Below are 56,664 nucleotides of genomic sequence, written 5' to 3'. Positions count from 1 at the left end.
GGTTGCAGGGCGAGCAGGCGCTGGCCTTCGTGCGGACGCGGCACGCCTTCGGCAACGAGAGCGACCTGGACCGCATCCAGACGCAGCAGCAGTTCCTCGGCTCGATGATGCGCGAGATGAAGTCCAAGGAGACGCTGACCAGCCCGAAGAAGTTCTTCTCCCTCGCGGAGGCGGCCACCAAGTCGCTGAGCGTGGACCAGGGCATCGGCGGCATCAAGCAACTCACCTCGCTTGCGGGCGAGTTGAAGAACATCGACCTGCAGAACATCACCTTCACCACCTTGCCGGTGCTCGACAACCCGGCAGAGCCGGCGAACCGCAAGGCGACGGTCGTCCTCAACAACGCGCTGGCCAAGCCGCTGTTGGAGATGATCCGGGGCGACGTCTCCCTCACGGAGGTCAAGGCGGCGAAGGCCGCGGCCGACAAGGAGGCCAAGACCAAGGAGGACGCCCAGCTCCAGGGCGCCCGCTCGCCCGCCGGGGACGTCCGGGTGGACGTCTTCAACGGTGGTGGCCCCTCCGGTTCGGCGCAGACCACGCTGAACTGGCTGCAGAACAGCAAGGGCGTGAACAAGGCCGCCAACCGGGGCAACGCCCCGTCGAAGGTGGCCACCACCCAGCTGGAGTACGCCCCCGACCAGGCCGACCAGGCAAGGGCGTTGGCGGACATGATGGGCCTGTCGGCCTCGGCGCTGAAGGTGGGCACGGCGGACTCCGGGGGCAGGACGCCGATGAAGCTCACGCTCGGTTCGGACTTCAAGGAAGCGGGGAGCCCGTTGACCGCGGCCGCGCCCCAGAAGGCGCCCGAGGGTCTCCAGCGGGTGGAGGCGGACAAGGCCGTCTGCGCCAAGTAGGGCACGCGCACGCTCCGGCGAACGGCCGCCACACCGGCGGCCGTTCGTCGACACACCGGCCACCACCGCCGTACCACGGGCGGTGGTGGCCGGTGGGACCGGCAGCACACCGACCAGCAGTGATCTATAGGGGGGTACACGTGGGGCACAGCAGCGTGCGTGGGGAGGGGGCGCCCGACCAGGCCGTCGGCGGCATACCCGGTGATGCGGGAGCCTCGGGCGGCAGCGTGCCTCCGCCCCGGTCCGGATCGGATGGTTCCCGGGGCTCGGTCCACCGGGCGACCCCCGTTCGACGGCGCAGACGGCGCGTGCTGTTCTGGGTGGCCGCGGTCCTGGCGTTCCTGATCCTCGCGGTCTCCGCGGCCGGCTACCTGTACTACCGCCACCTCGACGGCAACATCCGCAGTGGCCAGCGGCTGAGCGGCGAGAGCGGCGTCGAGAGATCCGAGGCCAACGCCGACGGACAACGCCCGCTGAACATCCTGCTCCTCGGCTCCGACAGCCGGAACAAGCCCGAGAACCTCGAACTCGGCGGCCACCGCAAAAGCGTCGGCGCTCCCCCGCTGGCCGACGTGCAGATGCTCCTGCACGTGTCCGCCGACCGGAAGAACGCCTCGGTGGTCAGCGTCCCGCGCGACACCCGGGTGGACATACCGGAGTGCACGGATCCGAAGACCGGCGAGAAGTTCAAGAAGACCAACACGATGATCAACGAGACCCTCGGGCGCGGGGGTCCCGGCTGCACCCTCGCCACCTGGGAGAAGCTGACCAACATCTACATCGACCACTGGATGACGATCGACTTCTCCGGTGTGGTGCAGATGGCCGACGCGATCGGCGGCGTCGAGGTCTGTGTGAAGGACAACGTCTGGGACCGGCCCCTGCCCACCGCCGAGGGCGGCTCGGGCCTCAAGCTCAAGGCCGGCAAGACGAAGGTCAAGGGCGAGCAGGCGCTCCAGTGGCTGCGCACCCGGCACGCCTTCAGCAGCGACCTCGGCCGGGCGCAGGCCCAGCACATGTACATGAACTCGATGATGCGCGAGTTGAAGGGGCAGAACGCGTTCACCGACGTCGGTCGGATCACGGCGTTGGCCGAGGCGGCGACCAAGGCCCTGGAGGTGTCGGAGGAGATCGGCTCGGTCAAGAAGCTGGGCTCCCTGGCGATGCAGCTCAAGAACGTCCCGACCAACCGCATCACGATGACCACGATGCCCACGCTCCAGGACCCGATGGACGTCGACCGGCTGGTCGTGAACCCGACGGACGCCGACAAGCTGTGGACGATGGTCCGCAAGGACGTGCCCTTCGACAAGAACGGCGCCCCGCAGGCCCCCGAGGGCGCGAAGCCGTCCGGCCCCGCTTCGGGGCAACCGGCGTCGCCTCCGGCCTCGCCGGGCCAGGAGCCCTCGAAGGCCCCGGTGACCGCGCCCGACAAGGTCAACGTGTCCGTGGTCAACGGCACGGGCGCCGGTATGCCGCTGGTCAACGGGCGGGCCGGCGCCGTCGCGCAGGCGCTGGCGGGCAAGGGCTTCACCGCCGCGAAGGCGGCCTCCGGGCTCACCCCTGAGAAGACCACCGTGATCCGCTACCCGAGTGCGGACCTGGCGGACGAGGCGCAGGCCGTCGCGGCCGCGCTGGGCGTCCCGGACACGCAGGTACAGCTGTCGGCCGAGGTGTCGCGGATCACCGTGATCGTGGGGGCCGACTGGCGCGAGGGCACCGCGTACCCGCGGCAGGCTCCGCCGGAGGCCGGGGCGGTCCCGGAATCGGCCGAGGCGATCAACGGCTCGGACAGCGACGCCTGCATGGACGTGTACAAGCCGTACCGCTGGTGAACCGTGCCGCCGCCCGGCGCGAGCGGGGCGGCGGCAGGGAAAAGGGGTGGCGCGGTCCGCGAGGGACCGGGCCACCCCTTTCGGGTTCCGGTGGGCCGGTTCGGCTCAGACTTCCGCGGTGTCCCGGCGCACCGACGGGCGGCGGCTCGCGATGACCTTGTTCGCGAGCGCCCGCGGGCTGGTCAGGAAGCCGAAGCCCCAGCACATGTGCATGGTGGCGAGGGCGACGGGGATCTGCGCCCGGGCCTTGAGCGAGAGTCCCTTGCCGGCCGGCACGGAGCCCGCGACGATCGCGGCGAGGTAGCCCGCCGGGACCACGAGGGCCCAGGGGGTGACGGCCACGCCGGCGACCACGCCGGCCGCGATCGCGCAGACGGCGGTCGGCGGGGCGAGGTAGCGCAGGTTGATGGAGCCCGAGTGGTAGCGGGCCACGACGTGGCGCCAGCGCCCGTAGTTCTTGTACTGCTTGGCGAGGGCCCGTACGGAGGGCCGCGGGCGGTACCGGACCTTCAGCTCGGGCGAGAACCAGATGAGTCCGCCGGCCTCGCGGATGCGGAAGTTCAGCTCCCAGTCCTGGGCGCGGATGAACTCCTCGTTGTACCCGCCCTGCTGTTCCAGGGCCTCCCGGCGGAAGACGCCCAGGTAGACGGTCTCGGCCGGGCCGGCCTCGCCGCCGGTGTGGAAGGCCGCGTTCCCGACACCGATCTTCGAGGTCATCGCCGCGGCGACGGCGTCCTCCCAGGCGTTCTCGCCCTCGGCGTGCATGATGCCGCCGACGTTCTGCGCGCCGGTCTCCTCCAGGAGACGGACCGCGGTGGCGATGTAGTTCGGGGAGAGCATGCCGTGGCCGTCGACGCGCACCACGATGGGGTGGCGCGAGGCCTTGATGGCGGCGTTGAGGGCGGCGGGGGTGCGTCCGGTGGGGTTCGGGACGGTGTGTACGCGCGCTCGGGGATGGGAGGCGGTCTCGCGCACGAGCTCGGCGGCGATCTCGTCGGTGCGGTCCGTGGACGGCCCCAGCGCGATCACCACCTCCACCTCGCCCGCGTACTCCTGTTCGAGGATGTGGCGGACGGAGTCGCACAGATGGCGCTCTTCGTCGAGCACCGGCATGATCACCGAGACTGCGGGCTGCTGGGCGGGCATGTGGTCCTTCACGGTCGGGTATCGGTGTCACGTTACCGCGTACGGGGGAACCGGGTGCGCGGCGGACGAGCGGTACGGACAGATGCTGATCGTATGGGCCTACTGTTCTGACGATCTGCCAAATCGGTCGTCATCCCCACCTACCTGACTTTTCGCAACAGAAGCCCCGGAAGCCCCAGCCGTTCCGGTCGTCCCCGCGGAGGTGTCCCCCGTGCCCCAGCCGCACCGTCCCACCCGTCCCGCCAGGCCACGGCAGTCGCAGCGCACGTCGCGTCGCGGTGGCGGTGGTCCGGCGCGCCGGCGGGGGGACAAGCCCCGGTGGGGCGTGCGGCTCGCGGCCGGGGTGTCGATCGTGGTGCTCGGCTCCGGGGCGGTCGGGCACGCCGTGATGACGGGCCTGGACACCGGGATCGAACGGGTCGACCCGTTCAAGGACATGAAGAACCGCCCACAGGCCGGGCACGGGGTGAACTTCCTGCTGGTCGGCACGGACGGCCGGGAGAAGATCACCCCGGAGGAGAAGCGGGAGTACCGCCTCGGCGGCGCCCCCTGCCACTGCACCGACACGATCATGCTGGTGCACCTGTCCGCCGACCGGGAACGGGCCAGCGTGATCAGCCTCCCCCGGGACAGCTACGCCGAGGTCCCCGCCCACCGGGACCTGACCACCGGCAAGGACCACAAGGCACACGGGGTGAAGCTCAACGCGGCCTACGCCGAGGGAGGCCCCAACCTGACCGTCCGCACCGTCGAGAACATGACCCGGGTGAAGATCGACCACTACCTGGAGGTCGACTTCACCAGCTTCATGAGGACCGTCGACGCGATGGGCGGCGTGGACATCTGCACGGCCAAGCCCATGCGCGACGCCAACACCGGCCTGGACCTGCTGCCCGGCACACACCGGCTGACCGGCGGGCAGGCCCTGCAGTACGTGCGCTCGCGCCATGTGGACGGGGCCTCCGACCTGGGCCGGATGCAGCGCCAGCAGCGGTTCGTGGCCGCGCTGATCAAGCAGGCCACCGGCGGCGGGGTGCTGCTGAACCCGGTGAAGTTCAAGGAGGTCAGCTCGACCCTGCTGGGCTCGGTCCGGGCCGACGAGGGCTTCGGCTCGGAACAGATGCTGGCCCTGGGACAGGCGATGCGCGACTTCACGCCCTCGTCATCGGAGTTCGCCTCGGTGCCGGTCGGCGACCCCTCGTACAGCGTCAAGGGCATCGGCTCGACCGTGAAATGGGACCGGGCGAAGGCGGCGAAGCTCTTCGACTCGGTACGCCGGGACCAGCCTCTCCAGCCCGCCCGGCCCGGTCGCCCCGCGCCGCGGCCCGCGGTGGCGGTGGACGTGCCTCCGGGGCAGATCCGGGTCCAGGTGGAGAACGGCACCCGGATCGACGGGCTCGGCGGGCGGGTGGACGAGGGCCTGCGGGCCACCGGCTTCGACACCACCCGGGCCCCGGGCAACGGCGCCAGCCGGGAGATCAAGCGCACGGTCGTGTCGTACGACCCCCGCTGGGACCGCTCGGCCCGCACCGTGTCGACCGCACTGCCCGGAAGCGAGCTGCGGGCGGTCGCCGGCCAGGGACGGACGGTGCTGGTGATCGCGGGCGCGGACTACAAGAAGGTGGTGCCGGTCCGGGCGGAGGACCCGTACCAGGGCGGAGCGGCGGCGGTGGTCACCGGCGACCAGGTGGTGTGCGCGAAGCCGGGGCAGTAGCACCGGGGCCGGGCCGCCGCGGCCGCCGCGCCCCGGGCTCCACCCGGGACCGCGCCCGGGTGGTGGCGGACGTCACTCGTCGAGGCCCTCGGCGGAGCGGCGCGCGCGCAGCTCCGTGATGGCCTGCCGCCGGGCCAGCCGGTGGGTCCGACGGATCTGCGCCTCCTGGTAGCGGCGCTCGTCCTGTTCCGTCTCCGGGATCACCGGCGGGACGGTGCGGGGCTTGCCCTCGGCGTCGACGGCCGCGAAGACCAGGTAGGCACTGCCGACCTGGGTGGCGGGCGTGGACTCGTTCCACCGCTCCGCGAGGACCCGTACGCCGATCTCCATGGAGGAGCGGCCGGTCCAGTTGCACTGGGCCCGGACGTGGACCAGGTCCCCGACCCGGACCGGCGCGAGGAAGGCCATCTCGTCCATGGAGGCGGTCACGGCGGGACCGCCCGAGTGCCGGCCTGCCACGGCGCCGGCGGCGTCGTCGACCAGTTTCATGATCACGCCACCGTGCACCGTGCCGAGCAGGTTGGTGTCGTTCGCGGTCATGATGTGGCTGAGGGTCGTCCGGGAGGCGGAGGTGGGCTTTCCCACAGGATCGCCCGCAGGGTCACCCACCCTGTCACCCGCCGTATCGCCCGCTGTGTCTGTCATATGGACACCTTAAAGCGGTATCGGAAGCATCAGCTCTGCAACAGCACCGGAACGAAGTTCGCCCCGGGCTGTCGGGCGACACGCCGGGGCGTGCATTCTTGTCCGCATGAATGACTGGCCAGAAGGGTGGACCGGAGACCGCGACGACCGCGGTCGCCGGGACGACGGGTACGGACGCGGCAGCGCTCAGGCGCAACCGGAAGGTCCGCAGCGGATGCGGCACATCCAGCGGCAGCAGCCCGCTCGGCCCCAGGTTCCGCCGCCCACGCGGCGCCCCGGGACGCCCCCTCCGCCGGCGCAGTCCCCGGCGTACGGGGTGCCCCCGCAGGCACAGAACCCGGACGGGTACGGCTACGACAGCGGCTACAACACCGGCCAGGTCTACGGGGCTCCCGCGGGCGCCCCCGGTGGCCCCGGCGGCGGCGACGGCCGACCCCCGGCCGGCCCCGGCCGCCCGGGCCGCTCCCCCGGCCCGGCGCCGAACCGCGCCCGACAGATCAAGATCGGCGCGATCGTCCTGGTCTCCGCGCTTCTGGTCACGGGCATCGGCACCTACTTCTGGGCCGACTCCAAGGTGCGCCGCGAGGTCGACCTGTCCAAGGTCATCGAGCGGCCGAAGGAGGGCGACTGCACGACGTACCTCATCGTCGGGTCCGACAGCCGTGAGGGCATGTCCGCCGAGGAGAAGAAGAAGCTCCACACCGGCTCCGCCGAGGGCAAGCGCACGGACTCCATGATGATCCTCGCGAAGTGCTCCAGCGGGAACACCATGGTCTCCCTGCCGCGCGACTCGGACGTGGAGATCCCCTCCTTCGTCGGCTCGCAGTCCGGCAAGACGTTCAAGGGGCAGGGTCGGCGGGTCAAGCTCAACGCCGCCTACGCCGAGGACGGACCGGAACTGCTCGTGCGGACGGTGGAGCACAACACCGGCCTGCACATCGACCACTACGCCGAGATCGGCTTCGCCGGCTTCGCGAACATCGTCGACGCGCTGGGCGGCGTGGAACTCGACATCGAGAAGGGCTTCAAGGACGAGAAGTCCGGGGCCGACTTCAAGGCGGGCAAGCAGACCCTCAACGGAGAGCAGTCGCTGGCCTTCGTCCGCACCCGGTACGCGTTCGCCGAGTCGGACCTCCAGCGGACGAAGAACCAGCAGAAGTTCCTTTCCTCGCTGGCGAGTCAGGCCGCCACTCCGAGCACGGTCCTCAACCCCTTCCAGCTGTACCCGGTGATGGGCGCCGGTCTGGAGACGCTGATCGTGGACAAGGACATGTCCCTGTGGGACATGGGCCAGATGTTCTTCGCGATGAAGGGCGTCAGCGGCGGCGAGGGCGTGTCGATGAACATGCCGATCTCCGGACAGCGCGGCGGCAACCTGGTCTGGGACAAGGCCAAGGTGAAGCAGCTCGTCCAGCAGATCCAGAAGGACGAGAAGGTCACCGTCCAATCGCGCTAGTGCCGTGGCCGGAAGGGTTTGACGATCCCGGGGCGCGAGCCCCGGGATCGCCCCCGGCTACTCGCCGGAGCGCGCGCGGAGCATCCACGGCATGGCGATGGATTCCAGTTGGACGGCGAGGTTCATCTTGGACTCGCCGATGGTGCGGTCCTCGAAGTGGATCGGCACCTCCACCACCTGGAACCCGCGTCGCAGGGCGAGGTACTTCATCTCGACCTGGAAGCTGTAGCCGGCGCTGCCGATCGACGCGAGGTCGATCGCCTTCAGCGCGTCGGCGCTCCACAGGTTGAAGCCGCCCGTGATGTCGCGGACGCGGGTGCCGAGGATGGTGCTCGCGTAGGCGTTGGCCCAGCGGGACAGCAGCTTGCGGTGCGCGCCCCAGGCATCGGAGAGGCTGCCACCGGGGACGTACCGACTGCCGACGACCAGGCCGGCTCCGGTGGAGCGGGCCACACCGAGCAACTCGGCGATCTTGGCGGCCGGGTGGGAGCCGTCGGCGTCCATCTGGAGCACGTACGCGGCTCCCTCCTCGACGGCCCGGGTCATGCCGGCGGCGTAGGCGCGGCCGAGGCCGTCCTTCGCGGTGCGGTGCAGGACCGACATGCGCGGCTTGCCGTCCTCGGTGAGGAAGCCCTCCGTCAGCTCGTCGGCGATCCTGCCCGTGCCGTCGGGCGACGAGTCGTCGACGACCAGCAGGCGCAGGCCCGGCTGGTCGAGGCCCATCAGCAGCTCGACCATGCCCGGCAGGTTGCCCGCCTCGTTGTAGGTGGGCATCACCACGGTGAGCGGGGTCCGCGCCCATGCGTCGGGGAGCCGCGTGGACGCGGCGTCGGCCGCGCGGGAAGTCTGCTGCTCGGCCGTCACCGGGGTCGCCTCACTGGGATCGCCTTACTGGGGTTGGCTTACGGGGGTTGGCTGCTTACTGAGATCGGCTCACTGGGGTTGTCGACTCGCCGGCGTCGGTCAGCGGTCGGAGGTCAACGGTCGGAGGCCAGCGGTCAGCGGTCAGCGGTCGGAGGAGAAGCGCACGGAGGCGGAGGGCAGTTCGGCCTCGCACCACACCCGCGCTCCCGCGCGGAGTTCGTTGTCGGCCCCGACGATCGCGCCGTCTCCGACGACCGCGCCGTCCAGCACCGTGCGCGTACCGACCGAGGCTCCGGCGCCGACCAGGCTGGCGCTCACGTGGGTGTCCGAACCGATGACCGCGCCGTCCATCAGGATGGAGCCGTGGACGATCGCGCCCGACGCGACCCGGGCGCCGGCCCCGACGACCGTACCGCCCGACAGCTTGGCCCCGTCGGCCACCTGGGCGCCCGGCAGGACGAGGGACTCGCCGCGGGGACCGGGAACGGCCGGGGAGGAGACGATGCCGCGGACGAGGTCGGCGGAGGCCTGGACGAAGGATTCGGGCTTGCCGAGGTCCAGCCAGTAGGTGTCCTCGGTGACGCCGTGGAGCTTCGCCCCGGAGGTGAGCAGGCCGGGGAAGGTCTCGCGCTCGACGGACACGGCGCGGTCGGCCGGAATGGAGTCGATGACGCTGCGGCGGAAGACGTAGCAACCGGCGTTGATCTGGTCGGTGACGATCTCTTCGGGGGTTTCCGGCTTCTCGGTGAAGGCCAGCACCCGCCCGTCGGGGTCGGTGGGCACCAGGCCGAAGGCGCGGGGGTCCTCGACCCGCACGAGGTGCAGGGTGACGTCGGCGTCGGCCTCGCGGTGCGAGTCGACGAGGCCGGCGATGTCCAGGCCCGTGAGGATGTCGCCGTTGAAGACGAGGACGGACGTGTCCGGGCCGCCGGTGAGGCGTCGGGCGGCGTTGCGAATGGCGCCGCCGGTGCCCAGGGGCTCGTCCTCGACGACGTACTCGAGGCTGACGCCGAAGTCCGATCCGTCGCCGAAGTAGGGCTCGAAGACCTCGGCGAGGTAGCAGGTGGCCATCACGATGTGGGTCACACCGGCGGCCGCGGCCCTGGCTATCTGGTGGGCGAGGAACGGGACACCCGCGGCCGGCACCATCGGTTTGGGGGTATTCACCGTCACAGGGCGCAGACGCGTCCCCTGCCCGCCAACAAGCAGGATCGCTTCCGTCATTGTGTCTCCCCAACCGATTCGGGCGTACGAGGGCACAAATTTAGCCCATTGGTGGGCTGGCGAAGGCCGGAGACGGCAGGTGGGGCCGCCTCCGGCTCAATGTCGTGCTCGGGGCGGGTTGCGGAGGCCACCCACCGGTCAGGTCGTCACGCGTGGGCCTCCCGGCTTCCCGGGCGCGCACCCGCCCTCTGGGGGGCGCCGGACACGCTGTGATGTACGCCCATGGCCCGGTGCCCCAACTGGACACCGGCCAGTTGGATTGCGCTCACGGACCGGAATGCACGCACGCCGATGCGCAGTTGTCGAAGTTCGACACCCACTTGAGCTGGATGGACGAGCATGCCCTCGACGAATCGGCTTCGCGCGACTTCGTCCACGGCATCGCCCGCCAACTCCGAGGAGCCCGCCGTGCCGGACATCGCGTGGGAAGACGCCTTCCGCGCCGAAGGCAACAACTGCTACCGCATGGGCACCGACGCGGACGGGAACAGCTACATCGCCGTCGCCGGGCAGGAGGACGCGTACCTCACCGACAGCGGCGACGCTCTCCGGCAGCTGATCCGGGACATCAACGTCGGCAAGGCCGACCACCTGCTGTGAGCGCGGGCGCCACGACGGCCCCGGCGCGAGCCGCGCCGGGGCCGTCGTGGGACGTCGTCGTGGGACGTCGTCGCGGGACGTCGAGTGGGTCGTTACGGCAGGTTGCGGGCCATGACGATGCGCTGGACCTGGTTCGTGCCTTCGTAGATCTGGGTGATCTTCGCGTCGCGCATCATGCGCTCCACCGGGTAGTCACGGGTGTAGCCGTAACCGCCGAGGAGCTGGACGGCGTCGGTCGTGACCTCCATGGCCACGTCGGAGGCGAAGCACTTGGCCGCGGCGCCGAAGAACGTCAGGTCCTCGTGGGGGCCTCCGCCGGAGACGCGCTCCGAGCGGGCGGCCGCCGAGTACGTCAGTTGGCGGGCGGCCTCGATCTTCATGGCCATGTCCGCGAGCATGAACTGCACGCCCTGGAAGTCGCCGATCGGCTTGCCGAACTGCTTGCGCTCCTGGACGTAGCCCTTGGCGTAGTCCAGGGCGCCCTGCGCGATGCCGAGCGCCTGGGCGGCGATCGTGATGCGGGTGTGGTCGAGGGTCTTCATCGCGGTGGCGAATCCGGTGCCCTCGGCGCCGATCATGCGGTCGGCGGGGATGCGGACGTTGTCGAGGTAGACCTCGCGCGTCGGGGAGCCCTTGATGCCGAGCTTCTTCTCCGGGGCGCCGAAGGAGACTCCCTCGTCGCCCTTCTCGACGACGAAGGCGCTGATGCCCTTGGAGCGCTTCTCCGGGTCGGTGACGGCCATGACCGTGTAGTACTCGGAGACGCCCGCGTTGGTGATCCAGCGCTTCACGCCGTTGAGCACCCAGAAGTCCCCGTCGCGCACGGCGCGGGTCTTCATGCCGGCGGCGTCGGAGCCCGCGTCGGGCTCGGAGAGGGCGTACGAGAACATCGCGTCGCCCTTGGCCAGCGGGCCGAGGTACTTGGCCTTGAGCTCCTCGGAGCCGGAGAGGATCACCGGGAGCGAGCCGAGCTTGTTCACGGCCGGGATGAGGGAGGAGGACGCGCAGACGCGGGCCACTTCCTCGATCACGATCACGGTGGCGAGCGCGTCCGCGCCGGCGCCGCCGTAGGTCTCGGGTACGTGGACGGCGTGCAGGTCGCTGGCGACCAGGGCGTCGAGTGCCTCCTGCGGGAAGCGGGACTCCTCGTCGACCGCCGCCGCGAACGGCAGGATCTTCGCCTCGGCGAGCGAGCGGACCGACTCGCGGAGCATGTCGTGCTCCTCGGCCGGGCGGTACAGGTCGAAGTCGGCAGAACCCGCCAAGATCTCTCACTCCCCAAGGTGATGCGTGACGCATCAGTGATGCTAACTACCGTTAAGTAACCCAAATCTTAGTGTCCGGGGTCCCGGCAGCGATATGTAACGCGTACGTGAGCTGCGTGACAGCGTGACAGCGCGCCGGCGGCGGCCGCCGCCGGTGTGCCGCCCGGGCCGCGACTCCCCGGGAACCTCCCCGTCCGCGAGCCGGCCTATGCTCGGTGGCCGCAAACGCCCGCCACACCTGGAGCAACGCATGCCCCTCAAGATCACTGTGATCGGCACCGGCTACCTCGGTGCCACGCATGCCGCCGCCATGGCCGAGCTGGGCTTCGAGGTACTGGGGCTGGACGTGGTCCCGGAGAAGATCGAGATGCTCGCCTCGGGCCGCGTCCCCATGTACGAACCGGGGCTGGAGGAGCTGCTGGCCTCGCACGTGGAGGGGATGCCGGGCTCGACGGGACGGCTGCGTTTCACCACCTCCTGGGAGGAGGTCGGCGCGTTCGGCGACGTCCACTTCGTGTGCGTGAACACCCCGCAGAAGCACGGCGAGTACGCCTGCGACATGAGCTACGTGGACTCCGCGATGGATTCCCTGGCCCCGCACCTGACCCGGCCGGCGCTGGTGGTCGGCAAGTCCACTGTCCCGGTCGGCTCGGCCGAGCGGCTCGCGGCCCGGCTCACCGCCCTCGCCCCGGCGGGCGAGGGGGTCGAGCTGGCCTGGAACCCCGAGTTCCTGCGCGAGGGCTTCGCCGTCGGCGACACCCTGCACCCGGACCGCATCGTCATCGGCGTACAGGGTGAACGCGCCGAGAAGCTGCTGCGCGAGGTGTACGCGACGCCCATGGCGGAGGGCACCCCGCTGGTGGTGACCGACTTCCCGACGGCCGAGCTGGTCAAGACGGCCGCGAACTCCTTCCTCGCGACGAAGATCTCCTTCATCAACGCGATGGCCGAGGTGTGCGAGGCGGCCGGTGGTGACGTGGTCAAGCTGGCCGAGGCCATCGGTTACGACGAGCGGATCGGCTCGAAGTTCCTGCGCGCGGGCATCGGCTTCGGCGGCGGCTGCCTGCCCAAGGACATCCGGGCCTTCATGGCGCGGGCGGGCGAGCTGGGCGCGGACCAGGCGCTGACCTTCCTGCGGGAGGTCGACTCGATCAACATGCGCCGGCGCGGCCACATGGTCGAGCTGGCCCGGGACGCGGTGGGCGGTTCGTTCCTCGGCAAGCGGGTCGCGGTGCTGGGCGCCACCTTCAAGCCGGACTCGGACGACGTGCGCGACTCGCCCGCGCTCAACGTGGCCGGACAGATCCACCTCCAGGGCGGCCAGGTCACCGTCTACGACCCCAAGGGGATGGACAACGCCCGTCGCGTCTTCCCCACGCTGGGCTACGCGGACTCCGCGCTCGCGGCGGCCCGGGGCGCCGAGGTCGTGCTGCACCTCACCGAGTGGCGCGAGTTCCGCGACCTCGACCCGGCGGAGCTCGGCGAGGTCGTCTCCGACCGGCTGGTCCTGGACGGCCGCAACTCCCTGGACCCCGAGCGCTGGCGCGCCGCCGGCTGGACCTACCGCGCCATGGGCCGCCCCCGGGCCTGACCGGCAAGGTCCGACGCGGACGCTCCGGGACACCGGAGAAAGGGGGACGGCGTGCGCGCCGTCCCCCTTTCCCGCGTCCTGCGTCCCCGCGCTCCTACGGCTGGAGCACCGCGTTGGACGGCCCCCGCGCCGCGGTGAGCTCGCGGGCCACCGCTTCGGCGTCGCGCAGCGCCCGTACGGCGTTGGACCAGGTCAGCTTCGCCAGGTCGGCGCGCGACCAGCCGCGTGCCAGCAGTTCGGCGATCAGGTTCGGGTAGCCCGCCACGTCGTCCAGCCCCGCCGGGGTGAAGGCCGTGCCGTCGTAGTCGCCGCCGATGCCGATGTGGTCGACGCCCGCCACCTCGCGCATGTGGTCCAGGTGGTCGGCGACGGTGGCGGCGGTGGCCACCGGGCGCGGGCGCTCCGTCTCGAAGGCGCGGTGCAGGGCCATCGCCTCGGGGGTGGTGTCGAGGTGGTGGAACCCGTGGGCCCGCAGGTTCTCGTCGGCGGCCAGGGTCCAGGCGACGGCCTCGGGGAGGATGAACTTGGGTACGAAGGTGGCCATGGCCACGCCGCCGTTGGCGGGCAGCAGTGCCAGCACGTCGTCCGGGATGTTGCGCGGGTGGTCGCAGATCGCCCGCGCCGAGGAGTGCGAGAAGATCACCGGCGCGGCGGAGACCGCGAGGGCGTCGCGCATCGTGGTCGCGGCCACGTGCGAGAGGTCCACGAGCATGCCGACGCGGTTCATCTCGCGGACGACCTCGCGGCCGAAGCCGCTCAGCCCGCCGTGCCGGGGTTCGTCGGTCGCCGAGTCCGCCCAGTCGATGGTGTCGTTGTGCGTGAGCGTCATGTACCGCACGCCCAGCCGGTGCAGGGCGCGCAGGGTGGCGAGCGAGTTGTTGACGCAGTGCCCGCCCTCGGCGCCCATCAGGGAGGCGATCCGCCCCTCGGCGCGGGCCGCCTCCATGTCGTCGGCCGTCAGGGCCCGCACCAGGTCGGCGGGGTATCGGGCGATCATCTGGTCGACGAGGTCGATCTGCTCCAGGGTGGCGCTGACCGCCTCGTCGCCCGCGTAGTCGGAGCGCACGTACACGGACCAGAACTGTGCGCCGACCCCGCCCGCGCGCAGCCGGGGCAGGTCGGTGTGCAGGTGGTCCGACTGGTCGGCGGCGATGTCGCGCCGGTCGAGGTCGTAGCGGACCTGCTCGCGCAGCGCCCACGGCAGGTCGTTGTGGCCGTCGACGACCGGGTGCTCGGCCAGCAGCTCACGCGCCTCGCCCAGGCGCTGCGCGGCGCTCACTTGGCGAACCCGAAGGACTCCGCGCCCGCGACCTTGGCCCGCAGCCGCTTGCCCTTCTCGGTCGCCTGCTCGTTCAGCTCCTGCTGGAACTCCCGCATGCGGGCCAGCAGCTCCGGGTCGTGGGCGGCGAGCATCCGGACGGCCAGCAGGGCCGCGTTGCGCGCCCCGGCGACGGAGACGGTCGCGACGGGAACCCCTGCGGGCATCTGGACGATCGACAGCAGCGAGTCCATGCCGTCGAGGTACTTCAGCGGCACCGGCACGCCGATGACCGGCAGCGGGGTGACGGACGCGAGCATGCCGGGCAGGTGAGCGGCGCCGCCCGCGCCCGCGATGATCGCCTTCAGGCCGCGTCCGTCGGCCTGCTCGCCGTACGCGATCATCTCGCGCGGCATCCGGTGGGCGGAGACCACGTCGACCTCGTACGGGATCTCGAACTCGTCCAGCGCCTGGGCCGCGGCCTCCATGACCGACCAGTCGGAGTCCGAACCCATGACGATGCCGATGACGGGGCCTGCGGAGGAGGTGCTCATGCGGTGATCGTCCCTCTGAGGTAGCCGGCAGCGTGACGTGCTCGCTCCAGCACGTCGTCCAGGTCGTCGCCGTAGGTGTTGACGTGGCCGACCTTGCGGCCGTGCTTCACGTCCTTGCCGTACATGTGGATCTTCAACTGGGGGTCGTGGGCCATGCAGTGCAGGTACGCCGCGTACATGTCCGGGTAGTCCCCGCCGAGCACGTTCGCCATGACCGTCCAGCGGGCCCGCGGGCGCGGGTCGCCGAGCGGGAGGTCCAGGACCGCCCGTACGTGGTTGGCGAACTGGGAGGTGATCGCGCCGTCCTGGGTCCAGTGGCCGCTGTTGTGCGGGCGCATGGCCAGTTCGTTGACCAGGATCCGGCCGTCGGTGGTCTCGAACAGCTCCACGGCCAGGTGGCCGGTCACGCCGAGTTCCTTGGCGATGCGCAGGGCCAGGGACTGGGCCTCGCCCGCCAGCTCCTCGGAGAGGTTCGGCGCGGGGGCGATCACGGTGTCGCAGACCCCGTCGACCTGGATGGACTCGACCACCGGGTAGGCCACGGCCTGGCCGTGCGGGGAGCGGACGATGTTCGCCGCGAGCTCGCGGACGAAGTCCACCTTCTCCTCGGCGAGCACCGGGACGCCCGCGTGGAAGGGCGCCGCCGCGTCCTCGGGGGTGCGCACGAACCACACGCCCTTGCCGTCGTACCCGCCGCGCACCGTCTTGAGGATGACGGGGAAGCCGCCGACCTCGTCCGCGAAGGCCACCACGTCCGCCGGATCGGCCACGATCCGGTGGCGGGGGCTGGGCGCGCCGATCTCGTCGAGCCGGGCGCGCATCACCCCCTTGTCCGCGGCGTGCACCAACGCGTCGGGCCCCGGGCGGACGGGGATGCCGTCCGCTTCCAGGGCCCGCAGGTGTTCGATGGGTACGTGCTCGTGGTCGAACGTGATCACGTCACAGCCGCGCGCGAACGCGCGCAACGTCTCCAGGTCGCGATGGTCGCCGATGACGACATCACTCACGACCTGGGCCGCCGAGTCCTGTGGGGTGTCACTGAGGATCTTGAATCTGATGCCGAGGGGGATGCCCGCCTCGTGGGTCATGCGGGCGAGCTGTCCGCCGCCGACCATGCCGACTACCGGGAACGTCACCTCTCCAGGGTATCCGTCGGTATTGCGCCATCCGGACGCAGCCCTGGCGCGGACCCGTCGGCCCGGCCGTGTGCCGGACCTCGCAGGGGCCGCGGGGGCCTCAGGGGCGCGGGGCACGCGAAGGCACGGACGGGTCGCGGGGGCGACACTTAACATGGACGGGTTGACGAGAACGGGTGACGCCCCGCACCGGGGCGACGGACAGACATGGCGACGGGTACGGCGACGGACAGCACGGACACGACGGATACCGCGGACACGACGAACAGGGACTGACCGATCACATGAGCACGCCGAAGAACGGATCCGCCCTCGAACGTCTGCGCGGCCTGGCCCGGGAGGCGCTCAGATTCGGGGCCGTCGGCGGAGTCGGTGTCCTGGTCAACCTGGGTGTCTTCAACCTGTTGCGTGCGACCACCGACCTGCAGGTCGTCCGGGCGAGCGTGATAGCCATCGTGGTGGCCATCGGCACGAACTACATCGGCTTCCGCTTCTTCACCTACCGGGACCGGTCGGGCGGCGACGGCAGCCGGCCCCCGACCCGCGAGCTGCCCCTGTTCGCCCTCTTCAGCGCGATCGGCCTGGTCATCGAGAGCGGCGTGCTCTACGCGGGGACCTACGGTCTGGGCATGGACGGCCGGCTGGCCACGAACGTCTTCAAGTTCGCCGGCATCGGCGTCGCCACCGTCTTCCGCTTCTGGTCCTACCGCACGTGGGTCTTCAAGGCCCTGCCCGCGAGCCGCCCCCCGGCGGCCGGGGCCGTCGTCGAGCAGCGGGAACGCCACGCGACCGAGCCGGCCGCCGCGGTGGCCCCGGTCACGCCGGTCGGTCCCCTGCCGCAGGAGTCCGCCGCCCAGTAGACCGGTCGCCCGGTCCGGCCCGGCGTCGTCCCGCGGCCCGGCTCGAAGCACCCTCGGCTCAGCGCACCGTCGGCTCGAAGCACCCTCGGCTCAGCGCACCGTCGGCTCGGGGTCTTCCGCGCGCTCCGGCGCGGTACGGCTGAGGAACAGCGCGAACACCGGCGGCTGGGTCTGGAGCAGCTCCAGGCGTCCGCCGTCGGCCTCCGCGAGATCGCGTGCGACCGCCAGGCCGATACCGGTGGAGTTCCGGCCACTGATGGCCCGCTCGAAGATCCGGTTGCCGAGGTCCGGCGGGACACCGGGGCCCTCGTCCGTGACCTCCAGCACCGCCTGGTTGCCGGTCACCCGGGTACGCAGCGCGACCGTGCCGCCGCCGTGCATGAGCGCGTTCTCCACGAGGGTGGCCAGCACCTGCGAGACCGCGCCGGGGGTGCCCACGGCCCGCATGCCCGTCTTCCCCGAGCGCACGATGGCCCGCCCCGCGCTGCGGTAGGCCGGCCGCCACTCCTCGACCTGCTGTTTGACGACCTCGTCCAGGTCGAACGGAACGGCCGAGCCGGTCCGCGGGTCCCGCGAGTTCGTCAGCAGCCGCTCGACCACGTCCGTGAGCCGCTCCACCTGGGTGAGGGCGATGGTCGCCTCGTCCCGCACGGTCTCCAGGTCGTCGGTGACCGTGATCTCCTCCAGCCGCATCGACAGGGCCGTCAGCGGCGTCCGCAGTTGGTGCGAGGCGTCCGCGGCGAGCCGCCGCTCCGCCGTCAGCATCCGCGCGATCCGCTCCGCGCTGGAGTCCAGCACGTCGGCGACCCGGTCCAGCTCGGGAACCCCGTACCGCTTGTGGCGGGGCCGCGGATCCCCGGACCCCAGCCGTTCCGCCGTCTCCGCGAGGTCGGTGAGCGGGGAGGCCAGCCGGTTGGCCTGGCGTACGGCGAGCAGTACGGCCGCCACGACCGCCAGCAGCGCCACCGCGCCGACCACGGCCAGGGTGCGCCCGACCTCCCGGGTGACCGTCGAGCGGGACGCCTCGACGACCACTTCCTCGCCCTGCTCGCCGTGGGCGGTGCCCCGGATGACGCTCTCGTCGATGGGGTCGCCGACCTCGACGGGCGCCTGCCCCGGGACGGTGATGCGGGCGTACTTGCCGACGTCCAGTTGCTCGGCGAGCGCCGCGGGGTTGATCGGCTTGTTCTCCAGGACGTTCGATTCGACGATGCCCACCAGTCGCAGCGCCTCGGACCCGATGCGGTCCTGGGCGCTGCTGGTGATGGTCCGGGTCTCGACGATGACCAGGGAGACCCCGAACACGGCGATCACGACGAGCACCACGGCGAGCGTGGAGTTGATCAGGCGGCGGCGCATGACTCAGTAAGTACTAGCTCTTCTCGAAGCGGAAGCCGACGCCCCGGACGGTGGCGATGTAACGGGGGTTGGCCGCGTCGTCGCCGAGCTTCTTGCGCAGCCAGGAGATGTGCATGTCGAGGGTCTTGGTGGAGGACCACCAGGTGGTGTCCCACACCTCGCGCATCAACTGGTCGCGGGTGACGACCCGACCGGCGTCCCGGACGAGGACCCGCAGGAGGTCGAACTCCTTGGCGGTGAGCTGGAGCTCCTCCTCGCCCATCCAGGCGCGGTGCGACTCGACGTCGATCCGCACGCCGTGGGTGGCGGGCGGCTGGGAGGCCTCGGTGGCGCCGCGGCGCAGCAGGGCCCTTACCCGGGCCAGCAGTTCGGCGAGCCGGAACGGCTTGGTCACGTAGTCGTCGGCGCCGGCGTCCAGGCCGACGACCGTGTCGACCTCGTCGGCGCGGGCGGTGAGCACGAGGATCGGGAACCCGTGTCCCTCGGCCCGCAGCCGTCGGGCCACTTCCAGGCCGTCCATTCCGGGGAGCCCGAGATCCAGGACGACGAGGTCGACGCCGCCCTGCAGTCCCGCGTCCAGGGCGGTGGGGCCGTCCTCCCGGACCTCGACCTCGTAGCCCTCCCGGCGCAGGGCGCGGGCCAGGGGTTCCGAGATGGATGCGTCGTCCTCGGCGAGCAGTACACGCGTCATGTGGGTGATGGTAGTCCGCACGGGGTCAAAGGAGTGGCACGCCGATAGAGCCCTCTCTATCTGGGTACACGAGGGACTTACGGCCTTCGAATATGGCCGAACGGTTCCCGGCAAACCTGTGATCCATCTCTCAAGTCCTTCCATATCCCTCAGTGTCGTGTCGTATGGTGGCGAGACGCCTGATGCACTACCCAGGGGACCTTTGTGCCGAATTGCGAGCCAAGGGCCCTCGATTCTGTTCCGGGCGGATCGGCGGTCTCGCACACGTTCGTGTGACGGACCGTCCTGTCCGATCCGGATGACCGTGAATGACCTGTGGGCCGGGCCCTGCGCGCGAACGTGCGCGAAGGGCGTGGATCCCGGTGACCGATGTTCCTTCGCCTCCCACCCCGTGGGGCGAGACCCCCGGGCGTGGGGTGGGACTTCCGTCGCCGGTGCCGGCCACCCCCCACCGGGCGCCGATGAGCTCACAAAGCCACGCGTCCCGAGCAAGCAAGGATCGACCCATGGCTTCCAGCCTGACGAAGGACTCGGCGGATACGTCCTCCGAGAAGACCTTCTTCGGCCACCCCCGTGGCTTGGCCACTCTCTTCATGACCGAGATGTGGGAGCGGTTCAGCTTCTACGGCATGAAGGCCCTGCTCCTCGTCTACCTGCTCTCGGGTGGCCCGGATGCCAAGGAAGGCGGCCTGGGCGGCGGCATAGGGATGGACGAGAAGACGGCGATCGCCATCTTCTCCATCTACGTCTCCATGGTCTATCTGCTGGCCATGCCCGGCGGCTGGCTGGGTGACCGCGTCTGGGGTCCCCGCAAGACGGTGACCATCGCGGCCGTGACCATCATGGCCGGCCACGTGATCCTGGCCCTCCCCGGCGAGACGACCTTCTACGCCGGTCTGGCGCTGGTGGCCATCGGCTCGGGTCTGCTGAAGGCCAACATCTCGACGATGGTCGGGCAGCTGTACACGGACGCGAACGACCCGCGCCGTGACGGTGGCTTCACCATCTTCTACATGGGCATCAACGCGGGCGCGTTCTTCGCCCCGCTGGCCATCGGCACCGTCGGCCAGAAGGTCAACTGGCACCTCGGCTTCGCGATGGCCGCGGTCGGCATGGGCATCGGCCTGGTCGTCTTCCTGCTGGGCAGCAAGAACCTGAACCCCGTGAGCTCCGTCGTCCCGAAGCCGCTGTCGGCCGAGGAGCGGACCTCGTGGCTGCGCAAGGTCGCCCTCTGTGTCGCGATCGTGGGCGTCTTCTACACCGCCGTCGGTCTCGCAGGCATGTTCACCAAGGCCTGGGCGACCATCCCGCTCACCCTGATCGGTCTGATCGTCCCGACCTTCGTCCTGCTGCGCATCAAGCGGGACAAGGACCTCAGCGCGGGCGAGCAGTCGAAGATGACCGGCTACATCTGGTTCTTCGTGGCCGCCGCCGCCTTCTGGATGATCTACGACCAGGGTGCCTCGACGGTCCAGTCGTTCGGTGAGACCAAGGCCTCCGGCTCGATGCTGGGCTTCGAGTTCCCGTCGTCCTGGTACCAGTCGCTGAACCCGCTGTTCATCATGTGCCTCGCCCCGGTCATGGCCTGGGTCTGGATGTGGCTGAACCGCAAGGGCAAGGAGCCGTCCACGGTCGGCAAGTTCGCGATGGCCCTGTTCATCATCGCCGTCTCGTTCTTCTTCTTCCTGATCCCGCTCGGCATGGCCGCGAGCGGCCAGTCGGTGAGCCCGATGTGGCTGGTGGGCATCTACCTGATCCACACGGTGGGCGAGCTGTGCCTCTCCCCGGTCGGCCTCTCGGTCACCACGAAGATGGCCCCGGCCAAGTACGCCTCGCAGATGATGGGCGTGTGGTTCCTGGCCGTCACCGCCGGTGACTCCATCACCAGTCTGCTGTCCGACCCGGCCCTGTTCGGCGTGAACCTCAACGGCACCGGTGCCGTGGCCATCGAGGCCACCCTCGCCGCCTTGGCGGGCGTCGCGGTCTTCATGTACCGCAAGAAGGTCAAGGTGCTCATGGGCGACGTGCGCTGACACGTCCCCACCCCGCACGACGAACGGCCCGGCACACCGCGAGGTGTGCCGGGCCGTTCGCTTTCCCGCCGCTACCGGGTGCCGCGCAGGCGGCGCCACGGGGTGAAGGTGAAGACCGCCCCGCCGAGCAGGATCACCGTGCCGGCGACCAGGGCCAGGGCCTTGATGCCGCCGTCGTCCTGCGCGCCGGTCTCGGCGAGGCCGCCCGAACCCGAGGGCGTGCCCGCGCTCGTGCTGCCGGTGGAGGACGGGGAGCCGGAGCCGCCGGCCTGGGCGGTGGTGTCCAGTTCCAGCGAGACGGCGCTGCTGGTGGCCTTGCAGGGCACGTTGATGGGCGTGGAGCCCGGTGCCATGGTGACGTCGATGGTCAGTTGGTCGGGGGTCAACGTCACCTTCCCGGTCTTGCCGGGCTTGTAGGTGCCGGTCATGTCGCTGAGGCTGACGGGGGCCTTGTCGGGGATCGGCTCGGCGTTGGCCGGGCCGGAGACCTTGACCGTGCCGGTGTCGGCGCCGCCGAGCTTGACGTTCATCGAGGGCTTGAGGGCGCCGGCGGGCAGGGCCATGGGCGCGGCCATCGCGCCCTTGGCGGTCTTGACCGTCAGGTCGTAGGCGCCGCCGTTCTTCTTGGCGTTGACGGTGACCGGGGTCTTGATGCCGCCGGGGACGACCGGGCCGCAGTCGAAGGCGACCTCGACGGCCTTGCCCGGGAAGTCGGTCTGACCGCCGCCGCCGCCCGTGGTGGAGCCGGTGGTGGCCCCACCGGTCGTCGCGCCGCCGGTCGTCGCCCCGCCGGTCGTGGCTCCCCCGGTCGTGGCCCCGCCCGTCGTCGCCCCGCCCGTCGTCGCGCCGCCGGTCGTCGCCCCGCCCGTGGTGGCGCCTCCCGTGGTGGCGCCTCCCGTCGTCGTACCTCCCGTCGTCGTCCCGCCCGTCGAGCCGGCGGAGACGTCGATGGTGGTGCCGCCCGTCACGGTGCCCACGGGGGCGCACTTGGTGACGAAGGTCCCGAAGGGGAAGGAGACGGCGACCTCGTACCGGCCGGGCGTCAGGGTGATCTTCCCCGCCTTGGTGAGCTTGAGCTTGCCCTTCATCGTCGACATGACCATCGGCGCCTTCTTCGGGATCTCCGGGTTCTTCTTCTCCCCGACGACCTTCAGCTCGGCCCCACCGCCGCTCACCGTGAACCAGCCGGTGGGCACCACGGAGTCCTTGGGGATCACCATCAGGTCCGTGTTGTTGGAGGCGGGCTTGACCGTCTCCCACGACACGTCGACCTCGTCGCCGACCTTGGCCGTCGCGGGCGCGCTGATCTTGGCGGTGGTCTCTCCCTCCACCGGGGCGCCGCCGCCCGCGGGCGGTACGCACTTCACCTTGAACGTGGCGTCGGCCGCCTGGGCGGGGGCGGCCGCAAGCAGGATGCCCGCGCCGCCGAACAGCAGCGCGACAGCGGCCGCGCTCACCCTCCGTTGGGTCTTCACGAATGTCCCTTCGTTGTCGGACGGTTCTCAGACGGTGCGGACGCCTGTGGGGCAGGTGGGCCTGGTGGTGCTTGGGATCCCGGCGCGCTGTCCGGGGTGAACCACGGCAGGACCGCCGTGGTGGTCTGGGGGGAGGCGGCCGGGGTGTCGGCGGGCGGGGCGGGCGTGGATTCCCGCAGGGCCGGGACGCGCGGCAGTCGGGCCGTCACCGCCGAAGCCGCCGAAGCCGCCGCCTCCAGCGCCTTGGCACCCCGGTGGCGACCGCCGGTCGGGGCCCCGCGCGGTCGGACCCGGTCGACGACGGCCATGCCGACGCGGAAGACCGCGGCCGGGACGACCAGCAGGAGCAGGCCCCAGAAGAGCAGGACCCCGTACGGGCGGTCCACGCCCCACGGCTGCGCGGCCAGGACCTTGTCCCCGTACTTGAGGGAGACGGTGTAGTCGCCGTGGGCCCCCGCCGACAGGGTGGTGTCCAGGCGGATCTCCGCCTTGCCGCCGGGCGGGACGGTGCCCTTCCACCGGGCCTCCTCCCACTGGGGGGCGAACACCCCGTGGGCGGTCCCGAGTTGGAAGACGGGGTCGGTGACGGGCGCGGAGCCGAGGTTTCCGACGGTGACGGTGAACTTCCGGGCGGGCGGGGCGCCGAACCAGGTCAGGACCCCGTCGCCGCCCTCCAGCCGGACCCCCGTCAGCACCGCGAGGCGGGCCGTCCCGGATTCGGTGGGCAGTTCGGCCACCGGGTGGTCGGTGATCTTCAGCGGTATGGCGACGGTGGACTGGTCCCCGTTGACGGAGGTCACGTTCACCACGCACGGGCAGGGCTTGGGCGGTTCCACGACCGGGAGTCGGGCGGTGAACCGCCCGTCGTCGGCGACCGCGACCGCGACGCCGTCGGCGTTCGCGCAACTGTTGGTGCCGCCGATCATGTTCTGTCCGCACACCAGCAGCATCACCATGGTCCTGGCCCGCCAGCCGGCGCCGGTGACCGTGATCCCGGTGCCCTTGGCGACCTCCTGGAGGGAGAGCGTCACGGTGGGCCTGGCCTCCGCGCCGGAGGCCGGGGCGGCCGGGAACAGGGCCAGGGCCGTCAGGGCCAGGACCGAGACCACGAGGGCCGACACCATCGACACCACCGACCCCGTGGCCACGGGGGTCCCGCCCGTCCCGCCGACCTTGGCGCTCACCTGGGTACTCCCGTCAACTCGTGTTCCGTCGGCATGGGTCGTCTCGGGCGCGATACGGACCCGGCCGGCGCCGGCGGCTCCTCCCGGGGCGTCCGTCGCGTGCGTACGAGGAGCAGCGCGGCCGTGGCGGTCGCGCCGAGGGCGAGCAGTCCCGGGCCCGTCCAGCCGGCGGGGCCCCAGGGCACGAACCAGCCGGAGGCGCCGGCCGTGGCCCGTGCGCCGCCCGGGGCGGTGGCGGTGAGGGTGAGGCGGACCTGGTCGAACACCGGCGCGCCGGGCCAGGGTTCGGTGAGTTCGACGCGCTGACCCGGCAGCAGTTCCACCGGCAGGGGGTGGGCGGCGCGTCCCGGGACCTCGCCGAAGCGGCCGCGCGCGTGGAGGGCGAGTTCGGGGACGAGGGCCACGTTGCCCCGGTTGACGAGGGTGTAGGCGACGCGTGTCGCCGCGCCCTTGCCGCGTACGGAGACGTCCTCGACGGTGAGGGCGGCCAGGGTGGGACCGCCGACGCGCAGGTGGATCCGTACGGCGACCTCGTGGTCGGCCTCGGTGGCGACGAGGGCGGCGGGGTGGTCGCCTGGCGGGGTCGCGGGGGGCACGGAGACGGTGAAGGGGACCACGGCGCGGGTGCGGGCCGGGATCCTCACGGTCGCGCTCGCGCCGAAGCTCAGCCAGGAGCCGGCGTCGGTGGACCGGCGGGCGGGGCGTACCGCGAGGGCCCCGTCGGCGGTGTTGTAGGCGTCGGCGCCGCGCAGGGTGAGGGTGCGTTCCCGGTCGGTGGTGTTGGTCAGGGCCAGCCGGTCCTCCAGCACGCTGCCGGAGGTGCCGGCGAGGTAGAAGTACGGGCGTACGGAGCCGGCGGACCGTCCGGCGGCGGGCTCGGCGGTCCAGCCGGGCTCGTCGGCGCCGGCGGCGGGCGCGCCGAGGAGCAGCGCGGCGCCGGCGAGCAGCGCCGTGCCGAGGCGCCGGAGCGCGGGATCGAGGCGCCGGGGGGTGGGGGGTGCGGGCATGGGCAGGGCCGCTCCGTTCAGGGCCGGGCCTGCCGGCCGCGCCGGGTCAGCCAGAGCACGCCGGCGGCGCCGGAGAGCAGCACGGTGGCGCCGAGGGTGCCGAGCGCGAGGGCGGAGTCGGCGGGGCCGGTCTGCGGGAGGCTGTCGCCGCCCGCCGCCGTGGACGCGGGGGGTGGTGGGGCCGCGCCGCCGCCGGGGGCGGTGACGTCCAGTTCGAGGGAGGGCTTGGGGCTGTTGCCGGGGGTGCAGGTGGTGGTGGTGCCCATGGCCTTGATGGTGAGCACGCCGGCGGTGAAGGTGACCTTGCCGCTCTTCTTGGGGGTGTAGGTGCCCGAGAGGTCGGTGATCTTGATGGGGGTGTCGGCGGGCACGGCCTCGGGGTTGGGTGGGCCGGAGGCCGGGACGGAGCCCTTGTCGGCGCCGCCGACGAGGATGACGGCGCTGGGGCTCATCGCGCCCTTGCCGAGTTCGATGGGGCTGGAGGAGACGCCCTTCTGGAAGGACATCGTCAGCTTGTACCCGTCGCCCGCCTTGACCGCCTTGATGTCGATGGGCGAGACGGCCGACTTGTCCCCGATGGGTGTGGCGCAGTTGTAGGCGACGTCGACCACGTCGGCGTGGGCCGAGGGGGCGAGCGTCAGGACGGCCGCCGATCCGGCCAGCGCGGAGGCCAGCGCGAGCGCGGTGGTGCGTTTGCGGTGGGTCACCTTCGTCTTCCCCTCGAACCGTGAACCGTGAATGTCCGACAAGTTACTGACGGAACATCAGATTGGTGGCTCAAGGTACGCCGGGGGCCTTGCGGAGGGAAGACACGGAACGGGCCCGGATCGGCGGCCGGTCGGCGGGGGTTCGACGGCGCGTCGGACGCACCTGTTTCGGCCGGCTCGGCCCGGTCCGGGCCCGTGGGTGCTCGTGCGCGCCCGCGCTCGTGGTCAGACGGCGCGGACCCCTCGCTGCCAGACCTCGGAGACCAGCGGGACGCCGGGACGGTAGGCGAGGTGGACGTGGCTGGGGGCGTCCAGCAGGACCAGGTCGGCGCGGGCTCCGGCGGCGAGGGTGCCGATGTCGGTGCGGCGCAGGGCGCGGGCACCGCCGGCGGTGGCGGACCAGAGCGCCTCGTCGGGGGTCATCCGCATGTCCCGGACGGCGAGCGCGATGCAGAACGGCATCGAACTCGTGTAGGAGGAGCCGGGGTTGCAGTCCGTGGACAGGGCCACGGTCGCGCCCGCGTCCAGGAGGCGGCGGGCGTCGGGCCACTGGGCGCGGGTGGAGAACTCGGCGCCGGGCAGCAGGGTGGCGACGGTGGTGCCGGCGGCCTGGGCGAGGGCGTCGACGTCGGCGTCCGTGAGGTGGGTGCAGTGGTCGGCGGAGGCCGCCTCCAGCTCGACGGCGAGTTGGACGCCGGGGCCGTGGGAGAGCTGGTTGGCGTGGATGCGCGGGATCAGCCCGGCGGCCGCGCCGGCGGTGAGGATCGCGCGGGCCTGGTCGCCGTCGAAGGCGCCCTTCTCGCAGAACACGTCCACCCAGCGGGCGTACGGGGCGCAGGCCGTCAGCATCTCGCCGGTGACCAGGTCCACGTAGCCGGCGGGGTCGTCGGCGTAGTCGGGGGACACGATGTGCGCGCCGAGGTAGGTGACCTCCTCGGTGTGCGCGGCGGCGATGCGCAGGGCGCGGGCCTCGTCGGCGACGGTGAGGCCGTAGCCGGACTTGGTCTCGAAGGTGGTGGTGCCCTGGCGGCGGGCCTCGTCGAGGTGGCGCAGCAGGTTGGCTTCGAGTGCGGCGTCCGTGGCGGCGCGGGTCGCGGCGACGGTGGTGCGGATGCCGCCCGCGGAGTAGGCGCGGCCGGACATCCGGGCGTTGAACTCGGCGGTGCGGTCGCCCGCGAACACCAGGTGGGAGTGGGAGTCGACGAAGCCGGGGATGACGGCCCGGCCCGCGGCGTCGACGTCCCGGTCGGCGGCGGGCGCCCGGTCGGCGGGGCCGACCCAGGCGACGCGCTCGTCCTCGATGACGACGGCCGCGTTCTCGATCAGGCCGAGAGGGCTGCCGTCGCCGAGGGCGGGGTCGTTGGTGACGAGGCTGCCGATGTTGGTGATGACGGTGGTGGTCATGATTCCTCTCGGGGTTGCCCGGGCTCCGCCCCGGGTCTTTCGGCCGGTCAGCCTCGGACGGCTGCGATCGACTCGGAAAGGGCGGCCGCCACGTCCCCGACCAGGGTGTGCGCCCCGTCGCGGACGATGTGCCGGCCGCCCACCACGGTGTGGCGGACGTCGGCGGCGGACGCGGCGAACACGGCGGTCTCGGCGGCCAGTCGGGGCAGCGGACCGGCGGTGCGCACGGAGTCCAGGGCGATCGTGGTGAAGTCCGCGAGGGCGCCGGTCTCCAGCCGGCCCGCGTCGGGCAGGCCCAGGGCGGCGTGCCCGTCCCCGGTGGCGGCGGCGAGCAGGGCGTGCGCCGTCCAGTGGCCGCGGGTGCGGCTGCGCAGCCGCTCGTTCAGCTCCATCGCGCGGGCCTCTTCGAGGAGGTCGATCACGGCGTGGCTGTCGCTGCCGAGGGAGAGCGGGCTGCCGGCGCGCTGGAGGCGGGTCGCGGGGCCGATGCCGTCGGCGAGGTCGCGTTCGGTGGTGGGGCACATGCAGGTGCCGGTGGAGGTGCCGCCGAGCAGGGCGATGTCGGTGTCGGTGAGGTGCGTGTTGTGGACGCCGGTGGTGCGGGGCCCGAGGACGCCGTGGTCGGAGAGGAGTTGGGTGGGCGTGCGGCCGTGGGCGGCCTGGCAGGCGTCGTTCTCGGCGGTCTGCTCCGAGAGGTGGACGTGCAGGGGTGCCCGCCGTTCCTGGGCCCAGTGGGCGACGGTGGCCAGTTGGTCGGCGGGCACCGCGCGCACCGAGTGGATCGCGGCGCCGATCAGGGCGTGCTCGCGGGGCTTGAGGGCGGTGACCCGTTCGGCCCAGGCGTCGGCGGTGCCGTCGGAGAACCGGCGCTGGTGCGGTTCGGGTGCCTTGCCGAAGCCCGAGGAGAGGTAGGCGGTGTCGAGGAGGGTGATGCGGATGCCGGCCGCGGCGGCGGCCTCGATCAGCGCCTCGCCCATGGCGTTGGGGTCGGCGTAGGGGGCGCCGCCGGGCGCGTGGTGGACGTAGTGGAACTCGCCGACGTTGGTGACACCGGCCAGGGCCATCTCGGCGTACACCGCGCGGGCCAGCGCGAAGTAGCTGTCGGGGGTGAGGTTCTGGGCGAACTTGTACATGAAGTCGCGCCAGGTCCAGAAGGTGCCGCTGCCGACCTGGACCGTGCCCCGCAGGGCGCGGTGGAAGGCGTGGGAGTGCGCGTTGGCCAGGCCCGGAATGGTGAGGCCGCGCAGCACCTCGGCTCCGGGGGGCGGGGTCGGGGTGTCGGTGCGCAGGGCGGCGATCCGCCCGTCGGCGGACACGTCCAGGGCGACGCCCGGCTCGACGTGGGTGCCGAGCCAGGCGTGTTCCAGCCAGTACGTCTTGTGCGCGGTCACCTGCACGCGAGTCCTTCCAGTACGTCGGCGAGGGCCAGGACTCCGGCCACGCAGTCGTCCTCGGCGGCGAACTCCTTCGGGGAGTGGGAGACGCCGGTCGGGTTCCGTACGAACAGCATCGCGGTCGGGACGGCGGCGGAGAGGATTCCCGCGTCGTGTCCCGCCCCGGTGCCGAGGACGGGCAGGGATCCGCCGAGGATCCGGTTCAGTTCGTCGCGCAGGGCGTGTTCGAACTCGACGACCGGGGTGAAGGACTCCCGGACGATGCCGAGGTCGATGCCGTCCTGGTCGGCGCGTTCGCGGGCGGCCTTCTCGATGGCCGTGACGACCGTGTCGAGGGTGGCCTGGTCGGCGGCGCGCGAGTCGAGCCAGCCGCGGACCAGCGAGGGGATCGCGTTGACCCCGTTGGGCTCGACGGCGATCTTCCCGAAGGTGGCGACGGCTCCGGCGAGGGCCGCCTCGGTGCGGGCGGCCAGCACGGTCGCCGCGTACGTGAGCATCGGGTCGCGGCGGTCGACAAGGCGGGTGGTGCCCGCGTGGTTGGCCTCGCCGTGGAAGTCGAAGCGCCAGCGGCCGTGCGGCCAGATCGCGGAGGCGATGCCGACGCGGTCCCCGGACAGGTCGAGGGCCCGGCCCTGTTCGACGTGGAGTTCGACGAAGGCGCCGATGCGGGCGAGGCGCTCGGGGTCGGCGCCGATCGTCTCGGGGTCGTACCCGGCGGCCTCCATGGCGCGGGGCAGGGTGATCCCGTCCGCGTCGCGGAGCTCGTACGCCTTCTCCCTGGTCAGTTGCCCGGCCGCGAGGCGGGAGCCGACGCAGGCGAGGCCGAAGCGGGCCCCTTCCTCGTCACCGAAGTTGGTGATGGCCAGGGGCCTGGAGAACTCCGCTCCCCTCCCGCGGAGTTCGTCCAGGGCCGCGAAGGAGGACACCACGCCGAGGGGGCCGTCGAAGGCCCCGCCGTCGGGGACGGAGTCCAGGTGGGAGCCGGTGACGACGGCGTCGCCCGCGAGGGGGTCGCCGAGCCAGGCCCACTGGTTGCCGTTGCGGTCCGTCTCGTAGGTGAGGCCGCGGGCCTCGGCCTGGGCCTGGAACCAGGTGCGGCAGTCGGCGTCGGCGCCGGTCCAGGCGTGCCGGCGGTAGCCGCCGGAGTCGGCGTGCCGGCCGATGGGGGCGAGCTCGTCCCACATGGAGTGGAACGAGGTCGCCCCGGCGGGGTGGTCGCTCACGCGTCGTCGCCCTCGCGCATGGGGACGCGGACGCCGCGGTCGTCGGCCACCGACTCGGCGATGTCGTAGCCCGCGTCGACGTGGCGGATGACGCCCATGCCCGGGTCGTTGGTCAGGACGCGGCGGATCTTCTCGCCGGCGAGCTTCGTGCCGTCCGCGACGGTGACCTGGCCGGCGTGGATGGAGCGGCCCATGCCGACGCCGCCGCCGTGGTGGATGGAGACCCAGGACGCGCCGGAGGCGACGTTGACCATGGCGTTGAGCAGCGGCCAGTCCGCGATGGCGTCGGAGCCGTCGAGCATGGCCTCGGTCTCGCGGTACGGGGAGGCCACCGAGCCGCAGTCGAGGTGGTCACGGCCGATGACCAGCGGGGCGGCGAGGGTGCCGTCGGCGACCATCTCGTTGAAGCGCTCGCCGGCCTTGTCGCGCTCGCCGTAGCCGAGCCAGCAGATGCGCGCGGGCAGACCCTGGAAGTGGACGCGTTCGCCGGCCATCTTGATCCAGCGGTGCAGGGACTCGTTCTCCGGGAAGAGGTCGAGCATCGCCTTGTCGGTCTTGTGGATGTCCGAGGCCTCGCCGGACAGGGCGGCCCAGCGGAAGGGGCCCTTGCCCTCGCAGAACAGCGGGCGGATGTAGGCGGGGACGAAGCCGGGGAAGGCGAAGGCGCGGTCGTAGCCGGCGAGCTGGGCCTCGCCGCGGATGGAGTTGCCGTAATCGAAGACCTCGGCGCCGGCGTCCATGAAGCCGACCATGGCCTCGACGTGCGTGGCCATGGACTCGCGGGCGCGGGTGGTGAAGCCCGCCGGGTCCTTGGCCGCGTAGTCCGCCATGTCGTCGAAGTCGACGCCGACGGGGAGGTAGGCGAGCGGGTCGTGGGCGGAGGTCTGGTCCGTCACGATGTCGATCGGGGCGCCTTCGGCGAGCATCTGCGGCAGCAGGTCGGCCGCGTTGCCGAGCAGGCCGATGGAGAGCGGCTTGCGGGCGTCGCGGGCCTCGACGGCGAGCTGGAGCGCGTGGCGCAGGTTGTCGGCCTTGACGTCGAGGTAGCGGTGCTCGATGCGGCGGTCGATGGCGCGCGGGTCGACGTCGATGCAGATGGCGACGCCGTCGTTCATGGTGACGGCCAGCGGCTGGGCGCCGCCCATGCCGCCGAGGCCTGCGGTGAGGGTGATGGTGCCGGCGAGGGTGCCGCCGACCCCTCCTTTACCCATTGAATGCAGCTTGGCGGCGACGGCGGCGAAGGTCTCGTAGGTGCCCTGGAGGATGCCCTGGGTGCCGATGTAGATCCAGGAACCGGCGGTCATCTGGCCGTACATGGTGAGGCCGAGGTGCTCCAGACGGCGGAACTCCTCCCAGTTGGCCCAGTCGCCGACCAGGTTGGAGTTGGCGAGCAGGACGCGCGGCGCCCACTCGTGGGTCTGCATCACGCCGACGGGCCGGCCGGACTGGACGAGCATCGTCTCGTCCTGCTTCAGGGTCCGCAGGGTGCGGACCATGGCGTCGTACGAGCGCCAGTCGCGCGCGGCCTTGCCGGTGCCGCCGTAGACGACGAGCTTGTCGGGGTGCTCGGCGACCTCGGGGTCGAGGTTGTTCTGGAGCATCCGCAGCGCGGCCTCCTGCTGCCATCCCAGGGTGCTGAGTTCGGTGCCTCGCGCGGCCCGTACGGGGCGGGGTCCTGACATGGCGGGTGCCTCCTCCGGTGTGGGTCAATCCATTCACATCCTTCCTCCCTGAATAGATTCAGTCAACAGCTGCGGCCGGCCCCGTCGGATGATGGGATGGCGGACATGGCCGCCGACACGCATGCGCAGAGCGCCGCCACCCGCCGCGACCGGGCCGTACGGGCCGCCGTCCGGCAGGGCCTGCTCGACACGGAACCGCTGGTCTGCCTGCTGGACACCGCCGGGATCCGGGCGTCGGCCGACGCCCTGACCCGCGCGTTCGCCGACGCCCTGCCGGCCGGCGCCCCCGTCCTGCACGCCTTCGCGGTGAAGGCCTGCCCCCTGGTCCCCGTGCTGCGGCTGCTGTCCTCGGTCGGCGTCGGCTGCGAGGTGGCGAGCGCCGGCGAGCTGGCGCTGGCCCGGGCGGCCGGGGTCGCGCCGGAGCACACCGTGCTGGACTCACCCGCCAAGACCCCGGCGGAACTCCGCGAGGCCCTGGCCCTGGGTATCGCCGTCAACGCCGACAACGGGCAGGAGCTGCGCCGCATCGACGCCCTGGTCGCGGCGGCCCCCACCCGGTCCCCGATCGGCCTGCGGATCAACCCGCAGACCGGCGCGGGCGCCATCGACGCCCTGTCCACGGCCACGGCCACCTCGAAGTTCGGCGTCCCGCTGCGCGACCCGGGCGCCCGCGAGTGGCTGCTGCGGGCGTACGCGGACCGGCCGTGGCTCACCCGGCTGCACACCCACTCGGGCTCCCAGGGCGTGCCCCTGCCGTTGATCGCCGAGGGGGTGCGGGAGCTGCACGCCCTGGCCGAGGAGATCAACGCGGCGGCCGGGCGCCGACAGGTCGACACCCTCGACATCGGGGGCGGCCTGCCGGTGAACTTCTCCTCGGACGCCGAGACCCCGACGTACGCGCGGTACGTGGCGGCCCTGCGGTCCGCCGCGCCCGGCCTGTTCTCGGGCGCCTACGGCCTGGTCACGGAGTTCGGCCGCTCACTGACGGCCAAGCACGGGCTGGTCCTGGCGCGGGTGGAGTACACGAAGGCGACCGGCGGCCGGCCCATCGCCCTCACGCACGCCGGGGTCCAGGTCGCCACCCGCACGGTGTACGCCCCGGCGGCCTGGCCGCTGCGGATCCTCCCGTACGACGCCAAGGGCCTCCCGAAGACCGGCGCCCCCGTCCCCCAGGACGTCGCGGGCCCGGCCTGCTTCGCGGGGGACCTGCTGGCCACGGCCCGGGAGCTGCCGGAGCTGGCCCCGGGCGACCTGATCGCCGTACCGGACACCGGCGCGTACTTCTTCACCGCCCACCACGGCTACAACAGCCTGCCCCGGCCGGCGATCCACGGCTTCACGGTGGACGCCGCCGGAGCGGTCCGCTTCGCCCCGGTCCGCCCGGCGCAGCCGCTGTCCGCGATCGTCGCCGAGGCGGGCGGCGCGCACCCGGACGCCCTCCTGTGAAACCCCTGAAGCCTCGGGGGCCGGGGGTCAAGCCGACCCGGTGAGCGTCGCGCGCACCGCCGGGGTCAGCCCGACTCGGTGAGGGTCGCGCACCGCCGGGTCAGTCCGACTCGGTGAGGGTCGCGCGCACCGCCGGGGTCAGTCCGGCGACCACCGCGTCCGCGCTCAGCGACACCACCCCCGGCAGCCGCAGCAGGTAACGGGCCAGCCCCAGCCCGAGCAGTTGGGCGGCGACCAGTCCGGCGACCCGCGCCGCCCGCTCCGGGCCCAGTGCGGCGGCCAGCGCCGGCGCGACCTGCCCGGCGAACGTCTCCCGCATCCGCTGCGCGGCCCGCTCGTTCGTGACGGCCGAGCGCAGCAGGACCAGGAGCGCGTCGTCGGACGGGTCCCCCTCCCAGCGCTCGACGAAGTGGCACACCAGTGCCCGCGGCAGTTCCGACTCCGGTACGGCGCCCAGGTCCGGCAGCCGCAGGTCCACGGCCAGGGCCGCGTCGAACAGCTTCTCCTTGTTGCCGAAGTACCGCATGACCATCGACGGATCGATCTCGGCGTCGGCGGCGACGGCCCGGATCGTCGTGCGCTCGTACCCCTGTGCGGCGAATCGTTCGCGCGCCGCCCGCAGGATCGCCGCCCTGGTCTGCGCGCCCCTGCTCCCCACCTCGTGTGCTGCCATGTCAACGAATGTAGGCCAACGATCGTTGACATGCCACCGAAGCAGGCGCACCCTGAAGTCAACAGACGTTGGCCAACACTCGTTGGCATCCCGGAGGAGGCCCATCGTGACCCGTCCCGCACTCCCCGCCCACACCGAGGTCGCCATCGTCGGCGCCGGCCCCACCGGTCTCGCGCTCGCCGTCACCCTCGCCCGGGCCGGCATCGACTTCGTGCTCCTCGACCGGCAGGCAGAAGGGGCCAACACCTCCCGCGCGGCCGTCGTCCACGCCCGCACGCTGGAGGTCCTCGACGAGCTGGACCCGTCCGGCACGCTCTCCGCCGAGCTGATCGGCCGGGGCGTCCCCGTCACCCGGTTCCGGATCCGCGACGGCGCCCGCGTCCTGACCGCGATCCCCTTCGACGGGCTGCGGACGGCCCACCCGTACGCGCTGATGGTTCCCCAGTACGAGACCGAGGCGGTGCTCCTCGACCGGCTGCGCGCGCTGGGCGGCGAGGTCCACCGCCCGTACGCGGTCACCGAGGTCACCCAGGACGAACGGGGCGTCACCCTGACCACCGCGACCGGCGAGACCCTGCGCGCCGACCACGTCGTGGGCGCCGACGGCATGCACAGCGTCGTCCGCGAGGCGGCCGGGATCGGCTTCACCGGCAGCTCGTACGAGGAGTCCTTCGCCCTCGCCGACGTCACCATGGAGTGGGCTCCGGGCCGACGGGAGGTCTCGCTGACCTTCGGCGCGGCCGGGCTGACCGTGGTCGCCCCGCTGCCCGGCGAGGACGGCCGGCGTTACCGGATCGTCGCCACCGCCGACAGGGCGCCGGCCGAACCGGACCTCGGCTTCGTCCAGGCGCTCCTGGACGAGCGCGCGCCCGGACAGGCCCGCGTCACCGGGGTCCTGTGGTCCTCCCGGTTCCGCGTCCACCACCGGGTCGCCGACCGCTACCGCGCCGGCCGGATGCTGCTCGCCGGGGACGCCGCCCACGTGCACAGCCCGGCCGGCGGGCAGGGCATGAACACCGGCGTCCAGGACGGCCACGCCCTCGGCCGGGCCCTGATCAACGGCCGCCTCGACGCGTACGAGGCGACGCGCCGCCCCGTCGCCCTGCGGGTGGTGGCCTTCACCGACCGGATGACCCGCGTCGCGACCGCCCACAACCCCGTCCTGCGCGCCGTGCGCAACACCGCGCTGCCCGTGCTGGGCCGCGTCCCGGTGCTGCGCGACCGTCTCGCCAGGGAGCTCGCCGAGCTGGACTACCGCTGAGCGGCGGCCCCGCACCGGCCCTCGCGCGTCCCTACTCCACGAACAGCCCGCGCGCCGCGGCCCGGGCGTCGAAGGCCTCCAGGCGCGCCTGGGCGTCCGGCAGCGCGTCCGCCATGGCCTCCAGCAGGACCCGGCCCAGCAGCATCGGCGCGCACGCCGTGTCGAAGGCCAGTCCGGTTCCGACCGGCGCCGGGATCAGCAGGTCGCTGTGGCGGGCCACCGGGGCGAACGCCGAGTCGGCGACCGTCACCACGGTCAGCCCGGCGGCACGCCCGTGTTCGAGCGCCTCCGCGACCTCCCGCGGATGCCGGGGCAACGCGAAGCACAGCAGCGCCGACGCCCCGGCGGTCACGGCCGCGTCGATCCGGTCGGCGAGCATGGAGCCGCCCTCGTCGAGGAGCCGTACGTCGGGGTGGACCTTGGCGGCGAAGTACGCGAACCCGCGCGCCTGCGAGGACGCGGCCCGCAGCCCGAGCACCGGCAGCGGGGTCGATCCCGCCAACAGCCGCCCCGCCTCCACGACCGGCGCGGGATCGGCGAGCATCGCCGACAGCCGGCGCAGGTTCTCGATCTCGCCCTGGACGGCCTGCTGGTACTCGTTGTACGCGTCCGCGCTCCCGCCCTCGCCCTGCCCGACGGGCGCCACCTCGCGCAGGTGTCGGCGCAGCGCCGGGTACCCGTCGAAGCCGAGCGCCACCGCGAACCGGGTCACGGACGGCTGGCTCACCCCGGCCAGCTCCGCCAGCTCCACGCTCGACAGGAACGGCACCTCCGCCGCCCCGCGCACCATGCAGTGCGCGATCCGCCGCTGCGTCGGCGTCAGCCGGTGCCCCTCGAAGAGCTTCTGCAGCCGCGCGGCCGGGCTGTCGCTCATCCCGTCCCCTCCGTCCCCGTCCCGGTGAATATTCAGTCACCGAGCACTCTGCATGCGGTTATGCAGGACGGCAAGCCGCCGGCCGCTCCGCGAGACGGGGGCTAGCCCCAGTGCCGGGGCGCCCGGCGCTGCCTAGCCTGGGCGCATGGAGCGCCAAGAGCTGAAGAAGGAACTCGACGCGACGCTGGACGCGCGGCGGGAACTGGGGCCCGAGTACGAGTCCGCGCTGGTGGATTCCTTCGTCGAGAAGGTGGACGTCCAACTCCGCCGACGCCTGGCCGAGGAACGTCTGGCGGCGGCGCGCGGCGACCACCGCGCGGCGTCCTCGGACACCAACTTCGGGGAACGCTTCGGGTTCGCCATCATCACGCTGGTGCTGGCGATCCCCCTGTCCGCGATCGCCGCCGTCCAGACCGGGTTCAAGGGCCTGCTGGTGGCGTGGGCGGGCGTCGTGGCGGTGAACCTCGTCCACGCGTCCAAGTCCCTCCGCCCCACCCGCGGCCCCAAGGGCGAGTGAGCGGGCTCCGGCGCCCCGGAGCCGGCGAGTGAGCCGAAGGGGCGCGCCCGGGGAACAGGCTCCTCGCGCGGAAGACCGCGAGGAACGAGCGGTATGAGCACGTGGAGCCTGTGAGTCGGGCTGCAAGCGCCCCGGAGGCGAACCGAGCCCCCCGAAAAATGAGTAAGCGCGGGGACCGCCGCACCCCGGTTGCCCGGGGGCGGGACGACGGCGGTCCCCGCGATGGACACGGGCCGGGTCAGGGCCGTCCGCGTCCATGGCGTCGTCACGGTCCGGGAGCCGCTCCGGAGCCACGCCGACACCAGTCGGTGGGCCGGCGAGGAGCGCTTCGCGTTCTCGCCGACAACCACCACTGTGCCGGGGTCGTGTTAAGCCGGTGCTGCCGTCACGTGTCGGGCCCGTACCGTTTGCGCGTCGGGCTTACTTCGCGCCCTTGGCGAGGAACGCCAGCAGGTCCTGGCGGCTGACGACGCCGGTGGGCTTGCCCTCGACCAGCACGATCGCCGCGTCGGCCTCGCCGAGGACGGCCATCAGTTCGGAGACGGGTTCACCGGATCCGACCTGCGGCAGGGGCGCGCTCATGTGCTTCTCCAGCGGGTCACCGAGGGAGGCCCGCTGGGCGAACAGCGCCGCCAGGAGTTCCTTCTCGACGACGGAGCCGATGACCTCGGCGGCCATGACGTCGGGGTGACCGGCGCCCGGCTTGACGATCGGCATCTGCGAGACGCCGTACTCGCGCAGGACCTCGATGGCCTCGCCGACGGTCTCCTCGGGGTGCATGTGGACGAGGGAGGGGATGCCGCCCTCCTTGTCCTTGAGGACCTGGCCGATGCGGGCGGAGGGGCCCGCTTCCTCCAGGAAGCCGTGTCCGGCCATCCACTCGTCGCTGAAGATCTTGCTGAGGTAGCCGCGGCCGCTGTCGGGCAGCAGGACGACGACGACGTCGTCCGGGCCGAGGCTCTCGGCGGCCTTGAGCGCGGCGACGACGGCCATGCCGCAGGAGCCGCCGACGAGGAGGCCCTCTTCCTTGGCGAGGCGGCGGGTCATCTGGAAGGAGTCCTTGTCGGACACCGCGATGATCTCGTCGGTCACGTTCGGGTCGTAGGCGGTCGGCCAGAAGTCCTCGCCGACGCCTTCGACGAGGTAGGGGCGGCCGGATCCGCCGGAGTAGACCGAGCCCTCGGGGTCGGCGCCGATGACCTTGACCTGGCCGCCGCTGACCTCCTTGAGGTAGTTGCCGGTGCCGGAGATGGTGCCGCCGGTGCCGACGCCCGCGACGAAGTGGGTGATCTTCCCGTCGGTCTGGTCCCACAGCTCGGGGCCTGTGGTCTCGTAGTGCGAACGGGGGTTGTTCGGGTTGCTGTACTGGTCGGGCTTCCAGGCGCCGGGCTCGCGCGCGAGGCGGTCGGACACGTTGTAGTACGAGTCCGGGTGCTCGGGGTCGACGGCGGTCGGGCAGACCACGACCTCGGCGCCGTACGCGCGCATCACGTTGATCTTGTCCATGGACACCTTGTCAGGGCAGACGAAGATGCACTTGTAGCCCTTCTGCTGGGCCACGATGGCGAGTCCTACACCGGTGTTGCCACTGGTCGGCTCCACGATGGTGCCACCGGGCTTGAGGGCACCGCTCTGCTCGGCGGCCTCGATCATCCGGACAGCGATGCGGTCCTTGACCGATCCGCCGGGGTTGAAGTACTCGACCTTGGCCAGGACGGTCGCCTGAAGCCCTTCGGTCACGCGGTTGAGCTTCACCAGCGGGGTGTTGCCGACGAGGCTGATCATCGAGTCGTGGAATTGCACCATGTTCTCCAAGGAGGGGACTCCACGGGTTCTCCGGGAGGTCCGGCCAGAGTATGCGGAAAGGGATTGACCGACCGGCACTACGGGGCAGGTAGGTCTTCGAGGCCAGGCACGGAAGGCGAGGTGGCTTGAAGGGTGTCCAGGGCGAGGACGGCCCGCCGGATCGCGGCGGGCGCGGCGTACGGCGGGGGCGGGCTCGGGCTCGTCGGGGCCGCCGCGGTGGGTTTGGTGCTGGCGGAGGTGCAGTTCGCGAAGCGGACCGTGGGCACCGGGCTGCCGGATCCGCCGCGTGCGGACGGCCTGTACGGGAGCGAGTTCGGCGGGCCGGAGCTGAGCCCGGGGCCGCTGCGGATGGGCATGTTGGGCGACTCCACGGCGGCGGGGCTGGGGGTGCGGCGGGCCCGCCAGACCCCGGGCGCCCTGCTGGCGTCGGGGCTGGCGGCGGTGGCGGAGCGGCCGGTTGAGCTGCGCAACGTGGCCCTGTCGGGGGCCATGTCGGACGACCTCGACCGGCAGGTGGGCCTCCTCCTCGACGGCGTGGAGGCGGGAGCGCCCGCCCCGGACGTCTGCGTGATCATGATCGGTGCGAACGACGTGACGCGCCGGATGCCGCCCACCCAGTCGGTCCGGCTGCTCACCGCGGCCGTCCGTCGGCTGCGGCTGGCGGGGTCCGAGGTCGTCGTGGGCACCTGCCCCGACCTGGGCACGATCGAGCCCGTCTACCAGCCGCTGCGCATGCTGGCCCGGCGGGTCTCGCGCCAGTTGGCCGCCGCGCAGACGATCGGCGTCCTCGCCCTGGGCGCCCGTACGGTCTCCATGGGGGATCTGCTGGGCCCCGAGTTCGCGGCGAACCCGCGTGAGATGTTCGGCCCGGATTCCTACCACCCGTCGGCGGAGGGGTACGCGACCGCCGCGATGGCCGTCCTGCCGACGCTGTGCGCGGCGCTGGGCCTGTGGCCGGAGTCCGACCGCCTCGACGTCTCGCGCGACGAGGACATGCTGCCGGTGGCGAAGGCGGCGTCCGCCGCGGCGGGCGAGGCCGGTACGGAGGTCACGGCGGCCCGGGGCCCGTGGGCCCTGCTCAAGCACCGGCGCCGGCGGCGGGTGCCGACCGATCCGGACATCGGCCAGCCGGGCGAGGGAGAGACCCCGGCGGGTCTCTCCGGCAGTCGGACGGGCGCGTAGGCCGTCCCTTCAAGGATCTTGCCGGGCCTGGGACAGGCCCGGGGGTCCGGGCGCACGGCGTCCGGGTCCGGCTCGCGGGACCCGCCGTGAGCGCAGTGCGGCCCTCATCACATGCCGAGGCCGGTGACCTCGACCGTACGGGCCGGTAACTTCACATGCGGTCCGACTTGAGCCGCAACGCACCCCCTTGGAGCCCCGATGCCCGAAGCCGTCATCGTTTCCACCGCCCGCTCGCCCATCGGGCGCGCCTTCAAGGGGTCCCTCAAGGACGTCCGCCCGGACGACCTGACGGCCACGGTGATCCAGGCCGCGCTCGCCAAGGTCCCCGGGCTGGACCCGCGCGAGATCGACGACCTGATGCTCGGCTGTGGCCTCCCCGGCGGCGAGCAGGGCAACAACCTGGCCCGCATCGTGGCCGTGCAGATGGGCATGGACTTCCTGCCCGGCACCACGATCACCCGCTACTGCTCCTCCTCCCTTCAGACCTCCCGCATGGCGCTGCACGCCATCAAGGCCGGCGAGGGCGACGTGTTCATCTCGGCCGGCGTCGAGATGGTCTCGCGGTTCGCCAAGGGCAACTCCGACTCGTGGCCCGACACCCACAACCCGCTCTTCGCCGACGCCGAGGCCCGTACGGCCGCGGTCGCGCAGAGCGAGGGTTCCTCGTGGCACGACCCGCGCGAGGACGGCCTCGTCCCCGACGCCTACATCGCGATGGGCCAGACCGCCGAGAACCTGGCTCGGATCAAGGGCGTGACCCGCCAGGACATGGACGAGTTCGGCGTCCGTTCGCAGAACCTGGCCGAGGCCGCCATCAAGAACGGCTTCTGGGAGCGGGAGATCACCCCGGTCACCACCCCCGACGGCACGGTCGTCTCCGGGGACGACGGCCCGCGCGCCGGCGTCACCCTGGAGGGCGTCCAGGGTCTGAAGCCCGTCTTCCGCCCGGACGGCCTGATCACGGCCGCCAACTGCTGCCCGCTGAACGACGGCGCCGCGGCGCTGGTGATCATGAGTGACACCAAGGCGCGCGAGCTGGGCCTGACCCCGCTGGCCCGCATCGTCTCCACTGGTGTCACCGGTCTCTCCCCCGAGATCATGGGCCTGGGCCCGGTCGAGGCGTCGAAGCAGGCCCTGAAGCGGGCCGGCCTGACGGTGGACGACATCGACCTGTTCGAGATCAACGAGGCCTTCGCGGCGCAGGTCATCCCCTCGTACCGGGACCTGGAGATCCCGCTGGAGAAGCTGAACGTCAACGGCGGGGCCATCGCCATCGGTCACCCGTTCGGGATGACCGGCGCCCGCATCACCGGCACCCTGATCAACAGCCTGCAGTTCCACGACAAGCAGTTCGGTCTGGAGACGATGTGCGTGGGCGGCGGCCAGGGCATGGCCATGGTGATCGAGCGGCTGAGCTGAGCCGGAGCGGCGGGTAGGGGTCCGTCCGAGGCACGAGGACGGGCACCTGGGCCGGGCCGGGCCGACCGATGAAGCAGGTGCCCCCTCGTGTCGAGGGGGCTTCTCGCTCCGGCCGGATCGCCGAGGCGCGGGTCGGGGGCGAAAAGTGGTCGGGTGTGCGGTAGTGGGCTCGGGACGCTGTGCGACGGCGTCGGAGGCTCCCCATGCGGGCCGGTGCATACCTGATCAAGCTCCGCGCCCAAGCGCCGTAAGGATTTCCAGCGCTCGCGGCTTGTCGTACTGACGCCGAATCTAACCCCGTCGCGGCCGAGCTGTGACCGAATCTCCCCCAGGATGTGACCTTTGTCCCGGGGGTTTGGCATCTGTGCAGGTCAGACGGTACCCACTACGGGCCCCATGGCCCAAAGACCTGTCCAATTCATGACGTAATGCACTGCCTGCCATTCCCAGCAGAGGTCAAGCTGATGTAGGAAGTCGGGGGATCGAATCAACCGGGAGTTAGTCAGTGAGCGCCATGTCTCTTGCCCTGCTGCTGACCACGGCCGCTGCCACGGCCGTGGGCGCCGCTGCGCTGCACGCCGTACACGGACTGCGAAAGCAGGTCACGGCCCTGCGCGGTGAGCTCGTCGTGTCGTCGCACCCGCGCGGTGCGACCGTCCCGCACGCCCGCAGCGCCGTCGAGTCCCCCGCGGCGGAGATACGAGCCGCCGTGGCCGAAGCCCTCGCCGAGGAGCGCGAGCGCGAGCTGGCCGAGGCGCGGGCCTTCTGGGCCGCGCAGGAGGCCCGTGACGCCGCCGACGCCCCCTCGCTGCTCGGCGGTCTGCCGGGGCTCGGCGAGGAGAACCCGGTCTTCCTGCCCCGGCAGGCGGACATGGTGGGCCTGGAGCCGCTCCTGGGCGACGAGATCCTCGACGAGTACCCGGAGGACTCCCCCGAGCTGGCGGCGGCCCGCCGACGCCACCCCTCGCACCCCGATTTCGTGCCCGTGCAGGCCTCCCACCCGGGAGCGGACCACGAGCGCACGGTGAACCGCCTGGAGGAGCTCGCGGAGGCCCGTACGGCCCTCGCGGACGTCCGTCCGGGCCCGCTGGGCACTCTGGACGTGTACGTCTTCACGGACGGCACCACGCTCTGTATGACCCCGGGGCACCGAGAGACCGCCGAGCGTCTCTCCGAGGCCCTGCGTTCGGGCACCGCGCCGGTCCTGCTGGGCGGCTCGGGAATCTCCGGCGCCTACGCGCTGACGTTCTCCTGCGGTGACTCCGAGGACCCCGACAACAACGTCTACATCCTCGCGGACCGCGTCATCGCATCGCTCTGATCTCCGCCCGCTCCACCAGTCGCACGGCCTCGTCCAGCATCGCGGACGGGGCCTTCGCGTCGTCCGGGGCGGGTGCGGCGGCCGTGGCGGTGGCGGTGGCGGTGGCGCGCAGCGCCTCCACGAGGTCCAGTCCGGCGACCGCCACCTGGTCCCCGACGACGAAGATGCCCGCGTCCGGCACGACACGCGCCGGAGTCGCCCCCGGAGCCGCCCCCGCTTCCGCGGCGCCTGCGGCGGACTCCAGCCGCTGGGCCCGTACGGCCAACTCGCGGGCCAGTTCCAGCGCCTCGGCGGCGGCGCCGCGCTGGAGTCGGCTCTGCGGTGCGGCCCGCAGCCGGTCGGCGAAACGTTCGACCACGAGGGTCAGGGGCGAGGTATCGAGCACCCCGCCGACCTTACGCGCCGCCCGGGCACCATTGCCAACGAGCGAACGCTGAGGCACGGTGTCGTGAAGAGAACACGGCGATACCTCCGGAGGCGCCCATGTCCGTAGAGTTCTCCGAGCAGACACACCGCAATATGATCGACAGAATTCCCCTGACCACCGGTCGTGAACTCTCCGACTGGCTCCGCACCGTGGACGACGGCCCCTCCCTCGTCCGGTTCGAGGAGAAGGTCAGCTGGCTGCGCGGCGCGCACGAGCTGTCGTACGGCCAGGCCAAGGCGATCATCCACGAGTACGACCTGCGCAGGGCCGCCCGCAGACTGGGCTGAACCCCCGTCACCACCCCTGCCCCCGTCACCCCTGTCACCGTCCCGAGTCCCCGACCGACTCCGCATCCCCCACGAGACACGGGAAGGCCCCGCGAGCATCGTGCTCGCGGGGCCTTCCTGATGCCGTGTGGGCGTCCGCCCGGGGCCTGTGACCGGTACGACTAGTCGTCGCCGGAGAGGATCGAGAAGAGCCGCAGCATCTCCAGGTAGATCCAGACCAGGGTCGTGGTGAGGCCGAAGGCCGCCAGCCACGCCTCCTCGCGCGGGGCGCCGTACGTCACGCCGTCCTCGACCTGCTTGAAGTCGAGGGCGAGGAAGCAGGCGCCGAGGATGATGCCGATGACGCCGAACAGGATGCCGAGGCCGCCGCTGCGGAAGCCCAGGCCGTCGCCGCCCGCGAAGATCGAGAAGAGCAGGTTGACGACCATGAGCAGCATGAAGCCCATGGCGGCCGCCATCACGAAGCCGTAGAAACGGCGGGTGACGCGGATCCAGCGCATCTTGTACGCGAACAGCACGCCGGCGAAGACGCAGAGCGTGCCGAGCACGGCCTGGATGACCACGCCGGAGCTGATGTAGGTGCTCACCGCGGCGCTGATGACACCGAGGAAGACACCCTCGAAGGCCGCGTAGGCGAGGATGATCGCCGGCGAGGCCTTGCGCTTGAAGGACTGGACGAGCGCCAGGCCGAACGCGATGAGCATCGCGACGACGGCGATGCCGTACGACTTGTTCAGGTTGGCCGCGTCGACCGGCAGGGCGAGCCAGGCGATGGTCGCGGTGAGCGTGAGCACGCCGAGCGTCATGGCCGTACGGCTCACGACGTCGTCGATGGTCATCGCGCCGGCGCGCGCCGGTGCCTGCGGCATCCCCGTGGCGGGGTCCGTGGCGTAAGGGTTCGTCGCGTACGGGTTGGTCGCGGTCCCGGCCTGCGCCTGCTGCGCGTCGAAGCCCGCGTAGCCGCCGTTGTCGCGGCTGAACCCCCGTCGCGAGAAGACCGGGTTACTGCTCCTCATCTCACTCCTCCATGGCCACCGTGCGCGGCCTTAGCAACAAGAGTAATGCGCTCGCAAAGGAATCACCCTACTGCTGGAGGAGGATCTTTCCCCCTCTCACAGGAGCCCAAAAAGGGCAAGCGGGACCCCTGGCCCACGCGGGGCGACCAGGACGTCGAGCATGCGTCCGCAGGGCTTCCGGCGCTCCGCGGACAGGCCGTCACGCCCTTCCGGAGCGGCTCGGGTGCCGGGCCGCGCACGTCATTGTCCGCGCGCCCCGAGTATCGCCCGATATCCCCGTTCCGAAACGCCCGGGCATTCGAGGTCTTTCGAATCGCGGGACATTCCGGCACACCCGAAAGGGCTCTTTCCCGGCCCCTCCCCGCGGCCCGCATTCGCCGACACGCCCCGGGGCCCGGGCGCCTCGACCGCAGAGGCCCGACCGCCGCCGCGGGAGGGCGGTCGGGCGAGATCCGCGCCATGGACGGACGAACGGGCGAGCGGGGCCGCGGGCGTGCGCACGGGTCGGGGCGCACACGAAAGGAAGGTCCGTCAACGGGGCCCGCGGGAGGCGGAGTCGGGCACGGGACGGTCGAACACCCGGGCGGTCGAGGGCCCGTGGTCGGTCACGGTCGCCCCTCGACAGAACGACGGCGGGGGCGCCCCCAAGGCACCCCCGCCGTTCGCGTGTTTCCCGTCCGCACAGAGCGTGGTCGTGCCCGAAGCCGGACTTGAACCGGCACGGCCCGAGGGCCAGCGAGGTTTAAGCTCGCCGTGTCTGCATTCCACCATCCGGGCAGGGCGTGGCGGCCCCCGTGAAAAAGCCTTCAACGCTGCGTCGAGCCTATCCGGAACGCCCCTGCCCCGACCTGGGCTTCTGCCCGATGTTGTCTGATTTTATTGACGCTTGAGGGGTCGTCAGACCTGATAAGGCGTTGTCGGCACCTTCCCGGCGACGATCACCCCCGCGATGGGAATGACGGGATTTCGCCGCCGCACGCCACCCGGTCGCCACCGGTCCGCCACCCCGGACCGTCCCGCGCCCCGCGGCGGCCGGCGGAACGGTCGACGGACGGCCGACCCCGAGAGATCCCCGAGGGATCCCGGAGAGGCACCACGAGGCACCCCGAAGGCGTTCCGGGGCGGCCCCCGGGCCCGCCCGGCGCCGCCGGCGCGGCCCCGCTCCGCGACCGCCCCTGTCATACCAGAGGAGGAGAACCGCACGCCGGTGATCAGACTCCAGTGGGCCCATGAACGAGCACCTCGGCTGATCCGGAGCGGGGTGGTGCGCGGCGAGGATGGAAGGGTCCCGCCACACCGCAGCACCCATGCTCGACAGGAGTCCCCGTGACCACCATGAACTACGCCCCGCACACCACCCAGGCCGTGGCCGCCCGCGCCACCCAGCTCTCCAAGGTGTACGGCCAGGGCGAGACCCAGGTGGTCGCGCTGGACAACGTGTCCGTCGACTTCGCCGCCGGCCAGTTCACCGCGATCATGGGCCCGTCCGGCTCCGGCAAGTCGACGCTGATGCACTGCGTCGCCGGTCTGGACACCTTCTCGGCCGGCTCCGTGCGCATCGGCGACGTCGAGCTGGGTTCCCTGAAGGACAAGCAGTTGACGCAGCTGCGCCGGGACAAGATCGGCTTCATCTTCCAGGCGTTCAACCTGCTGCCGACGCTGACCGCCCTGGAGAACATCACGCTCCCCATGGACATCGCGGGCCGCAAGCCCGACAAGCAGTGGCTGGACTCCGTGATCTCCATGGTCGGTCTCTCCGACCGGCTCGGCCACCGCCCGACCCAGCTCTCCGGCGGCCAGCAGCAGCGCGTGGCGGTCGCCCGCGCCCTGGCCTCCCGCCCCGAGATCATCTTCGGTGACGAGCCGACCGGAAACCTCGACTCGCGCTCCGGCGCCGAGGTCCTCGGCTTCCTGCGCAACTCGGTCCGCGAGCTGGGCCAGACCGTCGTCATGGTCACCCACGACCCGGTCGCCGCCTCCTACGCGGACCGCGTCATCTTCCTCGCCGACGGCCGGATCGTCGACGAGATGATCAACCCGTCCGCCGACGGGGTGCTCGACCGCATGAAGGCCTTCGACGCCAAGGGCCGCACCAGCTGAGGGACCGCCCCTCCGCACGTCCTCCGCCGGCCCCCGACACCTGGATCCTCCACCATGTTCCGTACCGCCCTGCGCAACGTGCTCGCGCACAAGGCCAGACTGCTGATGACGGTGCTCGCCGTCACCCTCGGCGTCGCCTTCGTCTCCGGCACGCTCGTGTTCACCGACACCCTCGGCAAGGCCCTCTCGGGCCAGTCCGCCAAGAGCTTCGACAAAGTCGCCGTCTCCGTGACCTCGTGGGGCGCGGGCCGCAACGAGGACGGGGTCCGCGAGGGCGACCCCGGCATCAGCCGGCAGACCGTCGACAAGGTCAAGGCCGTCAAGGGCGTCGACACCGTGTCCGCCCGGGTCTCCGGCTTCGCCGGCGTCGGCGACGAGAACGGCAGGCTCATCGGCGACGGCTGGGCCAACCGGGGCTCCAACTTCGCCCCGGCGAAGGGCGGCCAGGACCCGTCCTACACGTTCGTCGAAGGCGCCGGTCCGACCGCCGCGAACCAGATCGCCCTCGACAAGGAGACGGCGACCAAGGGCAAGTACAAGGTCGGGGACAAGGTCCGCGTCGCCACCAACGGCCCGGTGAAGGAGTACGTCCTCGGCGGCGTCTTCACCACCGAGGACGGCCAGGTCAACGCCGGCGGCAGCCTCGTCCTCTTCGAGACCGCCACCGCCCAGCAGCTGTACCTGAAGCCGGGCTTCTTCGACGAGCTGTCCGTCGGTGCCGCGGCGGGCGCCTCCTCCGACCAACTGCTGGCCGACATCAAGCCGCTGCTCGACGAGAAGAACACCCGGGCCCAGACCGGCGCCGAACTCGCCAAGGAGCAGGCCAAGAACATCGAGGAGCAGATGAGCGGCATGAGCACGATGCTGCTCGTGTTCGCCGGCATCTCGCTCTTCGTCGGCATCTTCCTGATCTACAACACCTTCACCATGCTGGTCGCCCAGCGCACCAAGGAACTGGCCCTGCTGCGCGCCGTCGGCGCCAAGCGCGGCCAGGTCGTGCGCTCGGTCCTGGCCGAGGCCCTGGTCGTGGGTCTGATCTCCTCCGCGATCGGCCTGGTCACCGGTGTCGGCCTGGCGATCGGCATGCGGTCCCTGATGGACTCCATCGGCGCCAAGATCCCGGCCGGTGACCTGGTCATCGCCCCGGCGACGATCATCGCGGCGCTCGTCATCGGCGTGTTCGTCACCACGGTGGCCGCCGTGTTCCCCGCGTGGCGCACCGGCCGGATCCCCCCGGTCGCCGCGATGGGCAGCGCCCACCTGCCGGCCGACGCCAAGTCCCTGCTCCTGCGCAACATCAGCGGCAGCGTCCTCAGCCTCATCGGCTTCGCGATGGCCCTGGGCGGCGTGTCCGTGAGCGGGGAGAACGGCCGCTACCTGATCGGCGGCGGTGCCTTCTTCATCCTCGTCGGCCTGATCGTGCTGCTCCCGCTGCTGTCCCGGCCGCTCATCGCCGCCGTGCGACCGCTGCTGGAGAAGGTCTTCGGCGTACCGGGCAAGCTGGCCGCGCAGAACGCCGTGCGCAACCCGCGCCGCACCGCCGTCACCGCCGCCTCCCTCGCCATCGGCCTCACCCTGGTCACCACCCTGTCCGTGCTCGGCATCACCATGGGCAAGGCCGTGGACCGGATGAGCACCGACAAGCTGAAGGCCGACTACAAGGTCTCCATGGCCATGGGTGGCGGCAGCCTCGACGCGTCCGTCGCCGAGGCCCTGGCCAAGGCGCCCGGCATCAAGGCGGTCTCCCCGCAGCGGACCGACAGCCTGAAGATCGGCGAGGACTTCAGGGCGGCCTCCGGCGTCAACCCGAAGTCCATCGGCGACCTGCTCAACATCGACGTGGTCACCGGCTCGCTGGACAGCCTCGCCAAGGGCGAGGTGGCGGTGGCCGAGAAGACGGCGAAGAAGCAGGACCTGACGGTCGGCTCCACCCTCCAGGTCATGTACGACGACGGCAAGAAGGGTTCGCTGAAGGTCGGCGCGGTCTACAAGGACATGGAGGGCCTGCTCTCCCCGTACGTCCTCGACGAGAAGGTCCTCAGCCCCCACACCGAGACCCCGTACATCCCCGAGGTGTACGTCAACGCCACCGCCGGCGACTCGAAGGCCGGCGAGAAGGCCGTCCTCGACGCCCTCGGCAACAACCCGGCCATCTCCATCGCCACCCAGCAGGACATGCGCAACGAGATGGGCGGCATGATCAACACCGCTCTGAACGTCATGTACGGCCTGCTCGGCATGGCGCTGATCGTCTCGGTGCTCGGCGTGGTCAACACCCTGGCCATGTCCGTCTTCGAGCGGACGCAGGAGATCGGCATGCTGCGGGCGATCGGCCTGGACCGCAGTCGCGTCAAGAACATGATCCGCCTGGAGGCCGTGGTCATCTCGCTCTTCGGCGCGGTCCTCGGTGTCGCCATCGGCATCTTCCTCGCCTGGGCGGTCGGCTCCACCCTCACCGAGACGGTGCCCGACTACGCTCTGGTCCTCCCGTGGGACCGGATCGGCATCTTCCTGCTGCTCGCCGGTGTGGTGGGCGTGCTGGCGGCCATGTGGCCGGCCCGCAGCGCCGCCCGGTTGAACATGCTGACCGCCATCAAGACCGAGTAGCCCGGCCGCGGTTCGAGGCCTTGGCGGGCCACAGGGCGAAGGGCCCCGCGACGTTCACCGTCGCGGGGCCCTTCGTCGTCGTCCGCCGCTTCACGGGGTCTGCCGCGCGCCCCACTCCCGGGCGCGCAGCGGCAGCCCCGATTCGGCCCTCGGTCCGGGCCGGACGGCCAGCACCTGGTTGACCCCGAGCCGGTTGTGTTCGAAGCCGAGCGCGGAGGCCGCCATGTACAGCCGCCACACCCTGGCCCGGCCGGGCGAGGTCAGGCGCACGGCCTCGTCCCAGTGCCGCTCCAGCCGGGCGACCCAGGCCCGCAGGGTGAGCGCGTAGTGCTCGCGCAGCGCCTCGACGTCGCGCACCTCGAAGCCGGCGCGTTCCAGTTCGCCCACGGTGCCGCCGACCGGGGAGAGCTCCCCGTCGGGGAACACGTAGGCGTCGATGAACTCGTCGATCCGGTAGGCCTCTTCGTCGGGCTCCGGCGGGCGGGCGATCTGGTGGTTCAGCAGTCGTCCGCCGGGGCGCAGCAGCGCGTGCAGGGTGCGGGCGTACTCGCGGTAGCGTTCGGCGCCGACGTGCTCGGCCATCCCGATCGAGGAAATGGCGTCGTAGGGGCCGTCCTTGACGTCCCGGTAGTCCTGGATCCGGATCTCGATCCGGTCGGCCAGGCCCTCCTCGGCGACCCGCTTGCGGGCGTACGCGGCCTGCTCGCGCGAGAGGGTGATGCCGGTGACCTGGACGCCGTACTCGCGGGCCGCGTGCAGGGCCATGGAGCCCCAGCCGCAGCCGACGTCGAGCAGCCGCTGTCCGGGCGCCAGGGCGAGTTTGCGGCTGACCAGGTCGAGCTTGTCCCGCTGGGCCTCCTCCAGGGTGCCGCCGGGTCTCCAGTAGGCGCAGGAGTACACCATCGACGGGCCGAGCACCCGCTCGTAGAACTCGTTGCCGACGTCGTAGTGGTGGCTGATGGCCTCGCGGTCGCGGCCCTTGGTGTGGCGGGTCCCGGAGCGGCGGACGGCCTCCTCGGGCGGCGGGGCGGGCGCGGGCCACGGCCGGGCCAGGGCGATGAGTTCGCGGAGGGCGGCGCGGGCCTCGGGGTCGCGCAGCAGGGCGGTCGAGCCGGAGGCGGCGGCGGCCCGGGCGGGCAGGTGGGGGCGCAGGGCGGCGAGCTTGCCGAGGCCGACGAGCGGCTCCACCGCGGGGCGGGCGGGCGCGGGGTCCGCCTCCCAGAGGAGACCGGCGACGCGGTCCAGCAGCTCGAAGAGGTCTCCGTCGACGGTGAGGTCGCCGGCGACCCACGCGCGGGCCAGTCCGAGCTCTCCGGGCTTCCACAGCACTCGGCGCAGGGCGCGCCGGTTGGCCAGTACCAGAATGGGCCCGGACGGCGGACCGGCCTCGCTCCCGTCCCAGGCTCGTACGCGGACGGGCAGGGGCGTGCCCAGCAGGGTCTCGGCAAGAGCGGCCAGCCGCGGCGCGGCGTCGGTCATGGTGGGCACCTCCAGAAGTTTCGACCGAACGACCTACCCATTTCCGGCGCCGGACAATCCGGGAGGAACGCCGAAGGGGCCGCCCGCACCACGGATGGCGGGCAGCCCCTTCGGGGACGTGCTGGTCGTGCTCAGGATCCTGCCGGAACGCGCCGGGTCAGGAGGCCTTGGCCTTGGCGGCCGGTGCGGCGGTGGCCGCCGGGGCCGGCGCCGGCTTGGCGGCCTCGTAGAACTCCTCGCGCGGGGTCTCCAGGGCTCCGAGGGAGACGACCTCGCGCTTGAGGAACATCGCGAGGGTCCAGTCGGCGAAGACGCGGATCTTGCGGTTCCAGGTCGGCATGGCCATGCCGTGGTAGCCACGGTGCATGTACCAGGCGAGCCGGCCCTTGAGCTTGATCTTCATCTTGCCCATGACGATCATCGCGACGCCCTTGTGGAGGCCGAGGCCCGCCACCGCACCCTTGTTGGAGTGCGAGTACTCGGTCTGCGGGAAGCCCCGCATGCCCGAGATGACGTTGTCGCCGAGGACCTTGGCCTGGCGCAGCGCGTGCTGGGCGTTCGGCGGGCACCAGGCGTTCTCGACGCCGGCCTTGCGGGCGGCCATGTCGGGAACCTGGGCGTTGTCGCCGGCGGTCCAGATGTAGTCCGTGCCCTTGACCTGGAGGGTCGGCTCGGCGTCCACGTGGCCGCGCGGGCCCAGCGGCAGGCCGAAGCGGGCGAGCGCCGGGTTGGGCTTCACGCCGGCGGTCCACACGATGGTGTTGGAGTCGACCTCGAGGCCGTTCTTCAGCACCACGTGGCCGTCCACGCAGGAGTCCATGGAGGTGTTCAGGTAGATCTCGATGCCGCGGGACTCGAGGTGCTCCTTGCCCCAGGTGCCGAGCTTCGGCCCGACCTCGGGGAGGATCTTGTCGGCCGCGTCCACCAGCACGAAGCGCATGTCCTCGCGCTTGATGGTGGTGTAGTACTTCACGGCGTCGCGGGCCATGTCCTCGACCTCGCCGATGGTCTCCGCACCGGCGAAGCCGCCGCCGACGAAGACGAAGGTGAGGGCCTTGCGGCGGACGTTCTCGTCCGTCGTGGACTCGGCCTTGTCGAGCTGTTCCAGCACGTGGTTGCGCAGACCGATGCCCTCCTCGACACCCTTCATGCCGATGCCCTGTTCGGCCAGGCCGGGGATCGGGAAGGTGCGGGAGACGGCGCCGAGCGCGATCACCAGGTAGTCGAAGGGCAGCTCGTACGCCTCGCCGACCAGCGGCGTGACGACGGCGACCTTGCGGTCCTGGTCGATGGTCGTGACCCGGCCGGTGAGGACCTCTGCCTTGGGCAGCACGCGTCGCAGCGGGACGACGACGTGCCGAGGCGAGATGCTGCCTGCGGCCACTTCAGGGAGGAAGGGCTGGTAGGTCATGTACGAGCGCGGGTCGACGACCGTGACGGTCGCCTCGCCGTAGCGCATCTTCTTCATGATGCGCTTGGCTGCGTACAGGCCTACGTACCCACCTCCTACAACGAGGATCCTGGGACGCTCCGTGGTGCTCATGGAACGAGTATCCAGCACCCCCAGGGGTGACGCTCGTGAGCCCCTTCACAAGGAGCTGTCCACCCTCTGCTACACTGCGCCGCCCACGTGACCCAGGTCATGGCGGGAATCGGGAACCACGGTGTAACGGGAGACGTTGTACACCAGTCCTGAACTGGCCCGAAGGCCCTCGACCGGAGTAGACCACCGGCTTCGTGGATGCCTGCCGACGCCCCTCGCGGCCGGCCGCGATTCGCACGAACACTCGCTTGAAACGGGCCTGTGGACCCCCTGAGGGGGCCGAACGGCCCCCACCTTGACCCAGTAGGCCTTTTTTCCTTGTGAAGAACTTCACGAACCTGGTGGGGGCGAAGGTGCTTTCGGCCCCGCAAGCTGCCTTTCGAAGGGTCTCGGCCGGATGGAGCAGCCCGTTGGGCGGGTCGCGGGGACCTTCAGTCGCGAAGCCTGATGCTCCCCCGTCTTCTCGGCCCGTCGAACTTGCGCGGGTCGAGGACCGGCCGCTCGCGGGGACGCCCCGCCTCCAACGCGATCTGGCGCCGCCCGGCCAGCGCGATGCGCCACTGGCCCAGGTCCGGCCGGGTCCCGTGGCCGCCCGCCGCCTTCTCGTAGAGCCCGCGCACGGCGTCTTCCCGACGTTCGTCCAGGACCCCGGGCAGCGGGTCGAGCGGGCGGCCCGGAGTCGCGTACGCGTCCTGCGCCAGGATCCGGCCGACGGCGAGCGCGACCTTGTAGCGGTCGCTGTCCACGGTGGCCGCGCCGGGCGGTGCCAGCGGGTCGCTCCAGTCCGGGGTATCCGCCTGGGCGAGCACCGGCTCGGCGCCCACCAGCCGGGCGCCGTCGCAGTCGATGAGGTGGACGGCGGGCGCGGGGCGGACCGTCCACAGCACGTTGGCCTCCGACAGGTCGCCGAAGACGAGGCCCGTCGCGTGCAGCCGGTCGACGAGTTCGACGAGGGCGACCACGAGGGCCAACCGCTCGGCCGGCGAGGGCTGGACGACCCCCTGCCAGGCGGCTTTGCCCGGGCGGAGCAGGAAGGCCAGTTCGGTCAGCTTCGTCGAGCCGTCCCCCGTCGCCCACCGCATGGAGGCGGGCGCCTCGTTCATCAGGAACCCGGTGACCCGGCCGGCGTCCACGACACGGCACAGCGGCCAGGCCGTCGACGCGTCCAACCGGTCGCGCTCGTCGGCCCGCAGCCCGAACCGTACGGAGACCAGCGCGGCCAACGCCTCCCCCGCGACGCGGTGCGGTTCCCGGTAGCTCTTGTAGAGCAGGCCGGGCCACCCGGCCAGCGTGCGCACCTCGCCCTGGCCGCCGTCACCGACCTTGTCGAGCGGGTCCAGCGAGGACAGCGCCACGTCGGCGCCGTCGATGACGCTCACGAGTCCCCCTCCCACAGGCAGACGGCGCTGCGGTCGTCGTCGTAGGACTTGACCCGGTACTGGAGCTGCCACAGGAAGTCGGACGGTCCGGGCGGGGGCCCGCCCCACGCCCCGCGGAGGAACCCGCGCATCTCCTCCTCTCCGCCCAGCGGCGTGGACAGGCCGTCCGTGCACAGGACGAACACGTCGCCGGGCCGGGCGGGACCGAAGAGGTGCGCCTCGGCGACGCGCGTGGTCGGCAGGGCCGCCGTGCGCGTGTCGATGATCCCCGTTCCCCCGCCTTCCGCGGCGCCCACCACGTCGAGGTACCAGGTCCCGTCCCGCAGCAGCGCCGCGCCGCCGTCCCCGACGGTGAACAGGGCCCGGTGGCGCACCGCGGGGTCGAGCGGGACGAGCAGCACGCGCAGGGTGGTCGCGTAGTCGCCGGGTCGGTGCCCGGCGGTCGTGGCCGACCGCACCAGCGACTCGGCGACGCTGCCCACGGCGGAGTTCACGATGGCGGTGAGGGCCTTCTCGTCCCTGGTGCGCAGGGACCGCACCAGTTCCCCGGCGTACTCGTCGAGGAAGCGGACGATCTCGCGACACACGAGATGGGATCCGAGGTGCGAGCGCGGTACCGAGCCGACCCCGTCCGCGACGCCCAGCACGAGCAGTCCGGTGTCCTCGTCCGGCTCTCCCAACCGTGCCACCACCACCGCGTCCTGACGGGGCTCCGCGTGGTGGCGGTGGGAGTCGCCCCGCACGGACGCGGCCCGTACGGTCAACGGCCCGTGGGTCGCCCCGTCGACGACGATGTCCGGGAGGACCGCGCCGTCCAGGTCCGTACGGGCCCCGACCGGCGCCCCGGGGTGGGGCGCGTAGAGCGGGGGCTTGGGTCCGCTGAACGGCGGGGCGCCGAGCACGGCGGGCGCCGGCCCGGGGTCCACCGCGGGGGCGGGCTCCGGTGACGCGGGAGCGGGCCGCGGGGCGGGGAGCCGCCGGGCGGCCGGCTCGGACTCGGCGGAGACCTCGCGGGGCAGCTCCAACGGTTCGGGTTCGACGGAGGCGGCCGGGGCCGGCCACGGGGTGTACGTCGCGCCCGTCGGACCGTGCGCGGGGTCGGGTGTCTCCTCTCGCATGACCGGCCTCAGAGCTTGTCGAGGGAGACGGTGGAGAAGCCGGGCACCGTGTCGTCCACGGCCAGGCTGAACACGCCGGCGCCGCCGGCGGCCATGCTGCCGGCCGACCGTACGATCGACCGGGTGAGGCTGGTCGCGAACTCGCGCAGCGCGGCGGCCGGGGAGACTCTCTTGTCGTCCTGGATGAAGGCCCGGAAGTTGGCGACGTGGCCGATCGTCGCTCGGTCGGCCTCCCCGATGCCGAAGGCGATGATGTTCGGCCGGTAGCGGGCCTCGTTGAGCTCCTGGTGCGCCTGCATCCAGTCCTCGTCGGTGGGACCGCCGTCCGAGAGGAAGAAGACGACGGGCCGGTAGACCTCGTGGCCCTGCGCCTTGAGCCGGGCGACGTCGTTCTCGATGCACCGCAGCAGCGTGCGGAACGCCTCCCCGTACGCGGTGAGTCCGCCCGCGGACAGCGCCGGCAACGTGTCCAGGTCGCTGAGGTCGGCCAGCGGCTGGAGGACGGTGGCGTCGTCGGAGAACCCGATCAGGCAGAACCTGGTCTTGTCCGCGACCGCCGGGTTCCTGCTGATCTCCTTGTGGAGTTCCGGCAGGGCGGTGTTCATGCTGTCGATCGACGGGCCGGCCATCGAGCCGGACTCGTCGCACACCAGGTAGAAGGGAAGGATCTGCACGGTCTCGCGCCTCCGAGGGGTGTACGGCTCGGGCTGTCAGTAGGTGTAGAAGTAGATCTCGATGTCGGCGTGGTCGCCGGAGGGTCCCTGGACGAAGAAGTCCCGGGTGGTGGCGCCGGTGAACATCGCGGGACGGGCCTTCGTCAGCAGGGCGTTGACGTGGCGGGCGTAGTCCACGCCGTCGCCGACCCGGGGGCTGCGGCCGAAGGTCAGGACGAAGGCCGCGGTGCGGCCGTCGTGTGCTTTCGTCCCGGCGCGCAGTCGGCCCACGATGCGCTCGGTGTCGGAGGAGTCGGCGTCGAAGGAGAACGTCACCGCACGCCGTTCCACGGACCGGGGCCCCGAGGGGGTCGGGCTCGGCCTCGCACCCGATGTGACGCCGGGACGGGGCGAGGGGCCGGTGCCGGTCCGGGAGGCCTCGGCGGCCTTCACCGGGTCGCCCCGGTCGCCCATCGCGACCATGGCCAGGACCAGGAGCATGTCGGCGAACAGCCAGCCGGCGAGGGTCAGCGGGTTGAACCGCGGCCGCGGTGGTCTTCTCATCGTCGGGCCGTCCCGGTCGGATCGTCCTGCGGGTGCGCGTGGTCGTCGTGCCCCTTGGCCAGGTCCACCCCGACGGCCCGCACGCGTACGGGAGCGGGGGCCGGGGCGGTCCGGGCGTCGTGGACGTACCGCGTGTCGACGAGCGTGCGGGCCTCGGCCGCCGCGGCGGAGACGTCCGCCGCCCCGGCCATCACCCGGGCGAGTTCGGCGAACCGCTCGGCGGCCCGCCGCAGGGCGCCGGTCTGCTCCTCCAGCCCCAGCACCGCCCGCTGTGCGAGGGCCACGGCCTCCGCGGTGTCCTGCGTGACGTCGCCGAGGCGGTGCAGGACCCGCGCCGTGACGTCGGCGGCGAGTTCGGTGCCGGTGGTGAACGAGCGCTGCGCGGCGGCCAGGGTGGTCACCGAGTCCTCGACCCGTTCGCCGGCGGCGCCGAGGGCGTCGCGGACCTCGCCATTGACCTCGCGCACGTCCTCCAGCGCCTTGCGCACCATGTTCCCGTTGCCGCTGACCACGGTCTCCAGGCGGGAGGTGTGCTGTTCCAGCGGGTCGGTGAGCGCGGCGACGGCCCGACCGACCTCGCCGGTGTTCGTCTCCACGGCCGCCTCGACCCTGGCGACGGCCCGCTCCAGCGGCAGCACGGCCGAGTCGAGGGCGTCGAGCCGGGTGCCGGCGGCCTCGACCGACGCGGCGAGCGAGGTCGCGACCTCGCCGAGCCGCTCGTGGGCGCGCACCGCGTTGTCGCCGAGCCTGCCGAGGTTCGCGGCGGCCGCGGTGAGCTCCGCCGTGAACCGTCGGGGGGAGGAGAGCCGTTGTTCGTTGAGCAGCAACTGGGCCCGGGTGAGCAGCGGGACGAGCAGGGCGAGCAGTTCGTCGGCGGTGCGTCGTGCCTGGTCGGCCCGGTGTTCCGTACGGGTTCTGCGCACCCCGTGCACGGCGGCGAGCAGGCACAGCAGGAGGATGACGGCGGTGGCGGATCCGGCGACGTGTCCGAAGGTGGACCAGTCGGCCAGCCGGCCCTCGAAGCCGGACTGCCACAGTTGCAGGAAGGGGCGGGCGGCGGATTTCGGGTCCTCGCCGATGAGGGTCCGGTAGGCGTCCGTGGCTCGGCTGAGGCCGAACCAGGTGAGTAACAGCGGCAGGAACACGAGGGTGCCGATGGCGACCTCCAGCAGGGCCCAGGCCCGGTGTTCCGGCCCCTCGGCCAGGGCGGCGCTCACGCTCTCCGGCCGGGCGTAGGCCTGGAGGAGGTCGAGTTCGGTCCAGGGTTCGATGTCGCCGTCGCCCAGCCCCTGGAGGGCGTCGGCCAGCGACTTCAGTTCGTCCCGACGGGAGCCGAGCCCCGGCTTGTCCGCGAGGTCGTTGAGTTGTGTGGCGACGACGGAGGCCGTCGCCAGTGCCCCGACAGGCATGTCCACCCCCATGGAAGACGTGGGATGGGGGCCCGCACCGGCACGTCGTGCCGAAGGCCGCGCCGCCGCGCGCGCCCGGCCGTGACAGACCGTGGCGCGGCGGGTCATCCCCCACCTCAACAATTCACCATATGATCCCCCATCAGCCGAACGGGGGGAGGGGAAACGGAATCAACGGCCCCTTCTCCGGGGGCTATTCGTGGCCGCGGCCAGGAACCGACCCGAAGTATTCGTCCACCCGTACGACCCCGGGCCCGCCCGGGGCCCGGGCGGGCCACCGCATCCGACGACGAGGGGGGTGGGGGGGGCCGGGGGGGGGGGGGGCCCCCGCACCACCCGCCCGACCCGCGGGCCGACGGCGGAGTGGTCCGTCGCGGCGGCTCAGAAGATCGACGAGGACGACAATATCTCCTAAGGCTGAT

General features: G+C 72.0%; 47 protein-coding genes and 1 tRNA gene (1 of these 48 cut by a window edge). 17 read left to right on the top strand and 31 right to left on the bottom strand.

From position 1 onward, the window contains the following. Both ACFYW3_RS34245 and ACFYW3_RS34240 read left to right on the top strand, forming a co-directional pair. Positions 1-854, top strand: the 3' end of a protein-coding gene (locus ACFYW3_RS34245; RefSeq protein ID WP_351753803.1) for an LCP family protein. The gene continues 886 nt to the left of window position 1, outside the view; the window shows 854 of its 1,740 coding nt (coding positions 887-1,740); its start codon lies beyond the left edge, outside the window; it ends in the stop codon at positions 852-854. Positions 855-1,162: 308 nt separating this feature from the next. Beyond that, complete coding sequence (locus ACFYW3_RS34240) at positions 1,163-2,689, top strand: LCP family protein (protein WP_351753805.1); 1,527 nt, start codon at positions 1,163-1,165, stop codon at positions 2,687-2,689. Between the two features lie 105 nt (positions 2,690-2,794). On the opposite strand, the gene ACFYW3_RS34235 is transcribed toward ACFYW3_RS34240, so the two are convergent. After that, the gene (locus tag ACFYW3_RS34235) at positions 2,795-3,835 is read right to left on the bottom strand and encodes a glycosyltransferase family 2 protein (RefSeq protein ID WP_389388376.1); all 1,041 of its coding nucleotides are present in this window, start codon (positions 3,833-3,835) and stop codon (positions 2,795-2,797) included. A gap of 325 nt (positions 3,836-4,160) precedes the next feature. On the opposite strand from ACFYW3_RS34235, the gene ACFYW3_RS34230 reads away from it, so the two are divergent. Beyond that, positions 4,161-5,549 (top strand): LCP family protein, encoded by a 1,389-nt coding sequence (locus tag ACFYW3_RS34230; RefSeq protein ID WP_351753810.1) that lies wholly within the window; start codon positions 4,161-4,163, stop codon positions 5,547-5,549. A 72-nt stretch (positions 5,550-5,621) separates the two neighbouring features. On the opposite strand, the gene ACFYW3_RS34225 is transcribed toward ACFYW3_RS34230, so the two are convergent. Further along, entirely contained in the window at positions 5,622-6,194 is a 573-nt protein-coding gene (locus ACFYW3_RS34225) for an acyl-CoA thioesterase (protein WP_389388375.1), read from the bottom strand. A gap of 106 nt (positions 6,195-6,300) precedes the next feature. Between ACFYW3_RS34225 and ACFYW3_RS34220 the strand changes: the two genes are divergently transcribed. After that, positions 6,301-7,650, top strand: a complete 1,350-nt coding sequence (locus ACFYW3_RS34220) for an LCP family protein (RefSeq protein ID WP_389388374.1) — start codon at positions 6,301-6,303, stop codon at positions 7,648-7,650. A 57-nt stretch (positions 7,651-7,707) separates the two neighbouring features. Here the strand turns inward: ACFYW3_RS34220 and ACFYW3_RS34215 are convergent, their stop codons facing one another. Beyond that, positions 7,708-8,514, bottom strand: a complete 807-nt coding sequence (locus tag ACFYW3_RS34215; protein WP_389388373.1) for a polyprenol monophosphomannose synthase — start codon at positions 8,512-8,514, stop codon at positions 7,708-7,710. Positions 8,515-8,655: 141 nt separating this feature from the next. After that, the gene (locus ACFYW3_RS34210; RefSeq protein ID WP_351753818.1) at positions 8,656-9,738 is read right to left on the bottom strand and encodes an NDP-sugar synthase; all 1,083 of its coding nucleotides are present in this window, start codon (positions 9,736-9,738) and stop codon (positions 8,656-8,658) included. 408 nt (positions 9,739-10,146) lie between these two features. On the opposite strand from ACFYW3_RS34210, the gene ACFYW3_RS34205 reads away from it, so the two are divergent. Further along, the gene (locus ACFYW3_RS34205) at positions 10,147-10,338 is read left to right on the top strand and encodes a hypothetical protein (protein ID WP_389388372.1); all 192 of its coding nucleotides are present in this window, start codon (positions 10,147-10,149) and stop codon (positions 10,336-10,338) included. 92 nt (positions 10,339-10,430) lie between these two features. On the opposite strand, the gene ACFYW3_RS34200 is transcribed toward ACFYW3_RS34205, so the two are convergent. Next, positions 10,431-11,603, bottom strand: a complete 1,173-nt coding sequence (locus tag ACFYW3_RS34200) for an acyl-CoA dehydrogenase family protein (RefSeq protein ID WP_031147482.1) — start codon at positions 11,601-11,603, stop codon at positions 10,431-10,433. A gap of 250 nt (positions 11,604-11,853) precedes the next feature. Between ACFYW3_RS34200 and ACFYW3_RS34195 the strand changes: the two genes are divergently transcribed. Beyond that, positions 11,854-13,194: a UDP-glucose dehydrogenase family protein gene (locus ACFYW3_RS34195; RefSeq protein ID WP_389388371.1), complete on the top strand. Its 1,341-nt coding sequence runs from the start codon at positions 11,854-11,856 to the stop codon at positions 13,192-13,194. A 94-nt stretch (positions 13,195-13,288) separates the two neighbouring features. Here ACFYW3_RS34195 and ACFYW3_RS34190 read toward each other — a convergent pair whose 3' ends face one another. From ACFYW3_RS34190 to ACFYW3_RS34180, 3 genes are read right to left on the bottom strand one after another with little or no spacing between them, the layout of a single operon-like run. Next, positions 13,289-14,473: a dipeptidase gene (locus ACFYW3_RS34190; protein WP_389388370.1), complete on the bottom strand. Its 1,185-nt coding sequence runs from the start codon at positions 14,471-14,473 to the stop codon at positions 13,289-13,291. After that, the gene (purE, locus tag ACFYW3_RS34185; protein ID WP_351753873.1) at positions 14,470-15,006 is read right to left on the bottom strand and encodes a 5-(carboxyamino)imidazole ribonucleotide mutase; all 537 of its coding nucleotides are present in this window, start codon (positions 15,004-15,006) and stop codon (positions 14,470-14,472) included. Before purE ends, ACFYW3_RS34190 begins: the two co-directional genes overlap by 4 nt. After that, entirely contained in the window at positions 15,003-16,121 is a 1,119-nt protein-coding gene (locus ACFYW3_RS34180; protein ID WP_389388389.1) for a 5-(carboxyamino)imidazole ribonucleotide synthase, read from the bottom strand. Before ACFYW3_RS34180 ends, purE begins: the two co-directional genes overlap by 4 nt. 305 nt (positions 16,122-16,426) lie before the next feature. Here ACFYW3_RS34180 and ACFYW3_RS34175 point away from each other — a divergent pair, with 305 nt between their 5' ends. Further along, positions 16,427-17,002 (top strand): GtrA family protein, encoded by a 576-nt coding sequence (locus ACFYW3_RS34175; RefSeq protein WP_351753875.1) that lies wholly within the window; start codon positions 16,427-16,429, stop codon positions 17,000-17,002. Positions 17,003-17,092: 90 nt separating this feature from the next. On the opposite strand, the gene ACFYW3_RS34170 is transcribed toward ACFYW3_RS34175, so the two are convergent. Continuing rightward, a complete protein-coding gene (locus tag ACFYW3_RS34170; protein WP_351753878.1) occupies positions 17,093-18,361 on the bottom strand; it encodes an ATP-binding protein in 1,269 nt (422 codons plus the stop codon). A 13-nt stretch (positions 18,362-18,374) separates the two neighbouring features. Beyond that, positions 18,375-19,052 carry a response regulator transcription factor gene (locus ACFYW3_RS34165; RefSeq protein WP_053681251.1) on the bottom strand — a complete coding sequence of 226 codons (678 nt, stop codon included), beginning with the start codon at positions 19,050-19,052 and terminating at the stop codon, positions 18,375-18,377. A 506-nt stretch (positions 19,053-19,558) separates the two neighbouring features. Between ACFYW3_RS34165 and ACFYW3_RS34160 the strand changes: the two genes are divergently transcribed. After that, positions 19,559-21,085 carry a peptide MFS transporter gene (locus ACFYW3_RS34160; RefSeq protein ID WP_389388369.1) on the top strand — a complete coding sequence of 509 codons (1,527 nt, stop codon included), beginning with the start codon at positions 19,559-19,561 and terminating at the stop codon, positions 21,083-21,085. A 71-nt stretch (positions 21,086-21,156) separates the two neighbouring features. Here ACFYW3_RS34160 and ACFYW3_RS34155 read toward each other — a convergent pair whose 3' ends face one another. From ACFYW3_RS34155 to hutU, 8 genes are all read right to left on the bottom strand, one after another. Then, a complete protein-coding gene (locus tag ACFYW3_RS34155; RefSeq protein ID WP_389388368.1) occupies positions 21,157-22,542 on the bottom strand; it encodes a hypothetical protein in 1,386 nt (461 codons plus the stop codon). A gap of 14 nt (positions 22,543-22,556) precedes the next feature. Then, positions 22,557-23,684: a hypothetical protein gene (locus tag ACFYW3_RS34150; protein WP_389388388.1), complete on the bottom strand. Its 1,128-nt coding sequence runs from the start codon at positions 23,682-23,684 to the stop codon at positions 22,557-22,559. A gap of 56 nt (positions 23,685-23,740) precedes the next feature. Further along, complete coding sequence (locus ACFYW3_RS34145) at positions 23,741-24,751, bottom strand: hypothetical protein (protein WP_389388367.1); 1,011 nt, start codon at positions 24,749-24,751, stop codon at positions 23,741-23,743. Between the two features lie 17 nt (positions 24,752-24,768). Beyond that, positions 24,769-25,458 (bottom strand): LPXTG cell wall anchor domain-containing protein, encoded by a 690-nt coding sequence (locus ACFYW3_RS34140; protein WP_351753888.1) that lies wholly within the window; start codon positions 25,456-25,458, stop codon positions 24,769-24,771. A gap of 225 nt (positions 25,459-25,683) precedes the next feature. Further along, complete coding sequence (hutI, locus tag ACFYW3_RS34135) at positions 25,684-26,862, bottom strand: imidazolonepropionase (RefSeq protein WP_351753891.1); 1,179 nt, start codon at positions 26,860-26,862, stop codon at positions 25,684-25,686. A gap of 47 nt (positions 26,863-26,909) precedes the next feature. Then, the gene (locus ACFYW3_RS34130; RefSeq protein ID WP_351753894.1) at positions 26,910-28,253 is read right to left on the bottom strand and encodes a formimidoylglutamate deiminase; all 1,344 of its coding nucleotides are present in this window, start codon (positions 28,251-28,253) and stop codon (positions 26,910-26,912) included. Further along, the gene (locus tag ACFYW3_RS34125; protein WP_389388387.1) at positions 28,250-29,440 is read right to left on the bottom strand and encodes an allantoate amidohydrolase; all 1,191 of its coding nucleotides are present in this window, start codon (positions 29,438-29,440) and stop codon (positions 28,250-28,252) included. Before ACFYW3_RS34125 ends, ACFYW3_RS34130 begins: the two co-directional genes overlap by 4 nt. A 35-nt stretch (positions 29,441-29,475) precedes the next feature. Further along, positions 29,476-31,161, bottom strand: a complete 1,686-nt coding sequence (hutU, locus tag ACFYW3_RS34120) for a urocanate hydratase (protein ID WP_351384422.1) — start codon at positions 31,159-31,161, stop codon at positions 29,476-29,478. Between the two features lie 105 nt (positions 31,162-31,266). On the opposite strand from hutU, the gene ACFYW3_RS34115 reads away from it, so the two are divergent. Continuing rightward, positions 31,267-32,607 carry a diaminopimelate decarboxylase gene (locus ACFYW3_RS34115; RefSeq protein WP_389388366.1) on the top strand — a complete coding sequence of 447 codons (1,341 nt, stop codon included), beginning with the start codon at positions 31,267-31,269 and terminating at the stop codon, positions 32,605-32,607. Between the two features lie 100 nt (positions 32,608-32,707). Here ACFYW3_RS34115 and ACFYW3_RS34110 read toward each other — a convergent pair whose 3' ends face one another. Next, positions 32,708-33,280: a TetR family transcriptional regulator gene (locus tag ACFYW3_RS34110; protein WP_389388365.1), complete on the bottom strand. Its 573-nt coding sequence runs from the start codon at positions 33,278-33,280 to the stop codon at positions 32,708-32,710. Positions 33,281-33,386: 106 nt separating this feature from the next. On the opposite strand from ACFYW3_RS34110, the gene ACFYW3_RS34105 reads away from it, so the two are divergent. After that, positions 33,387-34,541, top strand: a complete 1,155-nt coding sequence (locus ACFYW3_RS34105; protein WP_389388364.1) for an FAD-dependent oxidoreductase — start codon at positions 33,387-33,389, stop codon at positions 34,539-34,541. A gap of 31 nt (positions 34,542-34,572) precedes the next feature. Here ACFYW3_RS34105 and ACFYW3_RS34100 read toward each other — a convergent pair whose 3' ends face one another. Then, on the bottom strand, positions 34,573-35,415 hold the full coding sequence (locus tag ACFYW3_RS34100) for a MurR/RpiR family transcriptional regulator (protein ID WP_053681439.1): 843 nt from the start codon (positions 35,413-35,415) through the stop codon (positions 34,573-34,575). 145 nt (positions 35,416-35,560) lie between these two features. Here ACFYW3_RS34100 and ACFYW3_RS34095 point away from each other — a divergent pair, with 145 nt between their 5' ends. Beyond that, positions 35,561-35,932: a hypothetical protein gene (locus ACFYW3_RS34095; protein WP_389388363.1), complete on the top strand. Its 372-nt coding sequence runs from the start codon at positions 35,561-35,563 to the stop codon at positions 35,930-35,932. A 420-nt stretch (positions 35,933-36,352) separates the two neighbouring features. Here the strand turns inward: ACFYW3_RS34095 and ACFYW3_RS34090 are convergent, their stop codons facing one another. Continuing rightward, positions 36,353-37,735 (bottom strand): cystathionine beta-synthase, encoded by a 1,383-nt coding sequence (locus ACFYW3_RS34090; RefSeq protein WP_351753971.1) that lies wholly within the window; start codon positions 37,733-37,735, stop codon positions 36,353-36,355. Between the two features lie 135 nt (positions 37,736-37,870). Here ACFYW3_RS34090 and ACFYW3_RS34085 point away from each other — a divergent pair, with 135 nt between their 5' ends. From ACFYW3_RS34085 to ACFYW3_RS34075, 3 genes are all read left to right on the top strand, one after another. Next, positions 37,871-38,920 (top strand): SGNH/GDSL hydrolase family protein, encoded by a 1,050-nt coding sequence (locus ACFYW3_RS34085; RefSeq protein ID WP_351753906.1) that lies wholly within the window; start codon positions 37,871-37,873, stop codon positions 38,918-38,920. Positions 38,921-39,118: 198 nt separating this feature from the next. After that, a complete protein-coding gene (locus tag ACFYW3_RS34080; RefSeq protein WP_351753908.1) occupies positions 39,119-40,339 on the top strand; it encodes an acetyl-CoA C-acetyltransferase in 1,221 nt (406 codons plus the stop codon). A 514-nt stretch (positions 40,340-40,853) separates the two neighbouring features. After that, entirely contained in the window at positions 40,854-41,660 is an 807-nt protein-coding gene (locus tag ACFYW3_RS34075) for a hypothetical protein (protein WP_199826599.1), read from the top strand. Here the strand turns inward: ACFYW3_RS34075 and ACFYW3_RS34070 are convergent. Continuing rightward, on the bottom strand, positions 41,644-42,045 hold the full coding sequence (locus ACFYW3_RS34070; protein WP_389388362.1) for a hypothetical protein: 402 nt from the start codon (positions 42,043-42,045) through the stop codon (positions 41,644-41,646). The genes ACFYW3_RS34075 and ACFYW3_RS34070 overlap by 17 nt on opposite strands. Before the next feature lie 98 nt (positions 42,046-42,143). Here ACFYW3_RS34070 and ACFYW3_RS34065 point away from each other — a divergent pair, with 98 nt between their 5' ends. Further along, positions 42,144-42,374 carry a DUF4287 domain-containing protein gene (locus tag ACFYW3_RS34065; RefSeq protein WP_053681451.1) on the top strand — a complete coding sequence of 77 codons (231 nt, stop codon included), beginning with the start codon at positions 42,144-42,146 and terminating at the stop codon, positions 42,372-42,374. A gap of 161 nt (positions 42,375-42,535) precedes the next feature. Here ACFYW3_RS34065 and ACFYW3_RS34060 read toward each other — a convergent pair whose 3' ends face one another. Then, positions 42,536-43,390, bottom strand: a complete 855-nt coding sequence (locus ACFYW3_RS34060) for a Bax inhibitor-1/YccA family protein (protein WP_351753913.1) — start codon at positions 43,388-43,390, stop codon at positions 42,536-42,538. Positions 43,391-44,085: 695 nt separating this feature from the next. Then, positions 44,086-44,167 (bottom strand) — tRNA-Leu (locus ACFYW3_RS34055). 558 nt (positions 44,168-44,725) lie between these two features. On the opposite strand from ACFYW3_RS34055, the gene ACFYW3_RS34050 reads away from it, so the two are divergent. Further along, complete coding sequence (locus ACFYW3_RS34050) at positions 44,726-45,490, top strand: ABC transporter ATP-binding protein (protein WP_351384509.1); 765 nt, start codon at positions 44,726-44,728, stop codon at positions 45,488-45,490. A 54-nt stretch (positions 45,491-45,544) separates the two neighbouring features. Continuing rightward, positions 45,545-48,097: an FtsX-like permease family protein gene (locus ACFYW3_RS34045; RefSeq protein WP_351753916.1), complete on the top strand. Its 2,553-nt coding sequence runs from the start codon at positions 45,545-45,547 to the stop codon at positions 48,095-48,097. A gap of 90 nt (positions 48,098-48,187) precedes the next feature. Here ACFYW3_RS34045 and ACFYW3_RS34040 read toward each other — a convergent pair whose 3' ends face one another. The 7 genes from ACFYW3_RS34040 to ACFYW3_RS34010 form a co-directional block, all read right to left on the bottom strand. After that, entirely contained in the window at positions 48,188-49,576 is a 1,389-nt protein-coding gene (locus ACFYW3_RS34040) for a class I SAM-dependent methyltransferase (protein WP_389388361.1), read from the bottom strand. A 157-nt stretch (positions 49,577-49,733) separates the two neighbouring features. Next, positions 49,734-51,119, bottom strand: a complete 1,386-nt coding sequence (locus ACFYW3_RS34035) for an NAD(P)/FAD-dependent oxidoreductase (protein ID WP_351384454.1) — start codon at positions 51,117-51,119, stop codon at positions 49,734-49,736. Between the two features lie 431 nt (positions 51,120-51,550). After that, positions 51,551-52,498 (bottom strand): hypothetical protein, encoded by a 948-nt coding sequence (locus tag ACFYW3_RS34030; RefSeq protein WP_389388360.1) that lies wholly within the window; start codon positions 52,496-52,498, stop codon positions 51,551-51,553. Next, complete coding sequence (locus ACFYW3_RS34025) at positions 52,495-53,616, bottom strand: protein phosphatase 2C domain-containing protein (RefSeq protein ID WP_389388359.1); 1,122 nt, start codon at positions 53,614-53,616, stop codon at positions 52,495-52,497. Before ACFYW3_RS34025 ends, ACFYW3_RS34030 begins: the two co-directional genes overlap by 4 nt. A gap of 8 nt (positions 53,617-53,624) precedes the next feature. Further along, positions 53,625-54,290: a VWA domain-containing protein gene (locus ACFYW3_RS34020; protein ID WP_389388358.1), complete on the bottom strand. Its 666-nt coding sequence runs from the start codon at positions 54,288-54,290 to the stop codon at positions 53,625-53,627. 36 nt (positions 54,291-54,326) lie between these two features. After that, positions 54,327-54,833 (bottom strand): hypothetical protein, encoded by a 507-nt coding sequence (locus ACFYW3_RS34015; protein WP_389388357.1) that lies wholly within the window; start codon positions 54,831-54,833, stop codon positions 54,327-54,329. Then, positions 54,830-56,242, bottom strand: a complete 1,413-nt coding sequence (locus tag ACFYW3_RS34010) for a methyl-accepting chemotaxis protein (protein ID WP_351753933.1) — start codon at positions 56,240-56,242, stop codon at positions 54,830-54,832. Before ACFYW3_RS34010 ends, ACFYW3_RS34015 begins: the two co-directional genes overlap by 4 nt. Between the last annotated feature and the right edge of the window lie 422 nt (positions 56,243-56,664).

The sequence above is a fragment of the Streptomyces sp. NPDC002602 genome, from assembly GCF_042889445.1.
In the GTDB taxonomy this organism is placed as follows: Bacteria; Actinomycetota; Actinomycetes; order Streptomycetales; family Streptomycetaceae; genus Streptomyces.
This window is presented reverse-complemented; position numbering and strand designations above follow the sequence as displayed.

What these genes read in the sequence shown, in the direction of transcription:
- ACFYW3_RS34235 (WP_389388376.1), bottom strand. Translation starts at nt 3,835, where the DNA reads ATGCCCGCCCAGCAGCCCGCAGTCTCGGTGATCATGCCGGTGCTCGAC.
- ACFYW3_RS34225 (WP_389388375.1), bottom strand. Translation starts at nt 6,194, where the DNA reads ATGACAGACACAGCGGGCGATACGGCGGGTGACAGGGTGGGTGACCCT.
- ACFYW3_RS34220 (WP_389388374.1), top strand. Translation starts at nt 6,301, where the DNA reads ATGAATGACTGGCCAGAAGGGTGGACCGGAGACCGCGACGACCGCGGT.
- ACFYW3_RS34210 (WP_351753818.1), bottom strand. Translation starts at nt 9,738, where the DNA reads ATGACGGAAGCGATCCTGCTTGTTGGCGGGCAGGGGACGCGTCTGCGC.
- ACFYW3_RS34195 (WP_389388371.1), top strand. Translation starts at nt 11,854, where the DNA reads ATGCCCCTCAAGATCACTGTGATCGGCACCGGCTACCTCGGTGCCACG.
- purE (WP_351753873.1), bottom strand. Translation starts at nt 15,006, where the DNA reads ATGAGCACCTCCTCCGCAGGCCCCGTCATCGGCATCGTCATGGGTTCG.
- ACFYW3_RS34180 (WP_389388389.1), bottom strand. Translation starts at nt 16,121, where the DNA reads ATGGTCGGCGGCGGACAGCTCGCCCGCATGACCCACGAGGCGGGCATC.
- ACFYW3_RS34175 (WP_351753875.1), top strand. Translation starts at nt 16,427, where the DNA reads ATGAGCACGCCGAAGAACGGATCCGCCCTCGAACGTCTGCGCGGCCTG.
- ACFYW3_RS34170 (WP_351753878.1), bottom strand. Translation starts at nt 18,361, where the DNA reads ATGCGCCGCCGCCTGATCAACTCCACGCTCGCCGTGGTGCTCGTCGTG.
- ACFYW3_RS34165 (WP_053681251.1), bottom strand. Translation starts at nt 19,052, where the DNA reads ATGACGCGTGTACTGCTCGCCGAGGACGACGCATCCATCTCGGAACCC.
- ACFYW3_RS34160 (WP_389388369.1), top strand. Translation starts at nt 19,559, where the DNA reads ATGGCTTCCAGCCTGACGAAGGACTCGGCGGATACGTCCTCCGAGAAG.
- ACFYW3_RS34150 (WP_389388388.1), bottom strand. Translation starts at nt 23,684, where the DNA reads ATGGTGTCGGCCCTCGTGGTCTCGGTCCTGGCCCTGACGGCCCTGGCC.
- ACFYW3_RS34145 (WP_389388367.1), bottom strand. Translation starts at nt 24,751, where the DNA reads ATGCCCGCACCCCCCACCCCCCGGCGCCTCGATCCCGCGCTCCGGCGC.
- hutI (WP_351753891.1), bottom strand. Translation starts at nt 26,862, where the DNA reads ATGACCACCACCGTCATCACCAACATCGGCAGCCTCGTCACCAACGAC.
- ACFYW3_RS34125 (WP_389388387.1), bottom strand. Translation starts at nt 29,440, where the DNA reads ATGTGGGACGAGCTCGCCCCCATCGGCCGGCACGCCGACTCCGGCGGC.
- hutU (WP_351384422.1), bottom strand. Translation starts at nt 31,161, where the DNA reads ATGTCAGGACCCCGCCCCGTACGGGCCGCGCGAGGCACCGAACTCAGC.
- ACFYW3_RS34115 (WP_389388366.1), top strand. Translation starts at nt 31,267, where the DNA reads ATGGCCGCCGACACGCATGCGCAGAGCGCCGCCACCCGCCGCGACCGG.
- ACFYW3_RS34110 (WP_389388365.1), bottom strand. Translation starts at nt 33,280, where the DNA reads ATGGCAGCACACGAGGTGGGGAGCAGGGGCGCGCAGACCAGGGCGGCG.
- ACFYW3_RS34100 (WP_053681439.1), bottom strand. Translation starts at nt 35,415, where the DNA reads ATGAGCGACAGCCCGGCCGCGCGGCTGCAGAAGCTCTTCGAGGGGCAC.
- ACFYW3_RS34095 (WP_389388363.1), top strand. Translation starts at nt 35,561, where the DNA reads ATGGAGCGCCAAGAGCTGAAGAAGGAACTCGACGCGACGCTGGACGCG.
- ACFYW3_RS34080 (WP_351753908.1), top strand. Translation starts at nt 39,119, where the DNA reads ATGCCCGAAGCCGTCATCGTTTCCACCGCCCGCTCGCCCATCGGGCGC.
- ACFYW3_RS34075 (WP_199826599.1), top strand. Translation starts at nt 40,854, where the DNA reads ATGTCTCTTGCCCTGCTGCTGACCACGGCCGCTGCCACGGCCGTGGGC.
- ACFYW3_RS34065 (WP_053681451.1), top strand. Translation starts at nt 42,144, where the DNA reads ATGTCCGTAGAGTTCTCCGAGCAGACACACCGCAATATGATCGACAGA.
- ACFYW3_RS34060 (WP_351753913.1), bottom strand. Translation starts at nt 43,390, where the DNA reads ATGAGGAGCAGTAACCCGGTCTTCTCGCGACGGGGGTTCAGCCGCGAC.
- ACFYW3_RS34050 (WP_351384509.1), top strand. Translation starts at nt 44,726, where the DNA reads ATGAACTACGCCCCGCACACCACCCAGGCCGTGGCCGCCCGCGCCACC.
- ACFYW3_RS34045 (WP_351753916.1), top strand. Translation starts at nt 45,545, where the DNA reads ATGTTCCGTACCGCCCTGCGCAACGTGCTCGCGCACAAGGCCAGACTG.
- ACFYW3_RS34040 (WP_389388361.1), bottom strand. Translation starts at nt 49,576, where the DNA reads ATGACCGACGCCGCGCCGCGGCTGGCCGCTCTTGCCGAGACCCTGCTG.
- ACFYW3_RS34035 (WP_351384454.1), bottom strand. Translation starts at nt 51,119, where the DNA reads ATGAGCACCACGGAGCGTCCCAGGATCCTCGTTGTAGGAGGTGGGTAC.
- ACFYW3_RS34025 (WP_389388359.1), bottom strand. Translation starts at nt 53,616, where the DNA reads ATGCGAGAGGAGACACCCGACCCCGCGCACGGTCCGACGGGCGCGACG.
- ACFYW3_RS34015 (WP_389388357.1), bottom strand. Translation starts at nt 54,833, where the DNA reads ATGAGAAGACCACCGCGGCCGCGGTTCAACCCGCTGACCCTCGCCGGC.
- ACFYW3_RS34010 (WP_351753933.1), bottom strand. Translation starts at nt 56,242, where the DNA reads ATGCCTGTCGGGGCACTGGCGACGGCCTCCGTCGTCGCCACACAACTC.